This is a genomic window from Sphingomonas sp. SRS2 (assembly GCF_000971055.1).
Lineage (GTDB): Bacteria > Pseudomonadota > Alphaproteobacteria > Sphingomonadales > Sphingomonadaceae > Rhizorhabdus.
On sequence record NZ_LARW01000112.1, the window covers coordinates 1 to 54,019 of the forward strand.

The window sequence follows — 54,019 nt, forward strand, 5'->3', positions numbered from 1 at the left end:
CGGCCGGCGGGCTCATCTTCATAGCTGCAGCGACTGACAATCTGATTCGTGCGATCGATCTGCGCACCGGCAAGACAGTTTGGAAGGACACGCTGCCCGCAGGCGGGCAGGCGACCCCGGCGGTTTACGAGGTCAACGGCAAGCAATATCTCGTGATCATGGCGGGCGGCCATCATTTCATGGAGACGCCGATCGGCGACGCGCTGATTGCCTATGCACTGCCCGAGTGAAATCAGGGCGCCTTCCCAGGCCAGCTATCTCCGCTGTATTTCTTTGTTGTCCTGACCGGGCCAGACCGCCGGGTGACGAGCTGCGCAATGCGGTCGATGAACATCACTTCCGACCGACTGAGACCCGGCAGGACGCGGGCGGCAAGCCGAGTGGGAATACCCCTCGGTTTCGCGACGTAAACTCAACGAGGTCAAATTTATAACGAATAAGCGAAGCTTAATAGTGCCTCAAGGCACTAGGGTAGAGCGGTAACCAGTAACATTTATCGTTATTTTTGATCACAATGGTAGCGGAGGAGCGTGTTGGCCAGAAACATCCCTTGGTCCGCGCGTCCATTTAGCCCGGAAATAGCTCAACGAGCCGGTCCGGCGGGAGGTTGCTGATCACCAACTCGCGCGCCTCCACCTCATTCCCCCCCCCGCCGATCGAATAGATCAGGCTCAACTCCGCCATCGCGAAGCCGTCGAAGATGCGTCGGATTTCCGAATGATCGTTTATGCTGAGCAGGAACGTGCCGCGGATTCCCCGGAGCGCCTCTGCCATAACTGGAAACTGCGCGCGATCGAACAGCTCGCGTCCATAATCCCCCTCCGAGCCATAATATGGCGGGTCGAGATAGAAGAGGGTTTCGGCTCGATCATATCGCTCGATGAAGTCGCGCCAGGGCAGTCGCTCGATGACCACACCGGCGAGACGTTCGTGGATCGACTCGAGCAGCGGTCCCAGCTTCGTGACATCGAAGGCGCCCGGTTCGCCTGGGCTGACGCCGAAACTTCGCCCAGCGACCTTGCCGCCGAAGGCAAGGCGTTGAAGATAGAGGAAGCGCGCGGCGCGCTCGAGGTCCGTCTGTGTGGAAGGATCTATCCGCATGAGGCGCTCGAAGCCCGCCCGTGTGGTAAGCTGGAAGCGGAGCATGTCGAGGAACGCGACATAGTGCCGCTGGAGGATCCGGAAGAAGGTCGACACATCCTCTGACCAGTCATTGATGACCTCGGCGGATGCCCTCCGACTGCGACGCAGGAATATTCCACCCATCCCGACGAAGGCCTCGGCATAGGTATGATGGGGGATACGATCGATCGTCCGCGTGATTGGGCGCGCCAGTCTGCGCTTGCCGCCAATATACCCGGCCGCAGGGTGCGTGGATGATACGAAATCGTCGAAAAGCAGACTCGACTCCATGTCCGATGTTCCATATTCGTTCCGCCGTCCGGTGCCGGATGGCGGGATGCGACTCAGGCGGCCGCTTGGGGACATGGTGGGTGCTATCCACCGGCTCGGAGCGTTGGCGCGCTCCGGCCCCCGCCTCACCGGGCGAGGGTATTCTATTCAGAGGACTGCAAATCCGCCGTCAGTCCGCAGAAATCCGCCAAAGTTTGCAGATTTCACCCTTCGTTCCCGGCATGTGATTTCAACGACTTACGGGGCAAGTGAAAACTTTTCGCCCACTATTCCCGTAATTTCTGGTGCCTGTTTCGGGGAATCCCATTGACCGAATCGACGCTTATGTTCTCTTTGCGTTCTCATGGCGCGCGGCATTTCCCACTTTCCGGAATGGACCCACTGGGTCAGCGAGATGAAGCTGGTCCGGGATGCGAAGCCGGACGACTTTGGGGTGAGCGTCAACTGCGACATCTGCAAGCAATGGCGGTCGGTCGACCTCGACGCGATCATCGCGATGAAGGGTGAGAACTTCTCACTGATCAATAAGCGGTTCCGCTGCAAGTTGACCCCCGGGTGCGAAGGGTGGAACGCCTTCCATTATCAGAGCGGCGTATATCGGCCGCTATGGACAGAGGCGCAGGCTGACCGCTGGATATACCAGGACTATGAGCGAAAGCGCCGAGTTGAAGCCGCACGGGCTTATATCGGCGCGCTGTTGACCGGCAATGTTGTCAGGGACGATCCCGCGCCGCTGGGCGTTGATCCGAATGCCTGGGCCATTGCGAACGATGGGGAACGGCGGCGCCTGATCAGGCAAGCGCGCGGGTGAGTATGTTCGCGGCAGACGGTCTGTTGGACGGGGGAGGATTTACGCCTTAACGTACGTCCATGCGCTTTCACCTAGTCTATAGCGGGCCTCTCAAGGCGGGCGGCAATCGGCCTAAACCTGCAAATGCTGGCGAGATCCGTCGGGCACTTAGCCCGCAACTCCAGATGCTGTGGGAAACGCATGCGGCAATGCGTGAACTTCACAAGGACGGCGCCTTGCACCCACAAGGTGCTCGCTTAACCATGTCGCGAGATACGGGGCCTCTCTCACAACGTCAGATTGCAGCCGAATTCCCGCGATATGGGATTGTCGATTTGCTTACCCACATCGATGTCGCAGGCCGGAACTACATGCCGATCGTCCGGAGCAACCTGCATCTAAATTGCGAGTTGGACATTCTCTTCCTGCGCCAGCAAGATCCCGGCGACTTAATCTCCCAAGGTGGCGACATCGACAACCGCATCAAGGTTCTCCTCGACGCCCTCCGTGTACCATCGCCCGAAGAAGCTAGCAAAATAGAGGTGCCGGAAGGCTTGACGCACTGCCTGATGGAAAGCGACACCCTAGTTTCACGCCTGAATGTCGATACTGACAGGCTGCTCTGCCCCACCACAGCGCGTCCGGACGAGGTCCATTTGATTGTTAACGTAACCATCAAGGTGCTGCGCGTCACCAATTACAACCTCTGCCTTATCTAAACTTCGATCGTTGATATCGGGAAAGGTCAGCAATCGGGTGTCGGCGCACCTGCATCCCTGAACCATCGGCAAAGCCTCGCAACTTGATCCCAGCCACGCCGGCCCCAGGAGGCATGTTCGATATCATAGGCGTCAAGCGCCGCGGCGCTGTCGTTGGCCACCGCGCCCGCGTCAAGCTGCGGCTCTGCCTCGACGATCAGGTCAGCAGCCGGCGGGGCTTTCACGCCCGCGCTCTCGGGCCTGCCGCTGCAGGATGGCGCAAGCGCGCTGGCGCTGACGATCAGACAGGCGAGCATCAGGGAGCGGGGCGACAGCCGCGCGTTCGGCATTTTCATCGGCTTGGTTCCTCTTCTGGTCGGAAATGCGGGTATCCGCCGCGCTGGCGTCGGCCTGGCGGATCACAGGGGCGATGGCGGCCTCGCGCTTCGCCTCATGCTCATCGATGACGCCGCGATCATAGGCGCACTTGGCGACGGACAGCAGCGCGACGAGCGCACCTATGAGGGCTGCATAGCCAACGACACTGGCGGCACGTTTGGAAAGCCCGGCGCGCATAGCCAGCGCCGTGAGAGCGGTAATCATGGTCAGGATCCTTTGACGGGAATAGGGTCTGTCGGCGCATTCTCGACGCGAACCGGCATCGGGTCATCGCTCGAAGCCGAAGGCGAACCCTTTGCGAGCTGCTCGTTGGTTTTGCCTCGTGTCACCTCTTCCCACCCGGCGCGCACGGCGGCGACGAGATCGCGGAGGAAAAGTATCAAACCCGTTGCGATGCCGCCCAGCAGCACATCGCCCTTGTCGGGCACGCCGCCCGTCCTGAACGTGCCGATGACGATCGCGCCAAGGACGAGCACGACAAGGCCCGCAAGGATGAACAGCCCCAGCTTGTCCCGGCGATGGCAGGGGTCTTCCTCCAACCTCATGCCAGCACCTTCATAAGCTCCGCGTGCAGATCGAGAACATGGTCGAGGCCGATCGCGCCACCGTTCGTGATTCGGCGGGCCTCGCGCAGGTCGCCACGGTCGCACGCCGCGTTAACCTCGCCTGCGCGCCAGAAGTCGCAGGCGATGAGCAGTGAGATCGCCGGCTGCGCCGCCATGTCGGGATGATAAGCCAAGCCGATGCCAAGGCGGCGATCGGCGGCGGCGTAATTGTCCCGCCCGGTCAGCTGCAGCATACCCCGCCCGCGAAAATCATAGCCGTCCGTGCTCGGCCAGGGCGCGTTCCCCATGCGCCCGCCATAGGCTCTGGATGCGATCTCGACCGGCTTGCCCACGCACAGCGCGGCGACGGCCGGACTGAAATGGCGCGGCCAGATCGCCACCAGACGCTCGGCGCGGTAGTTTAAATTTTCCGTGAAAGTCGTGAAGCCGCCGGTCTCATTGGCGCATTGCGCGATTAGGTTCGCGAGCCTCGCCGGCGTCGTTATGTCGAACGCTGGCAGATGGACGATGCACGCCCGCGCAAGCTCGTCGATTGTCTCCGCTTTGGCATTCGGCCCCACCAGGCGCAGCAGCCCGGCATAGGTGTTGCGCCCGGCAATGCCGTCGGCGGCGAGGCTCAGGCGAGCCTGTACGCTTTTCCAGTCGATCATTCATCTTCTCCATCGTCGGATTCGTCGAACTCGGCCGCCTTCACCGCCGCCTCGAGGGACGCCTTCATTACGGCCGCCGCTTCGGCGGCCTCGGTCTCCCGATGCGCCTGCCGCTGCGCGACGATTTCGGGGATGAGTTCCGGCACCTTTTCGGGTGCGGCCTTGAACAGCATGAGGACGCCCTCGAACGCACTGTCGAGGTTGACCACCTTGTGCCTCTGCGCTGCCAGGCGCGCCTCGCACAGATGCCTTTCGACCCGCTGCTCGCGCCGGATCGCCTTCAGCTGCCGGCCCTGCTTGTTGACCAGCTCGAGCAGGACATTGTCGGTCTGCGCCCGCTTTCTCCGTTGGTGTTCCCAATATTTGGTGATCAGAACACCGATGCCGCCGCTGCCGACCGCCGTGATCAGGGCCGAGAGGACAATCCCCCACACCGGAACCGAAGGCATAAGAGCAGCTGTCAGCATTGATGATCTCCAGGCACAAAAAAACCCGCGCAAGGCGGGCAGAAAACGGGAGGAACAACTCTACTGCGGCTCTACTTTCGCGCCGCTTGCAGCCGTTCGCTTGCTTTCATCTAAACGCTACCTTCGCTATGCCCCGCCAATGCAAATGTTCAGGATTTCCAGACTGGCCACCGTCGTTATGGTCACGGGCGCGCTGAGCATTATTCCGCTGGCAGCCTTGGCCTTCAGCATGTTCCACATCTCGGCACTGGGTCGCTTCACGGAAATCATTTCCGACACCATCGCTACAAAGCAGGGCGGTGTTTTGATCTTGGGCGACAGCATCGCACTGCAATCTGGACTACCGCCCGCCTGCGCATCGCGGTCACTCAATGTGAGTGTCGGAGGCATAGGCGCGCTGCGGGCTTCAATTGTCGCCCGCTTTGTCGTTCCAATTGCGAAGCCTTCTAGAGCTATTGTCGCCATTGGCGTGAACGACGTAGGTGGATTTCGCACGATCTCGGATGAACTCTTTCGATCTCGCTACCACGCGCTTTTGGACAGCACCGGCGCAAGTCTTTACGCACTATCTGCCATTCTCCCTGTCGAGACAGACAAGATAACGATTGTGGATCCGGCGCGTATCGCGACCACGAACCGATTTATCCGTGAGGAAGCTCGTCGCCGAAGCGTTCATTATATTGCGCCGCCAGCAAACGTCCGTGGGTTGACCACCGATGGATTACATCTCAACGCCGCCGGACATCAGATGTGGCAGAAGCGCATCGAACCATTCTGCTCTGCGCTTTGATCAGGCTTTCACCTTCAGAAACGCCCACCATGCGTCGGCGATCTGCTGATAGCCGCTTGTCGCCGGGTGGAGCGCGTTCGACTGGCGCGCGATAGTCGTTGCGGAGTTGCGGCTGTTGACCGCCACGGCCGCCGCTCGGCTCATATTGTTCATCGTGTCGAGCGCGGTATTCGACGGCAGGATATAAATATTGTCGCCCGCGCTGCCGGCATAGCGCTCGATCGCCTGGCGCGACCAGATCATGATGTTGCGCTTGCTCCGCCAGCGTCGAATCGCGAGCCCATAGTTGGCCCCGAAGGCATCCTGATCAATCGACGGCGGCGATGGCAGAGCGATCGCCACCTTGATCCCTGCGTCGGCCGCATGGATGTTCGCGATCAGGAGGTCGAGATTATCCAGTTGGGTGTCGGCAAGGTCCGAAATGGAGGTGTCGTTGCCGGTCTCGCCGCCGACATCGTTGATGCCGAGGGCGATTGCGACCACATCCGGCGTGTCAATCGCGTTGAGGCTGAGATATTCGGCGAAGTCCAGTTCTCCGCCGAACCAGAACGGATTGCCTGATACGGCCGTCCGCGCGCTGAAGGCGATCGTTGCGTCGCCCGCCGCGCCGTTGCTCTTGGTCAGCGTTCCGCTGCTGAGTGGCGCGCTGCCGCTGACGAGCGAGCATGTGATCGTCCCAGCGGCGTCGGTGAGGTCGAGTTCCTCGACGCGGAAGGTCGCGCTATTATGCGTGTATTCGGTCGCGCCGGCGACCGGCTCGACGACTACGCCAGAAACATCAAAGGCGTAATAGGTGCGGCCCGCCGTGGCGTAATCGACGACCCGCCATCCGCCGCGCCCTTCGTGCAGGTTCGGCGCTGTGCCGCGCGTGCCGAGCATCTCGATGTTCATCACGTCGCTGCCGGCGATGTCGAGCAGGGTCTGTGTGATGGTCCCGTCCTGGACGAGGCTATCGCCGATCACGAGGAGTTTTTGCGTTGCGCCGCTGCCCGCCGAGGATGCGGCGACGCGAACGGCGGTGGTCGCGACCGCCAGCTCTGTCCCGCTCTGCCGGTCATGCACGCCGATCGATAGGTCACCCGTGGCGATTGCCCCGGTCGGGATCAGCGTCCATCGCTCATTCTGCTGCTTGCCGGCCTGCGCCGCCGAACACTCAACGTCATGCTCGTAATCGGAGGCTTTTCCGAGGTGCAGGTTGTCGAGATAGACATTCATTTCGCGGCCCTGAACGCCATAGACGGTCGGCGGTAGGACGATTTCGGACGATGGAAGCTGCTCCTGGATCTGGTCGACCGTTTCGGCCAGATCCGCCACCGCTTGATCGGCAGGCGCACGGAGATCGAGGCGGAAGGCGGTCTGACCGAAGCCGGCAGCAGGCGACGAAAAGGCGATCGTCTGATTCCAGCCATCGACGGTGCCGATCACAAACTTGTGACGGGCTGGCGTCACGTCGGCATCGTACAGCCAGCGCTTCACGTGCATGCTGCTGTTATCGACCGGCCGGAACAGCACGAAGACGAAATCACCATCCTGCGCGAAAATGGGATCGCCGACATCGAGCGTATAAAGCTGATCCGCAGTCGGGAAGTCGCCGGCCGCGACCGTCCCGCTGGCCACGGGTGTTTCGACGCTCGGATTGAAAGCGGTCGTGTCGCTGCGGATGAACAGCTTCCATTCGACATCGGTCGTGCCGTTCGCGGCCCAGACCCGCCAGAGGAGCGCGTTGAAGAGGGTGTCCTCGACGATCTCCTCGTAGCCGCCGAGTACGTTGTGGTTATAGCTGCTGTTTCCGACCGTCTCGGCCGCGCCCAGCACGCTCTCCCACACTGTGCTCGGCACATAGGCATTGCGGATCTGGCGGGCGTCATTCTTCCGAACCGTCGCGGCGAGCTGGGCCTCGACATCGATCAGCCGATGTTCGTCGGCCGGCGGCGGCGTTTTCGGCGAGCCGGCAAAGCTCGCCTTCGCCGCCCACAACGCGACCATATCGAAATCCTTGCCCGATACTCCAGTCGCCGGGATGATCCATAAGAAGCCGGCGTCGGCCGGGATGGTACCAGTCACCGTAATTCGCTGCGGTGTCGCTGTCATCGCCAGCGGGCTGTTCGAGGCGGCATCATCGACGCCTTGTATCTGCGACCCCAGGGGGCTCCCGTCGGCCGTGTAGAACCGTCCGAGGAGGCGAGCCGTGCTACCGCTGATCGCACCTTCTTTGCAGAGCGCCGAAACGCTGATCGTATCACCAGCTTGCCAGCCCATATCATCGAGCCAAATCCGCGGCCCTACCGACGATGTGCCCGACTTTCGAAGGGCGCGCCCATGGTAGCGTGAGTTCGCGACATAAGAGAGAACCGTATAGTTGCCGAGACCGTTACCTTCCCACCAGGCCAGGCGCTCATTGAACAGCCCCGTACCGATCGGCAGCCAGCGAAAGTATGGATCCGGCCATCCATTCACCTTGCCACGCCAGGCAGTAAGGTCAGCATTCAGCGGGTCGGTCAGCGCCGTGGCAGCCGACTCTGCAGCCGATACGAACAGATCGTCAGGCCCCGTCCAGCTGCCCGTGCCGGTGGCGCCGTTTTTTTGATAGAGACCGTTCTTTAGCGGATCGCTATCGAAAGCCACGAGCGCGAACAGATCGTCGTCGGGCGCTAGGTCCGAATAGAGCGCGGCGCGGGTCGCGTAGACGCGCGTATCAGGCGCCACGGCCGCAGGATTGGACGCCCGAGGCCGATCTCTATCTTGATTATCACGCCCACGCTGAAGCCGCTGGCATCCGGCCGCGCGCCCGCGTGAGCAAGACGGCCTTCGCAAAGGAACTGGGCGGCCTGATGCGCCGCGAGCCCCAGCTTCGCCTCGCCAAGCCGTTCAACGGCGGCGCGGCCCGCAACCTGCCCTTCTGGCCCCGCGCGATGCGCCACGCCCGCGTCCTCGCCGCCGAGGCCGCCGCTGCCTGATCCCCAACGTCCGCTCCCGCCGGCATGGCTGATAGCGCCCTGCTGGCGGGACTTGGGCTCCGCAAGGAACGCTCCAATGAACAAGCTCCTCGACCGCGTGACCTACGACCCCGATTTTCAGGCGGCGTGCCAGCGCTACCATCACGAAGGCGGTTCTTCGCGCGTGATCGCAGGCGCCGCCCTCCGCGCCGCCATGGTACCGTCGCTGCTCGAAGCGTGCCGGGGCTTGCTCGAAACGCCGGCCGCGAAGCCCTATCTGCGCGTCTCACCCTATCGTGAGATCGCCGAGGCCATAGCGCAGCTCGAGGGCGGGCTATGAGCCAACCGCCTTATACCGACAGCTTCCGGCCGGAGTTCGCCAGCCTGGCGGAGGCGATGCTGCGCGATCGGCAGATCGCCTATCCCAAGCTGGTCGACGAAAGCGCGCTCGATGCCGCGACGGCCAAGCGCCGCCTCTATGTGCTGCGCGCGATCGCCGAGATCTGGCGTTGCGCGACCAACGGCCTGATGCCTCGCCCTTCCCACATCCGCGTTACCCGCGATCAGCTTCTCGAGGAACTCGCGACGTCGATCGACACCGCCGAGCGCCGCTTGCGGCACAGGCCAGACGATCGGGTCCGTCAGGGCCAGCTCGCCGCGCTCGTCGCCATGCGATGGTGGCACGCCCAATATCCCGGCAGCGCCAGCTACGCGCTGAGCATGGCGCTCAGCCTCCGCTACGACGGCCTGCAGGCCATGCTCGAGGCCGATCGTAAGGCCGAGAAGCTGGTCTCGAAGGCGGCCGCATGAGCGAGCAGGCACAGATCAAGGCCCTCGCCGCCGCTAGCGCCGGCACAGACGCCGTCGGCGCTCTCATTGAATATGCTCGCCAAGGCGGACCGATCGACAACGCGCGCAATTACGACATGGTATATCCGCTCGCCGACGCCCTGCGCCTGGCGCTGGAAGCGGTGAACGATCGCGCCGATGCCCTCTCCACCGCCGACAATGATTTGCTGAACGCGGTTCAGAAAGGGATCGAGGCGTAAGGCCGTGGCCCACGCCCCCGCTAAAACGCCCCATAGCGCGGCACAGCCCCCCGCTGGCAGTGCTTGCCGGTGCGCGGAATGCCTTGCGCCTCTGACTGGCGCACAGCGCGGACAGCTCTTTTGCTCGCCCGCCCACCGCACGGCGTTCCAGCAGCGCCTTCGGATAAGGGGTCGTCAGCTGCTCCCCTATGCCATGGCCGACCGGATGACCCGCAGCGGCACGGCCGGAGACGACGCCGCAAGGGAAACCGGCAAGTCCTCGCGAGCGGTATCGCAGCGTCTGATCGCCAAGTGGGCGGCCGAGGACAAGGCGGCGGGCCGCATGCCGATGGTCGACTATGTAACCCGCTACGCCAAGCATTTCGATCTGCCGCTATGAACGAAGCGGTCGATCCTGTTTTGATGACGATCGTCAAGGCGCTTGCGCGCGATGCCGTCGCGCGGGACATTGCCGCCGCGCGGGCACGGCAGAATCACCCGGCGCAGGGAAGGCCCGATGAAGACCGTCATCTACGCCCGTTACAGCAGTAACCTTCAGGACGCTCGCTCGATCGACGATCAGATCCGGCTGTGCAGGGAACGCTCCCTGCGCGAGGGCTGGGAAGTCGTCGACGTCTACACCGATTATGCGATAAGCGGCGCCGTTCGCGAGCGGCCGGGTCTCAACGCCATGCTCGCGCGCGTCGCCGCCGGCGGGATAGATCAGGTCATGGCCGAGGCGCTCGACCGCATCGCACGACATCAGGCGGACAGCGCCACCATCTTCGAGACCATCCGCTTTCACGGCGCTCGAGTCTTCACCGTCGCCGATGGCGAGGTGAACGAACTACATATCGGCATGAAGGGGACGATGGACGCCCTGTTCCGGAAGGATCAGGCGAATAAGATCCGGCGCGGGCAAGCCGGCCGCGTCGCCGCGGGACGCATCCCCGGCAATATCTGCTATGGTTATCGCAAGGTCGTGAGGCTCAACGACCGGGGTGATCCCGAACTGGGCCTGCGCGAGATCGAGCCCGAACAGGCAGAGATTATCCGGCGAATCTACCGCGAGTTCCTCGCCGGGCAGTCTGCGCTCGCCATTGCTACACGGCTCAATGCCGAGGGAATACCCTCACCGACCGGCCGGGTGTGGCGGTCGACGATGATCAACGGCGATCGGGTGCGCGGCAACGGCATCCTCCAGAACGAAATCTACGTCGGCGTACTCGTCTATGGTCGCACGATGATGGTCCGCGATCCCGTGAGCCGACGCCGCGTGCCCAAGGTCCAGCCTCGCGACAAGTGGCAGCGTCAGCCCGTGCCCGAACTGCGCATCGTCGACCAGGCCGACTGGGACGCGGTGCAAGCGCGCCGCGCTGGTACCGAAGGGTGGAACTATCGGCTGCAGCGTCGGCCGAAGCGGATGCTGTCGGGGCTATGCACCTGCGGGGTATGCGGGGGTGCGTTCATCATCACCAAGCCCGACCGCTGGGGATGCGGGGAGGTGCGATCCAGTGGGAATTGCACGATCGGCCGCCGGACGATTCACAACGACCAGCTTGAAGCGCGCGTCCTGCATGGCCTGCAACAGCGCCTGCTCGCCCCCGAGCTGGTGAGCGCCTATGTGAAGGAATATCATGAGCAGCACGCCCGGCAGCGCGCCCAGCAAGCGTCCGAGGCCGATCGACTTCGGCGCAAGCTGCGCGACACCCAGGGCCGCGTCGATCGGCTTGTCGATGCAATCGGCCGGGGCGCTGATGTCGAGGAAGTCGTGGAAGCACTGAAAAGCGCAAAAGATGAACGTCAGCGCCTTGAAGCGCAGCTACAGGAAATCGACGCCCTGCCGGTGATCGCCCTCCACCCCAACGTCGCGGGCGACTATCGGCGCAATGTCGAGAAGCTGGGCGCGGCGCTCAACGGCGGCGACGCCGCCCGAATCGACGCGATCCCCGCGGTCCGCAGCCTGATCCACTCGATCACCTTGACGCCGGAGCCCGACGGCACCGGATTTCTTGTCGATCTGGAAGGCCGCCTGGCTAACCTGATTGGCCTCGCCATGGGCAAGAAACCGACCACCGAAACGGCAGGGATGTTTCTGATGGTAGCGGAGGAGGGACTTGAACCCCCGACCCCAGGATTATGATTCCCGTGCTCTAACCAGCTGAGCTACTCCGCCAAAGACCGCAGGTTAAGCGGTGGAGCGGGCCTATAAGCGGGGCTTTGTTCCCGGTCAACTGGACATATGCGCACGGCCCATTAGAGAGCGCTTCCGAGAAGTATATCCCAAGGGGAGATTCGAAATTGGCGCAGTATGACGTGCTCATCGTGGGAGCTGGCCATGGCGGCGCGCAGGCCGCGGTCGCGCTCCGGCAGAACAAGTTCGAAGGCTCCATCGCGGTCGTCGGCGACGAGGCCGAACTGCCCTATGAGCGCCCGCCGCTGTCCAAGGAGTATTTCTCCGGCGAGAAGACGTTCGACCGCATCCTGATCCGCCCGGCCAGCTTCTGGGCCGAACGCAATATCGAGATGCTGCTCAGCCGCCGCGTCACCGCGGTCGACCCCGGCAAGCATGAGGTCACGCTGAGCGACGGCTCGACGATCGGCTATGGCAAGATGATCTGGGCGACCGGCGGCTCACCACGCCGCCTGACCTGCTCGGGCAACGACCTGGGCGGCGTCCATGGCGTGCGCACCCGTGAGGATGCCGATCGCATGCTGGGCGAGATGGAGGGCACCACCAACGTCGTCGTGATCGGCGGCGGCTATATCGGCCTCGAAGCAGCGGCGGTGCTGTCCAAGTTCGGCAAGAAGGTCACGGTGCTGGAAGCGCTCGATCGCGTCCTTGCGCGCGTCGCCGGCGAGGCGCTGTCGCGCTTCTACGAGGCCGAACACCGCGCCCATGGCGTCGATGTCCAGTTGGGCGCACGGGTCGATTGCATCGTCGGTGACGGCCGCAAGGTGACTGGCGTCCGCATGGACGACGGTTCGGTGATCCCCGCCGAAATGGTGATCGTCGGCATCGGCATCGTCCCTGCGGTCGAGCCGTTGATCGCGGCCGGGGCGGCCGGGGGCAACGGCGTCGACGTCGACCAATATTGCCGCACCAGCCTGGCCGACATCTACGCGATCGGCGACTGCGCGATGCACGCCAACAACTTCGCAGATGGCGCGCGCATCCGGCTCGAATCGGTGCAGAACGCCAATGATCAGGCGAGCACCGCCGCCAAGGACATTGTCGGCGCCTCCGAACCCTATCATGCCGTGCCGTGGTTCTGGTCTAACCAATATGATCTGCGGCTGCAGACGGTCGGCTTCAACCTCGGCTTCGACGAGACGATCCTGCGCGGCGACCCCGCCACGCGCAGTTTCTCGGTGGTCTACCTTAAGAACGGCAAGGTGCTCGCGCTCGACTGCGTCAACGCGGTCAAGGACTATGTCCAGGGCAAGGCGCTGGTCGTCGGCGGGCTCTCGCCCGACAAGGCCAGCCTCGCCGATCCGGAGATTACGCTGAAGAGCCTGCTCCCAGCCTGATGCTCGGGAACCGTGGCTTGGCCTCCACGTTGGGGAGCCGGGACATGGCGCTGGGGACGAGGATCGAGACATGGAATTGACGGTTTCACTGGAAACGGTTTGCCGGTTGATCGTGCGTGCGCGCGAACTTGAAGCGCAGGTGCCTGCGATCGAGAATGACGATGAGGGCGATCCCACCGACAGCGACGATCCGCTGGCGGTTCTCGAGGATGAGGCCAATGAGGTGGTGGTGGACGAGGTCCGCACCTTGCTGGAGGACCTGCCCGAAGACGAGGCCGCCGAAATACTCGCGCTGGCGATGGTCGGGCGCGGCACCTTCGACGCCAGCGAATGGGATGAGGCGCTCGAGACGGCGAATGAAGAGGACAGCGACTCGGTCGTCGACCAGCTGCTCGATATGCCGATGCTGGCCGGCTATCTCGACGCCGGGCTGACCGCCTTCGATCTCAGCTGCGACGCGATCGGCCAGATCGACTGAACCTGTACTCCGCGATAGTCTCCCACGGTCCGCCGCGATACCAATAGGCGCCGAACCCGATCAGGGTGATGGCACGTGGACGGAAATCCTGGCGCAGCGCGTTCAGCAGCGCACGGGCTTCGCCGGGGGCGACCTTGTTCTGGATGGTTATGTGCGGTCGACACGCTGCCTGGTCCTGCGGCGTTAGCAAGCCCTGCATCGCCTCGGCGATCTGCGTGCGGATCGCCATGAGGCCGGGACTTTCCACCCCCAGCGCCACCCCCTGCCCCAAGGAGATCAGCCGCGTGATCCGGGCTGCGGGCGGCATCGCCATTCGCGCTTCGGCGATTAGCAGCCGCTTGAGCGCGTCCAGCGCCGAAGGCGGCAGATGGTGGAACAAGGTCAGATGTGCCGGGAGCTGGTTTCGCTCTGCCGGGAAATGCGCGCGGCGCAGCGCATCTGCCCAGGCGAAGTCTTCCGAGCCGAGCAAGGCGGTGACGATGATGGGGGCGTTGACCGAACCGGGCACCGCGCCTTGACCTAAATCTCGACCTGGCTGCCCAGCTCGACCACACGGTTGGTCGGCAGCTTGAAGAACTCCATCGCGCTTTCGGCGTTGCGGAGCATCCAGGCGAACAGCTTCTCGCGCCAGATCGCCATGCCGGGCTTCTCCGATGGCAGCAGCGTCTGCCGCGCGAGGAAGAAACTGGTGTCCATCATCTTGAAGTCGGCGCCGCAGCTCTTGGTCTGCGCCAGCTCGGCGGGCACGTCGGGATCTTCCATGAAGCCATAGTTGATCACCATGCGGTAAAATCCCTGGCCGAGATCGGTGAACTCGGTCCGCTTTCCAGTGATGACATAGGGCACGTCGGCTATCCGCACGGTCAGCAGGATTACTCGCTCGTGCAACACTTTGTTGTGTTTGAGGTTATGGAGCAGCGCATGCGGCACGCCCTGCGCCTGCGATGTCATGAACACCGCGGTGCCGGGCACCCGCACCGCCGAACTCACCGCCGATTGGACGAACACCTTCACCGGCATCGCCGCCTCGCGCAACCGGTTGATCATCAGCGCGCGGCCCCGCGCCCAGGTGGTCAGCATGGTGAAGGCGATGAAGCCGATCAGCAGCGGGAACCAGCCGCCATCGGGCACCTTTGTCAGGTTCGCGCCGAAATAGGCGAGGTCGACCAGCGCGAAGACTGCGATCAGCGGCGCCGCCACCCATTTCTTCCAGCCCCACAGATAGACCAGCACCACCGCGATCAGGCAGGTGTCGATCGCCATCGCACCTGTCACCGCGATGCCATAGGCGGCGGCGAGGTTCGACGAGGTGCGGAAGGAGATGACCAGCAGGATCACCATCACCATCAGCCCCCAGTTCATCGCCGGGATATAGATCTGGCCGATCGAACCGGCGCTGGTGTGGGTGATGCGCAGGCGGGGGATGAAACCGAGCTGGATCGCCTGCTGGGTAACGGAGAAAGCCCCGGTAATCACCGCCTGGCTGGCGATCACCGTCGCCATCGTCGCCAGGATGACGAGCGGCAGGCGCAGCATTTCAGGGGCGAGCAGGAAGAAGGGATTGTGGATCGTCTGGAGCGCGGTCGCCATGTCCTGCGACAGGATCATCGCCCCCTGCCCCAGATAGTTGAGCATCAGCGCGGGCAGCACGAAGACCAGCCACGACACCCCGATCGGCTTGCGCCCGAAATGCCCCATATCGGCATAGAGCGCCTCCGCCCCCGTCACTGCCAGTACCACCGAGCCCATGGCGAGGAAGGCGAAGTAGCCCTCTTCCATGAAGAAGCGCACGGCATACCAGGGGTTGAGCGCGATCAGGACATGCGGGTTGCCGAGGATATGCCACACGCCAAGCACCGCCAGCACGGTGAAGTAGACGAGCATGATCGGCCCGAACAGCCGCCCGACCTTCGCCGTGCCGCGCGACTGGATCATGAACAGGCCGATCAGGATGCCGACCGCGATCGGCAGCACCCAGCCTTCGAAGCCTGCCTCGACCGTGGTCAGTCCCTCGACCGCCGACAGCACCGAAATCGCCGGGGTGATCATGCTGTCGCCGTAGAAAAGCGCGGTGGCGAATACGCCGAGCAGGACGATGCCCTTGCTCCACTTGCGCCCTTCCGACTGGCGGTTGATCAGCGCGAGAAGCGCCAGGCTTCCGCCCTCGCCCTTATTGTCGGCACGCATGATGATCATGACATATTTGAACGTCACCACCAGCATCATCGACCAGAAGATCAGGCTGAGGACGCCGAGAATGTGGAGCTCGTCGGGCGGCAGCGGGTGGTGGCCCGCAAAGGTCTCGCGAAAGGCGTAGAGCGGGCTGGTGCCGATGTCGCCGAAGACGACGCCGATCGCGCCAACGACCAGAGCGGGAAAGCCGCCCTGGCTGTGCCCACCGGACGCACCATGTGCCCCAGGGGACGCCGGGGCCCCGCCATTCGCAGCGGCCTTGTCGCTCGTCATGCGATGGTGGACTTCATAGCAAAATAATGCCCATTCCCTGCGCCTCTGGTCCCCCCATCAGGCGCATAGCGGCGGGCAATTAGCATTTGTTCCACAGGGTAGCAACAAGAGGGCGGGACGCTGGGAAGAGCGAATGCCCGGCACACCCCTAATCTTCGGTTGCCAGCGTGCGGATGGTGAACTGGGTGACGAGGCGATGAACCCCGGGCAGCGCCGACAATATTTCGCGATGGACCCGCTCGTAACTGTCGTCGGATCGGACCAGCACCTTGATCAGATAATCGGAGTCGCCGCTCATCAGATAGGCTTCGCTGATCTGCGCGGTGCGTTCGAGCGCGCGTTCGAACGCCATCATCGTCGCCTGACGCTGATCGACCAGGGTCACCTGAACGAATACCGTCGAAGGATTACCGCGCGCCGCGGCAGACAGGCGCGCACGATAGCCGCGGATCAGCCCGGAGCCTTCCATCGCCTTGACCCGGCGATGCGCGGCGGATGGCGACAACCCGACCCGCCGGCCAAGCTCCTCGCTCGTCAGTCCTGAATCATGCGCCAATATCGCGATTATTTTGCTGTCTATGCGATCCACCAAAGATATCTTCCCGTATTTTTGCCAAGAATTGCACTATCAATGCGTCCGTATCGCGGTGACGATCCCACTTCGCAACCCTTTCCCGGTGCAACGGCGTTAAGATTGGCAATCACCGTCTTCAGGAGACAAGCGATGCGGATCGGCGTTCCCAAGGAAATCAAGAATCACGAATATCGTGTCGGCCTCACCCCGGCTTCGGTGGCGGAGCTGGTCGCGGCGGGTCATGCGGTGATCGTGCAGACCGGCGCGGGCCTCGGCATCGACTTCGAGGATCAGGATTACAAGGACGTCGGCGCGTCGATCGTCGCCGACGCCCCCGCGGTGTTCGCGGGCAGCGACATGATCGTGAAGGTCAAGGAGCCCCAGCCGTCCGAGATCGCCCTGCTCGAACCGCGCCACACGCTGTTCACCTATCTCCATCTCGCCGCCGACAAGCCGCAGGCCGAAGGGCTGATGAAGTCGGGCGCCACCTGCATCGCCTATGAGACGGTCACGTCGCGCTCGGGCGCGCTGCCGCTGCTCAAGCCGATGTCCGAAGTCGCTGGCCGCATGTCGATCCAGGTCGGCGCGCACTATCTGGAGAAGGAACAGGGCGGCCGTGGTGTGCTGCTCGGCGGCGTGCCGGGCGTGGCGCCCGCGAAGGTAGCCATCCTCGGTGGCGGTGTTGCCGGCGTCAATGCCGCGCAGATGGCGGTCGGCATGCGTGCTGACGTCACTATCTACGACATCAGCAACGATCGTCTCGCCGAGCTCGACATGTTCTTCGGCAGCCAGATCAAGACGGTTTATGCCTCCAAGACTGCGATCGCCTCCGCAGTCGCCGGCGCGCACCTGGTGATCGGCGCGGTGCTGGTGCCGGGCGCCGCCGCACCCAAGCTCGTCACCCGCGACATGCTCAAGACGATGAAGCGCGGCTCGGTGCTGGTCGACATCGCGATCGACCAGGGCGGCTGCTTCGAGACGAGCCATGCCACCACCCACAGCGATCCCGTGTTCGAGGTCGATGGCGTGATCCATTATTGTGTCGCGAACATGCCCGGCGCGGTCGCCCGCACCTCGGCCTTCGCACTCAACAATGCGACGCTGCCTTTCGTGCTGAAGCTTGCCAATCTGGGCGCGGAGCAGGCGATGGCGGCCGATCCGCATCTTGCGGCGGGCCTCAATGTTTCAGGCGGTCATATCCGTCATGAAGCTGTGGCGGAGGCCCTCAACCTGCCTTTCGCCCGCTGATCTCCCCCCCCCCCCGGGGGGCGGAGATGGGAGAGGGCGACGCCCAATGGCATATCGCGCGGATTCCCCTCCGCGCGACGCCCTCTCCCGACTTTCGATCTGAGGTGTCATCCGCCATGCCGAAACATTCGGCGTGCCGGCCGGAATCGAGGTCCGTCAGCGCGCCTGCTGCTTCATTTGCTCGATTTCGATCAGGCGTTGCTCGAGCTCCGGCCGCCAGGACGCATCCGCCGGGCTGCGGTCGAGCAGCGCGCGCCAGACGCTTTCGGCGCGATCGAGCTGGCCGGCCTGGGCATAGGCCAGCCCCATGAAGAAGGGTGGACCCGGATGGTCGGGCGAGATCGCCTCGGCCCGCTGAAAGGCAAGTTGTGCTGCCGGCGACATCAGCCCGCCATCGTGGATCACCAGCGCATTGCCCAACCCGACCCAGAGGTCGGGGCTCCGCGGCCGTTTCTCCAGACCGTTCTTGATCAGCGCGATCGCATAGAGATTGAGACCCTGGCTCTGCATGCCTTCGGCGCCCCGTAGCACGTCGGCGTCGCCGCCGACCTTGCTGAGCATCTTCCGCTCCTGGACCGCGAAGGCGCTGTCAGGCATCTTTACCGCCTCGGGCGGCGGCGTCGGCTTGCCCGGCAGGTTCGGGCTCCCCTGCCACGCATAGCCGGCGATTCCCAGGAACAGGGCCGCCCCGACCAGTTCGAGCCCGCCCTTGGGCAGGTTGCCGAAGCGCCACAGCACGCCCGCGACGATCGCCGCGAGCACCAGGAAAATCAGCCAGCCCATCAGATTTTCCTCCGGCGCTTGAGTCGCCTGCTAACGATCCACAACCCGAAGGCAAGAAAGACCACCGGCAGCGCGTAGAGCGGCCAGGTCAGCCCGTCGAGCGGCGGCTTGTAACTCACCCAGTCGCCATAGCGGTCAATCAGCCACCGCCGGATCGCCTCAGGCTTCTCGCCCGCCTCAATCCGGGTGCGGATCAGCGCGCGCATGTCTCCGGCCATCTCGGCGTCGGAATCGGCGATCGACTGGCCCTGGCATACCAGGCAGCGGATCGTTTCCATCAGCGCCTTGGCCCGGGCCTCCTGCGCCCGGTCGGGCAGTTGCTCATTGGCGTATTTCGCCGCCGGCATCAGCGAATCCGCGAGGACAGGAGCCGAAACCGCCAGCAGCAGCGCCACGAGAAGGGTCCTCATTTGGCCGCCTCTCCCAACGCCGACATGATGCCCGGCACATCCTCGGGATTGATCGCGCCGATATGCTGTTTGCGGATGATGCCCTTGCCATCGACGATGAAGGTCTCGGGGAGACCCGCCGAGCCGAGGGCGATCTGCACGTTGCTGTTCGCGTCGCTGCCGATCGCGCGATAGGGATCGCCGTGCCGCTGCAGGAAGCGCGCAAGATCCTCTGGCCGATCGCGGATGGCGATGCCGAGGATCGGCACCCCGGCCTGGGCGAGCTGATCGAGCTGCGGCGCTTCGGTGATGCAGGGTACGCACCAGCTGGCGAAGACGTTGACGAGATGCGGCTGCCCGTTGGCGAGGGCCGCGCTGCTAACCCCCGGCTTCCCCGGCAAAGCGGGCGCCAGCGCGAAGGCGGGCATCGGCTTGCCGACCATCTTCGACGGGATCGTCTTGCTCTCCGGCCGGATCAGCCCGCCGGCGAACACGATCAGGAAGAGAATGAACAGCCCGAGCGGGAGCCAGATCAGCAGCTTCTTCATGCTTCGTCCCGTAACGGCGCATGACGCATGTCGCGGCGAACCCGGCCGATCAGCGACAGCAGCCCGCCCAATGCGACGAGCAGACCGCCTAGCCAGATCAGCGTGACGAACGGCTTCCACCATAGCCGGAGCTGCCAGCGCCCCTCATCGTCGGACTTGCCGACGACGACATAGAGCTGCCCGTCAAGCACGGTCGTGATCGCCGCTTCGTTGGTCTCGGTCTGCGGCGACGGGAAATTGCGGGTTTCCGGGTGCAAGGTGAACGGCTTGCGCTCGCCGCGCTGGGCGATGACCGTCGCACGGATTGCCGTGAAATTGGGCCCCGCGACCGGCTCCACATCGGTGAGCCTGATCGTGTAGGGGCCGACGCTGTGCAGTTCGCCGATCCGCGCCGCGACCAGCGTTTCCTTGTTGAAGGCGCGTTCGGAGGCCATGCCGGCGAGGGCGACGGCGATGCCGAGATGCGCCACCACCATGCCGTAGATATAGAGCGGGGTGCGGCGCAGGTTGCGCTTCCACAGCGGGGCGAGGCTGGCGAGGGCGACGCCGCTGGCCACGACCAGTCCGAGCAGCGGCAGGATAGCGATACCGGGCGCGAGCAGGATCACCAGCAGCAGCGCAAGCGCCGACAGCAGCACCGGCAGCGCGAGCCGCGTCAAAGTAGCCTTCAGGTCGTCCCGCCGCCAGCGCATGATCGGCCCGGCCGCCATGACGACGACGAGCATCAGCGCGAGCGGCCCCGCCGCGCTGTTGAAATAGGGCGGACCGACCGACAGTTTCTCGCCGGTCACGGCTTCGGCCATCAGCGGGTAGAGCGTGCCGACAAGGACGATGCCGAGGATCGCCGACAGCAGCAGGTTGTTTATGACGAGCGAGCCCTCGCGGCTGACCGCGTCGAAGCGCGACCCCTCGCGCACGGTGCCGACGCGAAGGCCGAATAGCGCCAGCGCGCCGCCGATATAGATGGTGAGGAGCGCGAGGATGAAGCTGCCGCGCTCGGGATCGACCGCGAAGGCGTGCACGCTGGTCAGGATACCCGATCGAACGAGAAAGGTGCCGACCATCGACATCGAAAAGGCGACCACTGCGAGCATCACCGTCCAGGCGCGAAGTCCCTCGCGGGTGGCGAGCACCGTCACCGAATGGAGCAGCGCCGTTGCGGCAAGCCACGGCATCAGCGACGCGTTCTCGACCGGATCCCAGAACCACCAGCCGCCCCAGCCGAGTTCATAATAGGCCCAGTAGCTACCCGCGGTAATGCCGATGGTGAGCAATATCCAGGCCGCCAGCACCCAGGGCCGCATAGCGCGCGCAAAGGCCGCGCCGACATCGCGGGTGATCAGCGCACCTACCGCGAAGGAGAAGGCGACCGACAGGCCGACATAGCCGAGATACAGCGTCGGCGGATGGAAGGCGAGGCCGGGATCCTGAAGCAACGGGTTGAGCCCCTGCCCTTCCGCCGGCGCGGGATTGAGCCGGGCGAAGGGGTTGGAGGCGAACAGCAGGAAAGCGTAAAAGCCGAGGCCGATCGCCGCCTGTGCCGCCAGCGTCGCGATCAGGGTGCGCTCGTTCAGCCGCCGCTCGAACAGTGCGACAGCGCCGCCCGCCAGCGCGAGGATCGTCACCCACATCAGCATCGAGCCTTCGTGGTTTCCCCAGGTGCCGGCGAATTTGTAGAGCCAGGGCTTGGTCGACGCATTGTTCGCGGCGACCAGCTTCACCGACAGGTCGACCGTCATGAACAGGTAGATCAGCAGCAGGAAGGCGATACCGCTCAGCGCCGCCTGAACGACCGCAACAGGGCGGACCGCGCCAAGCAGGTCGGGGCGGTGGCTGGCAACGCCCATCGCGCCCAGCACAAGCTGCAGCGCCGCGAGGGCCGCGGCCAGCCATAATGCGGCCAATCCTGCCTCAGCGATCATTTCTGTCCCTTTGTCTGGCCGCTTTCGGGCTCAAGGCTATCGGTCTTGTGCATCTCGCCCGCGACCTGCGGCGGCATGTAGCGCTCGTCATGCTTGGCGAGGATATTGGTGGCGAGGAAGCTGCCGTCGGCCTGGAAGCTGCCTTCGGCGACCACCCCCGAATCCTCCTTGAACAGATCGGGCACGATACCGGTGAAGCGCACCGGCACCGTCTCTACATTGTCGGTCACGACAAAGTGGATGGTGATGCCATCGGGCTGGCGATCGATCGATCCCTTCTGGACCATCCCGCCCAGCCGGACAGCGCGGCCGACCTCGACATGGTCCTTCTTCGCGTCGGCAGGCGTATAGAAATAGGCCGCCTCGTCCTTGAGCGCCGACATGGCGAGCAGCGCCGCGCCGATGATCGCGACGACCGCAAGCAAGGCCAGGATCAGCCGCTGGTTCTTCGCTTTCATTGCTTTCAGTCCCGTCGGGTCAGCGAATCGGCCTGGCGTTCGGCGCGTCGCATGCTGGCGAAGCTGGCGAAAACCACGCCGAGGGTTCCCGCGATCGTGATCGCATAGGCGGCGGCGATGAAGGGCCAGTGGTTCATTCGGCGGTCATCCTCTTGAGCCGCGCCTCGACCTTGGCCTGGGCCAGCAGGGCGCGCATCCGCATCAGCACGATCGCGCCGAACAGCAGCGAAAAGCCGAGCGTCGACACGAGCAGCGGCCACAGCAGCGAGGGATCGATCTTCGATCCGCCAAGGCCGATGCTCTGCCCCTGATGGAGCGTGCGCCACCATTCGACCGAATAATGGATGATCGGGATGTTGAACGCGCCGACGACGCCGAAGATCGCCGAAATGCGATCGTTGCTGCCGCGCTCGGCGCCTGCCGAGGACAGCGCGATATAGGCGAGATAGAGGAAGAACAGCACGAGCATCGAGGTGAGCCGTCCGTCCCATTCCCAATAGGTGCCCCAGGTCGGCCGCCCCCATAGCGAGCCCGTCACCAGGCAGATCGCCGCGAACAGCGCCCCGGGCACCGCGATCGCCCTTGCCGCGACCGACGCGAGCGGATGCCGCCAGATCAGTTGCATGAGGCTGGAAACCGCGATCCCCGACCAGCCCGCCATGCCCAGCCATGCCGCTGGCACATGGACGTACATGATCCGCACGCTTTCACCCTGCAGATAGTCGGGTGGCGTAATGAAAAGCCCCGCGCCAAGCGCGACGACGATCATCACCGCGCCGATCCAGCCGAACCAGGAGGTTAGCGGGCGCGCGATGGAAAGGAAGCGGGCGGGATTGGCAAAGATGTGCACGGGCGGACGCCATAGAACAGCTTGAGGCGGCTGGAAAGTGCAGGCGTAACTAAGGGCTTGTCGACGCGCGCCTTCGGGCCCATGCCGCGGCGCATGGCCAAGTCCGAAAGCCGTCCGGCCCACAATCTGCGCGGCATCGTCCTGCGATCCTTGTCCGTGATGTGTTTCGCCGTGACGATCGCCGCGATGAAGAAGGCGAGCGAAGACGGCGTCGTCGCGATGGAGATGATCTTCTACCGCTCGCTATTCGGCCTGCCGCTCGTCTTGGCGTGGCTGATCGCCGGCCCCGGTATCCGGGTAATCCGCACGAAAAGGCCCGGCGCGCATCTCATAAGGTCGGCAATCGGCCTCATCGGAATCCTGATGAACTTCGTCGCGCTGATCCGCCTGCCGCTGGCCGATGCCGTGACGATCGGATTTTCAGCGCCGATCTTCGCCACGATCGTTTCCGGGCTGCTGCTGGGCGACAAGATCGGACCGCATCGCTGGGCAGCGGTGGTCTTCGGATTTCTCGGCGTCGCGATGATCGTGCGTCCCGGCGCGACATCGCTCGACCAGTTCGGCCTGCTGATGGCGATCGGCGGCGCGATCGGCACCGCGACCGTCACCATCACGGTCCGTCAGCTTGGCGGCACCGAACATGCCGGAGCGATCGTGTTCTGGTTCTTCATCTGCGCCGGGGTCGCGAGCGGGATCGGGTCGATCTTCCTCGGCCAGGCCCATATGCCACAGACATGGGCGCTGCTCGTCCTCGGCGGCCTGTTCGGCGCCGCCGCACAGGTGCTCATGACGATGTCGCTTCAGGCCGCACCGGTCTCGGTAGTTTCGCCGTTCGACTATCTGCAGATCGTCTGGGCAACCCTGATCGGCTGGCTGGTCTGGTCGGTCGGACCCAGCCTCGGCACTCTCGCAGGCGGTGCGTTGATCGTCGGCAGCGGCCTCTACACCGCCTGGCGCGAGCATCGCCGGAACCGCAACGTGATTCCGGCGACGCCGCCGCTCGAATAGATCAACCGCGACCGATCAGCTGCATCGCCATCCGGTCGGCGACGACCGCCGCCGGGACGTTGCTCGCTTCGCTCTCGGACCATATCCGGACAAGCCGCTCGGGTATCTTCGCGACCCGTGCCTCGACTTCGGCCCGGTCGCCCTGACCGAGATATTCGAGCGCGACATTGATGATGCCGCCGGCGTTGATCACATAATCGGGGGCATAGAGGATGCCGCGTTCATGAATGCGATCCGCGTCGGCCGGGGTCGCGAGCTGATTGTTGGCGCCCCCCGCCACCACCGGCACCTGAAGCGCCGCGATCGAACGTTCGTCGAGGATCGCACCGAGCGCGCAAGGACTCAGCACATCGGCCTCGATCGTCATGATCTCGTGCGCGGCAACCGCAACCGCGCCCAGTTCGTCGGCAAGCGCCTTGGCGCGCTTCGGATCGGCATCCGCCAAAGTGAGTTTGGCGCCATCTTTGGCCAGCAGCCGGGCTAACCCGCCCCCGACGCTGCCCACGCCCTGGATAGCAACATGGCCCCCCGCCGCATCCTGCTTGCCGAGGCCGCGCGCCATCGCCGCGCGAACGCCCAGATAGACGCCCTTGGCCGTGGTCGGTCCGGGGTCGCCACCCGCGCTGCCGGCCGCGACCGGTAGACCCGACACATGCTTCGTGGCCCTGGAGATCGCCACCATGTCGGCGTCGCTCATTCCGACATCCTCGGCGGTGACATAGCGTCCGCCCAGCGAATCGACCGCGCGACCGAAGGCGGCGAGCAGTTCGGGTGTCTTGGTACGCAGCGAATCGGCGAGGATGACCGCCTTGCCGCCGCCCATAGGCAGACCCGCCATGGCGTTCTTGAAGCTCATGCCGCGCGACAGGCGCAGCGCATCGGTGATCGCATCGGCGGGGTCGGCATAGTGCCAGAAGCGCGTGCCCCCCGCGCCAGGCCCAAGATGGGTCGAATGCAGCGCGATCACCGCCGTGAGCCCCGAGGCCGCGTCGCGAAAGAGGTGCACCCCCTCATGATCGTCAAAGTCGGGGTAGGTCCACGGAGCGGTCATCACAGCCTCACGAAATTAGATTACGTGACCGCGCAATAATATTATTCGGCTGTAAATGCCAGCCAGGAATCCAGGGAGAGAAAATGGGGCGATCGACGGGGATTGAACCCGCAACCTCCGGTACCACAAACCGGCGCTCTAACCAATTGAGCTACGATCGCCACAGGGGACGCGCTGGGCGTCGCCGACCCGGCGCTCCATAGGCAAAGCCCCCGGGGGACGCAAGCGTCGATAGGCCATAACGATAACTCTACCATTTTAACATGGTTGGGCTTGCCTCGTCTGCTGCTAGGTCCCACAAGACAAAGCTGTGCTCTCCCAACGAACTCGATATGCGATCCGCGCGCTCCTGCATCTGGGCGACCATTATGGCGAGGGGCCGATCCAGCTCGCCGAGATTGCCGAGAAACAGAATATTCCCGGCAAATTCCTGACGGTGATCCTGTCGGAGATGAAGCGCGCCGGATTCGTCGACACGATGCGCGGCAAGGAGGGCGGCTATTGGCTGTCGCGGCCTCCGACCGAGATCACCTATGGCGATATCGTCCGCGCGACGCGCGGATCGCTTGCGTTGGTCCCATGCGCGGCGCGGCTCGCTTATACACCCTGCGACCACTGCATAACCGAGGCCGAATGCCGGCTGCGCGACGTAATGCTCTCGGTTCGCGACGAAACGGCCAATATTCTCGATCGGCTGTCGCTCGCTGAAACGGTGTCGATCTGAACCTGCCAAACGGACGCCGACTCCGCAACGACCCCCGGATTGCCGCTGTTTTTCGACTTTTAACCAAGCCTGAACACCTCGGCGATATCATGCCACGGTTGACCTTAAGCCTTCGATTCATGTCGATTTTCCGTTGACGGCCCTAACGCCCACGTTATGTCAGCGTTCAGGAACGGCGTTCGAGCCGGGCCGATATAATGCTATGGGAGCTGCTCGAATGAAGAAGATCGCACTCGTTTTGGTTGCCGCCGGCCTGATGTCGGTTGCCGCTTGCAGCAAGCAGACGCCAGCTGAGAACGCCATCGACAACCAGGCGGCAGCGCTTGAGAATCAGGCCGACGCACTCGACAACGCCGCCGACGCCGCTTCGAACGAAGCCGTCGCCAGCAGCCTCGAGAACGCAGCCGACGCCGCTGAGAACGCGGCCGACGCAGTCGAAGCTAAGAAGTAATCGGCCAGCTCCTTCGGGGGTGGCAATTACGAACGGGATGGGCGCTCCTTCGGGGGCGCCCATTTCTGTTTCGGGGTTTGCGGCAGGACCGGCTTCCGCCGCTTATCCGTTTACGATCGTCCCGCCATTCGGGTGCAGCACCTGGCCTGACATATAGCTCGCGTCCTCGCAGGCGAGGAATAGGAAGCTCGGGGCGACCTCGTTGGGCTGGCCGGGCCGCCCCATCGGAGTGCTCTCCCCGAAATGTTCGAGCTTCTCCTCGCTGGCGCCGCCGGATGGGTTGAGCGGAGTCCAGATCGGCCCCGGCGCGACCGCGTTGACGCGAATCCCCTCGCCCACCAGATTTTCCGATAACGACCGGGTGAAAGCGGTGATCGCGCCCTTGGTGCTCGAATAATCGAGTAACTCCTTGCTGCCCTGGTACATCGTGACCGAGGTGCAGTTGATGATCGCCGCGCCCTTCTTCAGATGCGGGCGCGCCGCCTGGGTCAGGAAGAACATCCCGAAGATATTGGTCTGGAAGGTGCGGCGAAGCTGCTCCTCGCTGATGTCGGTGATGTCCTTATCGGGGTGCTGCTCACCGGCATTGTTGACGAGGATGTCGAGCCCGCCGAGCTTGTCGATCACTTCCGCCACCGCCCGGTCGCAGAAGTCCCTGTCGCCGACGTCGCCCGCGATGATGATTGCCTTGCGCCCTTCGCGCTCGACGATCTCCGCGGTCTTCTTCGCATCGTCATGCTCGCACAGATAGAGGATGGCGACGTCCGCGCCCTCCCGCGCATAAAGCGCCGCCACGGCCCGGCCGATCCCGCTATCTGCGCCGGTAATCACCGCCACCTTGCCCTGGAGCCGGCCCGATCCCGGATAGCGCGGGGCCCAGTCGGGCTTCGGCTCGAGCTCGCTCTCGTGCCCCGGGAGATTGTCCTCATGGATCATCGGTTGCTGCTGGTCGGTCATGGCGCTCTCCTTTTCGTGCATAACGAAAGGAAATCTCCACGGTTCAGTCCGTTGCGGGGACGATCCGGGTCGTGAGGCGGTCGCTCACGACATCCATGGTGAAGATCGGATCGGCATCGGGCGGCACCTCGGCCACGGCATCGACGAAGGCGTCGCGGGTGGCCGGCTCGTCATAGACCATCTTCTGGTCGAACGCCTTGCGCCAGGTCGCCTCGTCCGGCCACTCGGCATAGCCGACGAATCGCCCGTCAGCGTCGCGGTGCAGCCGCGATCCGTAGCTGCCATATTTCTCGCGAATCAGATCGGTCCCGCGGCTCCAGGCGCGGATGAACTGCTCTTCCTTGCCCGGATGTACCCGCCACCAATAGACCGCGACGAACATGACCGTCTCCTGATCCATCGCCCCGGCGGAGGCCGGGACTGCAACCGGATCCTGCCCTGGCTCGCCAGAAAGCATGTCCGCCCCGGACTTCGCCGGGGCGAAGGATCATGCGCCCATCAGCGACGGGAAGAAACCCTCATGCGCGCGGCGCAGATCAGTGATCCTCACACCCGCGACCTTGTCGCCACCGGTCGCGCCGAGACGACGGGCCGTAACGCCCGCTGTCAGCGCGGCAGCGAGGATGGCGTCGCTATTGGCGGTGGTGACGATGTAGCGAGCCTGATCCTCGCCAAACGCCTCGGCATGGCCGAGTTCGCCGACATCCGCGCCGATTCCGCCTGCCAGCGCCATTTCCGCGACTGCGACCAGCATGCCGCCATCTGCGATATCATGGACCGCGCTTACCCGACCCGACAGAATCATCTCGCGGACGAAATCGCCGTTGCGCTTTTCGAGTTCGAGATCGACCGGCGGCGGCGGGCCCTCTTCGCGGCCGGCGATGTAGCGCAGCCACAGCGACTGGCCGAGATGGCCGTCAGTCTCGCCGATCAGGACGATATGCTCGCCGGGCGCCTTGAAGGCGAGGGTCGCCATCTGGTCGACATCGGCGAGCAGGCCGATGCCGCCGATCGCGGGCGTCGGCAAGATCGCGCTGCCCGATCCGTCCTCGTTCTTGGTCTCGTTGTAGAGACTGACATTGCCCGACACGATCGGGAAGTCGAGCGCCGAGCAGGCCAGCGCCATGCCCTCGATCGCCCCGACGAACTGGCCCATGATCTCAGGCCGCTGGGGGTTGCCGAAGTTCATGCAGTCGGTGGTCGCGAGCGGCATTGCGCCGACCGCGGTGATGTTGCGCCAGCATTCGGCGATCGCCTGCTTGCCGCCCTCGACCGGATCGGCGAAGACGTAGCGCGGCGTGCAATCGGTGCTGATCGCGATGCCCTTCTTCGACCCGTGAACACGCACGACGGCGGCGTCGCCGCCGGGGCGCTGCACCGTATCGGCGCCGACCATGTGGTCGTACTGCTCCCAGATCCAGCGGCGGCTGGCGAGGTCGGGGGTACCCATCAAAGCCAGGAGATTCTCCGCGACAGGCCCCTTGGGCGGCACCGCGCCCAGCGGCGCACGCGCGGGAGTCGGCACCCACGGGCGGTCATAGGCTGGGGCCTCGTCGGCGAGCGGACCGAGCGGGATGTCGCAGACGATCTCGCCATTGAAGCGCAGCACCATGTGGCCCGTCGCGGTGACGCGGCCGATCACCGCGAAGTCGAGCTCCCATTTGTGGAAGATCGCCTCGGCCTCGGCCTCGCGGCCGGGCTTGAGCACCATCAGCATGCGCTCCTGCGATTCCGACAGCATCATTTCATAGGGAGTCATGTGCGTCTCGCGGCACGGCACGGCATTCATGTCGAGTTCGATGCCGACGCCGCCCTTAGACGCCATCTCGACCGAGGAGGAGGTGAGGCCCGCCGCACCCATATCCTGGATCGCGACGATCGCGTCGGAGGACATCAGTTCGAGGCACGCCTCGATCAGCAGCTTCTCGGTAAAAGGATCGCCGACCTGGACGGTAGGACGCTTCTCCTCCGAATCCTCGGAGAAGTCGGCGGATGCCATCGTCGCGCCATGGATGCCGTCGCGGCCGGTCTTCGATCCGACATAGACGATCGGATTGCCGACGCCCGATGCCGCCGAATAGAAGATCTTGTTGGTCTCGGCGACGCCCACCGTCATCGCATTGACCAGAATGTTGCCATCATAGGCGCTGTGAAAATTGACCTCGCCGCCCACCGTGGGAACGCCGACGCAATTGCCATAGCCGCCGATGCCGCGCACGACGCCCGAAATTAGGTGGCGCATCTTGGGATGATCGGGCCGGCCGAAACGCAGCGCGTTGAGATTGGCGACAGGCCGCGCGCCCATCGTGAACACGTCGCGCAATATGCCGCCAACGCCGGTCGCCGCGCCCTGATAGGGCTCGATATAGGACGGGTGGTTGTGGCTCTCCATCTTGAAGATCGCGGCCTGACCGTCGCCGATATCGACCACGCCGGCATTTTCACCGGGGCCGCAGATAACCTGCGGACCGGTCGTCGGCAGCTTCTTGAGATGAATGCGGCTCGACTTGTAGCTGCAATGCTCGGACCACATCACCGAGAAGATGCCCAGCTCGGTCAGATTGGGCGTCCGGCCCATCGCATGCAGGATGCGATCATATTCCTCGGGGGACAGGCCGTGCTCGGCAACGACCTGGGGCGTGATGGTGGCGGATTCGGTCATGGGCGAGCCGATAGCGAGTTGCGGGCGCTGCGCCTAGCTTGATTTGGAGCCGGTGATCGCATCCTTCAGCATGTCGAGAGCGATCCGCATACAGGCTATCCTAACAGGACCGCGCGGCAATGGGCCAAGATGGACCTCGCGGTGCTCCACGGGGCCGCCGCGCCGGGCGCAGGCGAAATGGACGAGGCCAGCCTCGTCGTCGGGCCCCGCCGGTCCGGCAAAGCCCGTGATCGCGATTGCCACGTCGCCCTGAGAATGGGCGAGCGCGCCTATCAGCATGGCTCGGGCAACGGGCTCGCTGACCGCTCCGCAGTCGTCGATCATCACCTGAGACAGCCCAAGCAATTCGCACTTCGCCTGTTCGCTATAGGTGACGAAACCGCGTTCGAAGACGTGCCCGGCGCCGTCCACATCGGTGAGGAGCGAGGCGAGCATGCCGCCGGTGCAGCTCTCCGCAGTCACCAGGGTCGTGCCTTGTGCCGCGGCGCAATCGAGTACGGCGTGGGTCAGCGCCTCAACATCGGCGGGCATAGTCGCGAAGAGCGTTTCGGTCATGGCGTCTTCTCAACCGCCTGTTCATGGGCATGCGGCTGGGCATGGCCATGGGTGCGCAGATAGCGCTCGTCCAGCTCAGCGATGATCGCTTCGCCCCGATCGCCGGTCAGCCGGAGCAATGCATCGATCTTGGCTTCGAGCCGGTCGTCGTTTTCCTTCGACGCGGGGGAGCCGACGTAGAGGAAATAGGCGAGCCCGACGACCTGCCAGATCAGCTGGAGAAATTCAGACTGCCAGTTTTCGAAGGTGTCCCGACCGAGCACGACGGCGAATTCCGAGAATTGCGCCACCTGACCATGCTGGGTCGCTTCGTCGACATAGGCGTACCAGCCGAACACCCAGTGCAGGGCGATCGAGACCAGAAAGAAGATGGCCGTGAGCCAGCCATAAGCATAGCGTCGCATTTCGAACTCCTGCAGTCGCCGTCCGGGGCGTTCCGCAGGGACGGCGATGGGCCGCCGCCCGACCGCTGAGGCCGGGCGGCGCACAAGACAATCAGGCGGTGACGAGGTTGACCGCGGTGGGCTTGGCCATCGGCAGACCGCCCTGTTCCTCCTGCACCATCAGCTCTTCCTTGCGGGCGAGCATCTGGTCGCGCATCGCGACGAGGTCGACATCGGCGGCGCGGGCCTGGGCGAACATACCCTCGCTGGGCATCTCCTCCTCCTTGACGTGATGCTCGATCTCCTCAGAGAGCACCGAAACCTTCGCGTCGTAGAAGTCGGCATCGGGGGCGGAGCTTTCGAGATCGTTGATCAGCACCTTGGCGCCATCATGCTCAACATAAGCCTCGTCGAGCAGGTCGTCATCGATCTTGCCGCGCAGGGCGGGATAGAAGATTTCCTCTTCCAGCATCGTGTGGATCTTCAGCTCGACGCAGATCTGGTGACACAGCTTCTGCTTGGCCGAATCATCCTTTGCCTTCTCGAATTTCTCGAACAGCTCTTCGACGGTGCGGTGATCAGCCTTGAGCAGCGCGATCGCGTCAGTGAATTCTTTTTTGGCCATGTGAGTGCTCCTGTTTGACCGCCCCTTAACGCGTGCCACCGGAATGAAGTGCCGTGCGAACGACTCGCAGCGGAGAATTAACCTGGGTTAATCCATTGGAAAATAAAGATGTTTGTGCGCGGAACGATCGGAACGGGGGAGGTGGCGCTTTGTTTGCTGGTCTCATTCCATTTCGGAGGACAGCGTGACCGAAAGCCATGGCCGCGAGGCGCAGGACGATGCCCCGCCATCGACATCGAAACAGGGCGCGGTGATCGACGCCGCGACCGACAGCATGGGCGACTCGACTGGTTCGTCGCTGATCGGTCGCAGCGTCACGATCAATCGGCCGCGTGCGGAACTCTTCGCCTACTGGCGCGACTTCGCCAATCTCGCCAGCTTTATGGACAATATCGTGCGGATCGACGTGATCGACCGCCAGCGGTCGCATTGGGTGGTCAAGGCTCCGGCAGGCAAGACCGTCGAGTGGGACGCTCTTATCACCGAGGAGCGCGAGGGCGAGATGATCGCTTGGACGTCGGCCGAGGATGCCGATGTGCCGAATAGCGGACGGATCGAGTTTCGCGACGCGCAGGCCGACCGTGGCACGATCGTCACCGCGACGATCGTCTACGACCCGCCGGCGGGCGTCGTCGGCAAACTGATCGCAAAGATATTCCAGCGCGAACCCGCGATCCAGGCGCGCCGCGATCTGCGTCGCTTCAAGCAGCTCATGGAAACCGGCGAGATCGCCACGAGCGCGTGGACACGCGCACAGCTCGAAGAAGAGAAGGACTGATCGGATGCGCGCACTTACCTGGCACGGCAAGCACGACGTCCGCGTCGATACGGTCGACGATCCCGAAATCCTCAATCCGCGCGACGCGATCCTAAAGATCACCTCGACCGCGATCTGCGGATCGGACCTTCACCTCTACGACCATTATATTCCGACGATGCAGAAGGGCGACATCCTCGGCCATGAGTTCATGGGCGAAGTCGTTGAGGTCGGCTCAGCTTCTACGTTGAAGAAGGGCCAACGTGTCGTTGTTCCGTTCACCATCTCGTGCGGCAGCTGCTATCATTGCGGCAAGCATCAATATTCGGCCTGCGACAACGGTAACCCCGCCGACAATCAGGACATCGGACAGGAGCTTTACGGCCAGCCCATGTCGGGACTGTTCGGTTACAGCCATTTGACCGGCGGCTATGCCGGCGGCCAAGCCGAATACGTCCGCGTTCCTTTCTCCGATGTCGGCCCGATCGTCATTCCGGACGGCATCGATGACGACAAGGTTCTGTTCCTGTCGGACATCCTGCCCACCGGCTGGATGGCGGCCGAGAATGCCGATATCGAGCCCGGCGACACCGTCGCGGTCTGGGGTTGCGGCCCGGTCGGGCTGTTTGCGGTGCAATCGGCGTTCCTGATGGGCGCCGAACGGGTGATCGCGATCGATCACTTCCCCCACCGGCTGGAGCTGGCGAAGCGCTTCGGTGCCGAGACGCTCAACTTCGAGGAGAGCAAGACATACGAGGCGCTGATGGAGATGACTGGCGGGATCGGCCCGGATGCGGTGATCGACGCGGTCGGCCTGGAAGCGCACGGCTTTTTCGTCGACAACGTGATTGACCAGATCAAGGCATCGACCTTTCTAGGCACCGACCGCATCCATTCGATCCGGCAGGCGATCGTCGCCTGTCGCAAAGGCGGCCGCGTATCGATGCCCGCCGTCTATGGCGGTATCGTCGACAAATTTCCGCTCGGTGCCTTCATGGAGAAGGGGCTGACCCTCAAGACCGGCCAGACCCACGTCCAGCACTATCTGCCCGGCCTGCTGAACGCGATCATGGAAGGCAAGATCGATACGACCTTCCTGATCAGCCACCGCATGCCCCTGGAGGATGCGGCCGAAGGCTATCGGATGTTCCACGACCAGCAGAACGAGGTGACCAAGATCGTGCTGAAGCCGGGCATGGCCGCCGCGACAGTGGCCGCCTGATCACAGCGACACGTGAGGAGAGACGACATGGCAGACAAATTCGCGATCGTGACCGGCGCGTCGACCGGCATCGGCTTCGAGCTGGCGAGCATCGCTGCCGAACAGGGCTATGACCTACTGGTCGTCGCCGACGAACCGTTGATCGACGCCGCCGCGGCCGACTTCCGTCGCCACGGTGTCGAGGTCACTTCGGTAGAGGCCGACCTGTCCAGCATAGAGGGCGTCGATCAGCTGCTTCAGGCGGCGAATGGGCGGCCGATCGATATATTATGCGCCAATGCGGGCCGCGGTCTGGGCCGAGCTTTCCTCGATCAATCGGTCGCCGACTGGCGGCGGGTGATCGACACCAATGTCACCGGGACAGTCTATCTGCTCCAGCAGGTGCTGAGGCAGATGGTCGCGCGCGACACGGGCCGCATCCTCGTGACCGGCTCGATCGCCGGCTATATGCCTGGCGCGTTCAACGCCGTATACAACGGCACTAAGGCGTTCATCGACAATTTCACCGACGCGATCCGTAATGAGATCAAGGACAATCAGGGCGTGACGATCACCACCCTGATGCCCGGCCCCACCGAGACCGAATTTTTCGACCGCGCAGACCTGCTCGATACCAAGGTGGGTCAGCAGGACAAGGACGATGCGGGCAAGGTCGCGCGCGACGGCTGGGAAGCGATGTTCAAGGGTGATGCGCACATCGTGTCGGGCTGGAAGAACAAGGCCCAGAAAACGCTGGCCAATGTCACCCCGGCGTCGACGCTGGCCGAAATGCACCGCAACATGGCCGAACCCGGTTCGGCCGACTGACCATTGGAGCTCCGTTGCGCCTGCGGCGTTCCCTGCGAACGAAGGGAGCTATGAGATGGAAAAGCAAGTCATTGGCCGCGCCATCGGTATCGCGAGTTTGACGTTCGGCATTACCGATATCCTGCTGGGCCGGAGGTTTGGACGGGGTATAGGCGCGGGCGCGGATATGGGCGGGCGGCTGTTCCAGATCGTCGGCGCGCGCGAGGTCGTCACGGGGATTGCTGGTCTGGTCGCACCCGGTAGCGCCGCTCCGGTGCAATGGCGCCTTGCCGGTGACGTGTTCGACCTGGCGGCGCTTGGCTATATCGCCGCTCCCGCCAATCCGAAGCGCAAGATGGCGCTGCTGGCGCTGGGCATCGTCGCCGCGGTTGCCGTCGTCGATCTCATTGGTGCGCGGGCGCTCGATGGCCGGGGCGCGCGCCGTTCGACAAAGGAATGACAGAATAATCGGTTCCGGCATGGAATAAGGCGGGCATCGGCGCGTACGTGTCTGCATGGACCGCTGGACCACCGTCGATATCCACGAGCAATTACCGCGCCTGCGTGGCTATGCGCGCGCGCTGACACGCGACACGGGAGCAGCGGACGACCTCGTCCAGGAAGCGTTGCTGCGCGCCTATGAGCGCGCCGCCACCTACCGCCCCGGCAACTCGCTGCGATCGTGGCTGCTGTCGATCGTCCACAACCTTTTCATCGATCATAAACGACGCGAGGCGAGCGAGCAGAAGCGCAACGCGCGGCTGATCGAAGCCAGCGAAGGCATGGTCGAGCACGGCCAACAAGAACAGGCCGTCTATCTCGCCGAAATCGCGACGCGCTTCGCCGCGCTGCCTGAGGAGCACCGCGCCGTGCTGAGCCTGATCGGCGTGCAGGGGCTAAGCTATCAGGAGGCCGCGACGACGCTGGGTGTGCCGGTCGGCACCGTCATGTCGCGGCTGCACCGGGCGCGCGCCGCTCTGCGCGAGCCCGAAGCGATCAACGACGTGGGGCGGTTACACATCATCGGAGGCACGGATGCGTCCTGAAACCATCACCGAGGCCGAGATCCATGCCTATCTCGATGGCGAACTTGAACTAAGCCGGCGCTATGCGGTCGAGAACCATCTGGCCGGACATCCCGCCGACGCGGCGCGGTTCATGGCCGATCTGAGGCTGCGGACATCGCTGCGCATGATCGCCAACGAAGCCGGGGAGCCCCCGCACTCTATGGTCGAGGCTGCCGCAAGGTTGGGCACGCGCCTCAACGAGCGGCCGGCCTGGGGCTTCCGGATGTTCCGCAGCGGCCCGGTGATGCGGAGCCTCGCGGCGGCGGCGATGCTGGTGCTGATCCTGATCCCGGCGCGGAACGTACTGGCGAGCCCCCCCGATTTCATCGGCGATGCGGTCGATGCCTATCGCACTGGATTGCTGCGCGCGCGGATGGCGTCCCAGATCGAGAGTCCCCATTTCGATGCCCGGGAGGTTCAGCGCACCACCCACATCCGCCTGCCCCGCCTGCCGGCGCGCTGGGTCGTCACCGATGCGCAGATCTTCCCTTCGGAAAAGGGGCCGGCGCTGCAGCTGATGGTCAGCACGCCGACCGACGAGAAGATGTCGATCTTTGCGGTGCGTGCGTCGACCGATTCACCCGAGGAGCCGACGACTGTGCGGCATGAGGGCACATCGGTGGCCTATTGGCGGGAGGGCGATATGTCCTACGCGCTGACCGGTGACGAGGCGCCCGAGGCGGTCGATTCGGTCGCCGACGATATCGCAGCCGATCAGAGTTGATTTTCATGGATATCAGCGAACGAGCATGACCACCCAATTATCGCCGGGTGACGCCGCCCCCTGGTTCCGCGCGCCGACGCTGGACGGATCACAGGCATTCTCCTTCGATTCGGTCGCCGGCCGCTACGTCGTGCTGCTGTTCGTAGGCAGCGCCGGTTCGGACGAAGGCCAGGCCGCCCTGCGCACGCTCGCGGCGAACCGCGCCCTGTTCGACGATCGGCATGTAACGTTTTTCGGGGTGACATGCGATCCGGCGGATGCCGCCGAAGGCCGTATCGAGAAGATGCTGCCGGGCGTCCGCTGGTTTCTCGATTACGACCGCCGGGTGTCGCGGAGCTATGGCGCGATGGACGGCGGCGGAACGGCGCATCCCCATTGGCTGCTGCTCGATCGCGCCTTGCGTGTGGCCGACCGCACCGATGTGGCGAACGGCGCGCGCCTCCTCGCCAATCTCTCCAGCCTGGTCACGCAGCCGCGCGACGAGGGATTCGCACCGGTGCTGGTCGTCCCGCGCGTCTTCGGCGGCGACCTATGCCGGCGGCTGATCGATCTGTACGACACCCATGGAGGCACGCTCTCTGGCTTCATGCGCGAAGTCGACGGCAAGACCGTGGGGATCGTCGACAAATCGTTCAAGCGCCGTTCCGACTATACGCTGGAAGAAACGTCGGAGCTACGCACGGAGGTCAATCGGCAACTCGCTCGAACGCTGCTCCCGCAGATCCAACGCGCCTTTCAGTTCCGCGCAACCCGCATCGAACGCTATATCGTCGCCTGCTACGACGGCGAGGGCGATGGCGGTTATTTTCGGGCGCATCGCGACAATACCACGGCCGGCACCGCGCACCGACGGTTCGCCTGCACGATCAACCTGAATGCCGGCGACTATGACGGCGGCGACTTGATTTTTCCCGAATATGGCGACCGGCGCTACCGCGCACCGACTGGCGGTGCGGTCGTCTTCTCCTGCTCGCTGCTGCATGAGGCGATGCCGGTCACGCGCGGCAGACGCTACGCCTATCTGCCCTTTCTCTACGACGACGCGGCGGCGCAGGTGCGCGAGGCGAACGCGAAGAGCGGCAGGGTGTCGAGCGAGCTGGCGAGCTACCGCGCCTGAGCCTAGCGAACGGGGCAGACCGCTCCGCTATCGGCCCATGCCTTGAACAAGGCGCCGAACTGCGCCTGGGTGCCCGGCGCGGGGGTCCGCTTGCCGCCCGGGTTCCAGCCCCATCCGACCAGCTCGTCCTCTGCCATGTGATGGATCATCTCGGGCATCGACTTGCCGCCGTTCCTGCTCTTGTCCTTGAGCTGGGCGCAAATCTGGCCAAGCGTCTTGCCCTGCCACGCCATCTCGGCGGGCGCGAGCTGCCATTTCGGGTTACCGGGCACACCGGCCACGTCGTAATTCCGATCGTGATGACAGGTCTGGCAGCGCAGTCCGGCCGCCCCCATGCCGGTGTCGGCGCGGACCACCAGCGGCATGTGTGGCCGCATCGCGTCGGTCTGGGTCGGTCGGTCGGTGCGCGGATGGCAGTTGAGGCAGCGCGGATGCTGCAACACCTTGCCCACCTCCTCGAACAGCGCGACCGACCGTGCCTTGCGATCCTTGATCCCCGCGAAGTCCGTCACGGGCTTCAGGCTCGTCGCCATCGGCGGGACCGAAACATCCTTGTCGGCGGCGATCGCCGCGCCGGTGACGGCGAGCAGCAGGATCCCGGCCGCGGCGATGATCCGCGCGCTCATGCGACCCGCACCATCGGCAGGCGGCTCGGCCGGCTATGGCCCAGCGCCGCCAGCGCGTTGGCGACCGCGGGCGCGAGCGGAGGGACGCCCGGCTCGCCGATCCCTGTCGGCGCCGCATTCGACGGAACGATCACCACCTCGATCTCCGGCATCTCGTTGATCCTCAGCGAACGATAATCGTTGAAATTGGACACGGTCGGCAGCCCGGCCTTCAGCGGCACTTCCGCATAGAGCGAGTGGCCGAGCGCATAGCCGACGCCACCCTCGACCTGCGCCTTGATGATGTCGGGATTGACCGCGACGCCGCAATCGACCGCGGCCCACACCTTGTGCACGCGGGGCTCGCCGTCCTCTCCCACCGATACTTCCGCGATCTGCGCTACGAAACTGTCGAAGCTTTTGACCACGGCGACGCCGCGCGCGCGGCCATTGCCGGGCTGGGGTCCCTTCCACTGTGCGAGCTCGGCCACCGCCTTGAGCACACCAGCCGCGCGAGGATGGTTGCCGATCATCGCAAGCCGGCCCGCAACGGGATCCTGCCCCGCCGCGACCAACAGCTGATCAACGAAGCATTCGATGGCATAGCCGGTATGCGTATGCCCGACCGAGCGCCAGAAAGAGGTGCTGACCGGCGATTTGGCGACATGCGCGTCGCAACGGAAGTCGGGGACGTCATAGAGCAGTTCTCTGGCGCCCTCGGTCATCGATCCGTCGACGCCGTCCTTGACCACGAACGGCTCGAAGGGTGAGCCGATCATGAAGCTCTGTCCGACCGCCGTACTGGCCCAGGCGGTGATGCGGCCTTTGTCGACCTTGCCGCGAAAGCGGTGAACGAACAGCGGCCTGTAATAGCCACCATGGAGATCGTCCTCGCGGGTCCACACCAGCTTGACCGGCGTGCCGACCGGCATCGCCTTGGCAACCTCGGCCAGTTCGACCGCGAGCTGGGCGTCGGTCTGCGCGCGGCGGCCGAAGCTGCCGCCGGCATAGAGGGTTTCGATCTCGACCTTATCGACCGGGATACCGAAAACCTTGGCGATTCCGCCCTGATCCAGGGTCTGAGCCTGCGAACCGAAGCGAGCCCGCGCGGTGGTGCCGTCCCAGATCATGAAACCATCGAGCGGCTCCATCGGTGCATGGGCGAGATAGGGGAAGACATAGTCGACCTCGACCAGCTGGCCCGTGGCGGCGGCCAGAGCGGCGTCGACATCGCCATGCGCCTTGTGGACCTTTCCGGTGGTACGGCTCTGGGCGAGATATTCGGCGACGATCGTGTCGGTGTCGCGCATCTCGGCCTTGCTGTCGTCCCACTGGATCGTCAGCGCCTTGCGGCCCTTCAGCGCGGGCCACATTCCCTTCGCATAGACCGCGACGCCGTTGCTGATCGGTTTGACGGCGACGACGCCCCTGATCTTGAGCGCCGCGCTCGCGTCGAAGCTGGCGAGCTTGCCACCGAAGCGCGGGCTGCGCGCGACGACCACCGTCAGCATGTCGGGCTCGGCGATGTCGATCGTGAAGATGGCGCGGCCGGTCGATTTGGCGGCGCTGTCCACCTTCGGAACCCCGGCCGTCTTGCCGATCAGGGTGAAAGCCGATGGATCCTTAAGTATGACAGTCCGGGGCATCGGCAACTTGGCCGCCGCTGTCGCGAACTCGCCGAAGCGTGCGGATCGGCCACTGGCGGCATGGCTGATCACGCCTTTCGTGACGCTGATCGCGGCGGGCTCGACCTTCCATGCGGTCGCTGCTGCCTGGACGAGCATCGCGCGCGCCATCGCCCCCGCGCGGCGAAGCTGGTCATAGCTGTTGGCGATGGCCGATGATCCACCCGTCAGCTGTGCTCCCAGCTGGAGATTGGCGTAGAGCGTGGCATTGGCCGGCGCGGCGACGACCCGGACCGTGGACCAGTCGGCGTCGAGCTCCTCGGCCGCGATCGTCGCCAGTCCCGTAAAGGGCCCCTGGCCGAATTCGATATGCTTGCTGAGGATCGTCACGCTGTCGTCCGCGCCGATCCGGACGAAAGCGTTGGGATGGATCGGCGGCGGCCCCTTGGCCGGCTGCGCCGCCCGCGCGCCGCCGATCGGCAGGCACAAGCCGATGGTCAGCGCGCCAGCGGCCTTGAGCGTGTCGCGGCGGGAAAGGCGGGTGTCGTGGGCGCCCATCATCAAACCTCCAGCGCTTTGGCCGCGTCGTGGATCGCGGCGCGGATGCGGACATAGGTTGCGCAGCGGCAGATATTGCCGTTCATGGCGAGGTCGATGTCGCGATCGCTGGGCTTCGGATTTTCACGCAGCAGCGCCACCGCGCTCATCACCTGCCCCGACTGGCAATAGCCGCATTGCGGTACGTCGCGCGCGACCCATGCAGCCTGTACCGCCTTCGCTTCAGGGCCTTCGACCGCTTCGATGGTTGTCACCTCGCCGCTGACCGCCGACACCGGAATCGAGCAGGACCGCATCGGCTGACCATCGACATGAACCGTGCAGGCGCCGCACATCGCCACACCACAACCGAATTTCGTGCCGGTCAGGCCCAGGTCGTCGCGGATCACCCAGAGCAAAGGGGTATCGTCGTCGACATCGACGTTGCGCTCGGCGCCATTGACTTTGAGTGTGAAGGCCATGGCGGGATCCCGATGTTACGATGAGTAACATCGATAGCCGCCCCTGACAGCCTTGTCATCCATTTTGAGCTATATTCCTATGGCTATAGCGACGCCCGAGGCTGTGGATGGAACCGTCACGACCGGCTATCGTCTAGTCTCTGATGAACCATTGGATCGAAGCTTCACCGCAGGGAATCTATGTCCGGCCGGCGGATGCCTGGATCGATCCATCGATCCCGGTCGATCGCGCGCTGATAACCCATGGCCATGCCGATCATGCGCGCGGCGGACATGGCATGAGCTGGGCCACCCCCGAGACGCTGGCGATCATGGCGCTGCGCTACGGCACGACCGAAGGCACGCCGGTAGGCTATGGCGAGACTATCCGGTTGGGGGGGGTCGATATCAGCTATGTGCCGGCGGGCCATGTGCTCGGGTCGGCACAGATATTGCTCGAACATGCCGGCGAGCGGGTGGTCGTTACTGGCGACTATAAGCGCCGCGACGATCCAACCTGCGCGCCGTTCGAACCCGTGCCCTGCGATATCTTCATCACCGAAGCGACCTTCGGCTTGCCCGTCTTCCGCCATCCCGACATCGGGCAGGAGATGGACCGGCTGCTTGGCGCGCTCCACGCCGCCCCCGACCGCTGTGTGCTCGTCGGCGCTTATGCGCTGGGCAAGGCGCAGCGGGTGATCGCCGAACTGCGCGCGCATGGTCATGGCGATCCGATCTACATCCACGGCGCGATGGAACGGATGTGCGACCTCTATCGCGACTTCGGGGTCGACCTCGGCGAGCTCCATCCGGCGACCGCCGCCTCGGCCGACCAGCTGCGCGGCAAGATCGTGGTGTCCCCGCCCTCGGCGCTCAACGACCGCTGGTCGCGCCGGCTGCCCGACCCGATCACCGCGATGGCATCGGGCTGGATGCGGGTGCGCCAGCGCGCCCGGCAGAAGAATGTCGAACTGCCGCTGGTCATATCCGACCATGCCGATTGGGACGAACTCACCGCGACGATCCGCGAGGTCGCGCCATCCGAGATCTGGGTGACTCATGGCCGCGAGGAAGCGCTGGTCCATTGGTGCGGCATGCACCAGATGAAGGCGCGCGCGCTCGCCCTGGTCGGCTATGAAGACGAGGATGAGGGATGACGGCTACATGTCCTTGCCAACCAGACCGTTATCCCGGACGTGATCCGGAACCCCGGATGACGACTGGCGGTGGGATAGCTGCGCTCGAGAGCGACGGAATCCTCTGCTGATGCGCGCCTTCTCCCAGCTTCTCGACGGCCTCGTCTACACCCGCTCGCGCAACGCCAAGCTCGCGCTGATCGCCGACTATATGCGCGAGGCACCCGATCCCGATCGCGGCTGGGCGCTGGCGGCGCTGACTGGCGATCTGAGCCTACCCGCGGTCAAGAGCGCGGCGATCCACGCGATCGTTGACGAGCGGGTCGATCCGATCCTGTTCCGGATGAGCCGCGACTATGTCGGCGACCTTGCCGAGACGGTCGCGCTGATCTGGCCCAAGCGGATCGACCAGCCCGCCGAGATCGACGACGGCTCGCTGACCCTCGCGGCCGTGGTCGATCGGCTGGCCAGGCTGGGTCGCGCCGATGCGCCCGCCGCGCTTGGCGAGATGCTCGACCATCTCGACTCCAGCGGGCGCTTCGCGCTGCTGAAGCTGGCGACCGGCGGCCTGCGCGTCGGCATCTCGGCGCGGCTCGCAAAGACCGGACTGGCGCAGGCTTTCGGGCTTGATGTCGATGCGGTCGAGGAGGTGTGGCACGCTCTGAAGCCCCCCTATGCCGAACTCTTCGCCTGGGGCAGCGGCGGGGAGCGGCCCGATCCGCGCGGCACGCCCTTTTTCCGTCCGTTCATGCTCGCGCATCCACTGGAGGACGGTACGGTCGATCTCGCCGACTATGCCGCCGAATGGAAATGGGACGGCATCCGCGTCCAGATCGTCGGCGCGGGTGGCGAGATTCGTCTTTACAGCCGAGCGGGCGACGACATCACCGCGACCTTCCCGGACATCGCCCGCGCCGCCGAAGGGATCACCGGGGTGCTCGATGGCGAGATGCTGGTGCAAGGCGAAGCGCAGGGCGCCGCCGAGCATGGCGGATCCGCGGCATCGTTCAACGCGCTCCAGCAGCGGCTGGGCCGCAAGAATGTCTCGGCAAAGATGCTCGCCGACTATCCGGCCTTCGTGAGGCTCTACGATCTGCTGATCGATGGCCAGGAGGATTTGCGCGAGCTACCGTGGGAGACGCGGCGTACGCGGCTGGAGGCGTTCGCCGGGCGATTGGATCCCGCGCGGTTCGACGTCTCGGCGGTGATCGCGGCGCGCGACTTCGATGACCTCGCCGAAACCCGCGCAGGCGCGCGCGACGCGGCGATCGAGGGGGTGATGCTCAAGCGGCGCGACAGCCCCTATGTGGCGGGACGGCGCACCGGCCTCTGGTACAAATGGAAGCGCGATCCGCTAAGCGTCGACTGCGTCATGATGTACGCCCAGCGCGGCCACGGGAAGCGATCCAGCTTCTATTCGGACTATACCTTCGGCTGCTGGTCGGATGAGGACGAACTTCTGCCCGTCGCCAAGGCCTATTCGGGATTTACCGACGAGGAGCTGAAGTGGCTCGACAGCTTTGTCCGCAATAATACGGTCAACCGCTTCGGCCCGGTCCGCGAGGTGCAGAAAACGCTGGTGATCGAGCTCGCCTTCGACAGCATCCATGAGAGCAAGCGCCACAAATCAGGGGTAGCGATGCGCTTTCCCCGGATTGCGCGGATCAGGAAGGACAAGCCGCCCGAAGAGGCAGATAGGATCGCCAATCTTCGCAAGATGATCGTCTGACACAGGCGCTCGCGCGAAGCCGGGTTCGCCATCGAAAATCAAGTGAAAATCGCATCGGAAATGGCGGAATACCGCGTTTTTCTGTTGCAACAATGTGACAGCGGCAGGGCGATGTCGTTTCGTGGACGCATCCTTGTTGCCAGCCGCCGCACAGTCGCCTAGGGGGCGGCCCCGCTGCGTCGTAACCGCAGCAGATTAAAGGGGAATTTATGAAGAAGTATGTTCTGGCGGCTGCTCTCGCGGCTGGTTTTGCCGCACCCGCCATGGCGCAGGACAACGCCGCGTTCACAGGTTTCCGCGTGGAAGCGCTGCTTGGCTATGACAATGTCAACGTGTCCGGCCTGAAGAACCCCGATGGTGTCCTGTTTGGCGTCGGCATCGGCTATGATCTCGCCGTTGGCGGCGTGGTTGTCGGCCTTGAAGCCGATGCGACCGATTCGACCTCCAAGTTCAAGCTGGTCGGCCCGGACATCCAGACCGACCGCGATCTCTACATCGGTGGCCGCGTCGGCACCGTCGTCGGCTCGGGCCTGCTCTATGTGAAGGCGGGCTACACCAATGCGCGCCTTGAGCAGAACGGCTCCGGCGGCAGCAATGGCGACGGCGTCCGCGCCGGCCTCGGCTACGAATATGCGCTTTCGGGCAAGAGCTTCGTCAAGGCCGAGTATCGCTACTCGAACTACGAAGCCGGCCTGAGCCGCAACCAGGCGGTCGCCGCTTTCGGCATCCGCTTCTGATCATGTGGGGCGTCGGCCATGTGCCGGCCCCAGCATAGCAAAGACCCTCTCCGGCCATGGCCGGGGAGGGTTTTTCAATCGAGATAGGCAAATTCGAGATTGCCCCAGCGCCGGCCCCTGATGTGCAGCGGCAGGCAGACGCTCTTGACCGGGCGATAGCGGCCTCCGCCGAGATCCTGACGATAGGTCTCCATCACGAAGGGCGCGTCGCTCTTCAGGTTGGTGTGCTCCTGCTCGCCGAGCAGATCGGTCGCGGCCTGGCGAAGCTGTCCCAGCAGTTCGGCCTGCGCGGCGATCCTGTCGCCGACGCCCTCTACATCGCCGTCGCCGCCGACATCGCTGCATTCGATCGCGAAACGGCCACACCCCCGCGAGATCTCCCCGATCGCGTCGCGCAGCTCGCGCCTCTCCGTCCTGATCGGGCTGAACTCCATCGGGGCAGAAGTAATCCGAAGATGGTAACAGATTATTGCCGTTGCGGCGATGCATGGAGCCGGAGGGAACGTTCGGGGCGCTCGCGGTTTGAATCCCGCGCATCGTTCCGCAGGAGAATCATCATGGCCGCGCGTGCCTATTGGCAGGGGCAGATCCGCCTCGCGCTCGTCTCGATCCCGGTCGAGATCTACAATGCGACCAGCAGCACCGCGTCAATCGCCTTCCATCAGATTCACGAGCCATCGGGCAAGCGGATCAAATATGAGAAGGTCGTTCCCGGCGTAGGCGCGGTCGAAGCCGACGACATCGTCAAGGGCTACGAGGTGTCGAAGGGCAATTACGTCCTGCTCGAACAGGACGAGATCGACGCGGTCAAGCTGGAGAGCAAACGCACGCTCGAGCTGATCCAGTTCGTCGACGCCGACGAGATCGACGTGCTCTACTTCGAGAAGCCCTATTATGTCGTTCCCGCCGATGAGCTGGCCGAGGAGGCGTTCATCGTGCTGCGCGAGGCGTTGCGGCGAACAAGGAAGGTGGCGCTCGGCCAGCTCGCGATGCGCGGGCGCGAATATATCGTCAGCCTGAAACCATGCGGTCGCGGCATCGTCCTCGAAACGCTGCGCTATGCCGAAGAGGTCAAGAAGGCGCAGAGCTACTTCCGCGATATTCCCGACAGCAAACCCGACGACGATCTGCTCGATCTCGCCGAAACGCTGATCGAGAAGAAGACGGCGAAATTCGATCCGACCGACTTCCACGATCGCTATGTCGATGCGCTCAAGAGCCTGATCGAGAAGAAAAAGAAGACCAAGAGCAAGAAGATCATTGAGGATGTCGAGGAACCCGCGACAGGCCGCAAGAGCAACGTCATCGACCTGATGGCGGCGCTCAAGAAGTCGGTCGACGGCGGCGGCCGCGCGCCAGCCAAGGCGGCGGCGAAGACCGCTCCGGCGAAGAAGCCGGCCGCGCGCAAGGCGGGGGCCAAACCGGCGGCGGAAAAGTCCCCGGCGCGCAAGCGCGCTTGAGAGGCCCGACATGGCGCGTTCCACTCTCGCCGACTATAATCGCAAGCGCGACTTCAAGCGGACAGCCGAGCCTGCGGGCAAGGTGGAAAAAGGCGCCGGCCGGCGCTTCATCGTGCAGAAGCATGACGCGACGCGGCTGCATTACGACTTTCGCCTGGAGATGGACGGCGTACTGAAAAGCTGGGCGGTGACGCGCGGGCCCAGCCTCAATCCCGAAGACAAGCGCCTTGCGGTGCGTACCGAAGATCATCCGGTTTCCTATGCCGAGTTCGAGGGTTCGATCCCCAAGGGGGAATATGGCGGCGGCACGGTCATGCTGTGGGACAAGGGGACCTGGGCGCCGATCGCCGGCAAGAGCGAGCGCGATCTCGACGAGGGACATCTCCACTTCACCCTCGATGGCGAGCGGATGAAGGGCGAATGGCTGCTGGTGCGGATGAAGCCCCGCCCCGGCGAACGCCACGAGAACTGGCTGCTCCGCAAGATCGACGACGAAGCCGCCGGCGGCAGCGACGATCTCGTCTCGCGCGCGCTGACCAGCGTCAAGACCGGCCGGACGATGGCCGAGATCGCCGCCGACAAACAGGGTGAGGCGAGCTTGAAGGGCAAGCGCGGCAAGGCGTTCGACGCGATCATGGCAAAGGCTGACGATCATGTCCGCGCCAAGGCGAAACCGCGCGCCAGGATCGGCAAACTCCCTGAGTTCCGTAAGCCGCAGCTGGCGACCCTGGTCGATCATGTGCCCGCTGGCAGCCAGTGGATTCATGAGATCAAGTTCGACGGCTATCGCGCACTGATCGCCGCCGCAGGCGACAAGGTGAAGATATACACCCGCACCGGACTCGACTGGACCGACAAGTTCCGGCCAGTCGCCGATGCGATCGCCGCGCTCGATCTACCGCCCGCACTGATCGATGGCGAGATCGTCAGCCTCGACGCCGGTGGCAATCCCAGCTTCTCGGCCTTGCAGAAAGCGATCAAGGGCGATGGCGGCGCCTTCGAGCTTTTCGCTTTCGATCTGCTGTCGCTGAACGGCAAGGACCTGACGAAGCTCGGCAATGTCGAGCGCAAGGCGAAGCTTGCGGGGCTGCTGACCGGCGATCACCCGACGATCCACTATGCCGATCATGTGGTCGGCGCCGGCGAGAAGCTGTTCGCCGCGATGTGCGAGGCCGGGCAGGAAGGCATCATCTCGAAAAAAGCGGATGCGGCCTATCGCGGCGAGCGGACCACCGGCTGGGTCAAGGTCAAATGCACCCGCCGGCAGGAGTTCGTCATCATCGGCTGGAGCAGCAGCGACAAGAGCGGCCGCCGCTTCCGCGCGCTGCTGCTGGCCCAGCACAAGGACGGCAAGCTCGTCTATGCCGGCAAGGTCGGCACCGGCTTCAATCAGGACAGCATGGAGATGCTGTCGGAAGAATTCGCCACGCGGTCGCGCGAGACTCCGGCCGCCGATGTGCCACGGGCCGAACGTCGCGGCGCGCATTGGGTAAAGCCCGACCTCGTCGCGGAAATTGCCTTTGCCGAATTCACCCATGACGATGTGCTTCGTCACGCCAGCTTCCTCGGCCTGCGCTCGGACAAGGAGGCCGCCGAGGTGAAACGCGAGGAGACCGTACCGGTGGAAGATGTCGAAGAGGCCGAGCCTGTCACGATCAGCAATCGCGACCGGGTGATCTTCCCCGAAGCCAAGGCCACGAAGGGCGATCTCGCCGACTATTATCAGGCGATCGGGCCCCTCATCCTGCCCTGGCTGGCCCGCCGCCCGGTGAGCCTGGTTCGCTGTCCGCAGGGGCGGGCCAAGCATTGCTTCTTCCAGAAGCATGACTCGGGCAGTTTCGGCGAGGCGGTGCACCATATTCCCGTGCGCGAGAAGAACGGCGACACCGAGGATTATCTCTATGTCGAGGATGTCGTCGGAATCCTGAGCTGCGTGCAGATGGGGACGATCGAGTTCCACGTCTGGGGCTCGCTGGTGGCGGATATCGAGAAACCCGAGCGGATCATCTTCGATCTCGATCCCGATGTCGGGCTCGACTTCAACGACGTGAAAAAGGCGGCGAAGGATATTCGCGCCATGCTGGCCGATATCGGGCTGGTCAGCTTCCCGATGCTGTCCGGCGGCAAGGGCATTCATGTCATCGTGCCGCTGACCCCGCAGGCCGAATGGCCCCTGGTCAAGGATTTCACCCATCGCTTCGCCGAGGCGCTGGCGCAGGCCGAGCCGGACCGCTTTGTCGCCAACATGGCCAAGGCCAAGCGGGTGGGCCGCATCTTCATCGACTATCTGCGCAATCAGCGCGGGGCGACCGCGGTGACTCCCTACAGCGCAAGGGCGCGGGAAAATGCGCCGGTCGCCGTTCCGATAAGCTGGGACGAGCTCGACGGTTTCGACAGGGCCAGCGCGTTCACGATCAGGGACGGAGCCCAGTTGATGAAGCGCGCGTCGTCAAAGGCGCTCAAGGGCTGGGGCATCGCGGACCAGGCGCTGCCCGACCTCTGATCAACTCGCCACGCGGCGAAGGCGCCTAACCCGTCGCGCTTTTCATCATGCGTTGCGGGCTCAGCTGTTCGGTTTCGATCGGTTCGTCGAAAGCGATGCCGAAGCGATCCTCATCGGCCCAGCGGATCACGCCCTTCACCGGCACGCCATCGCCGAAATCGAGGGTCATGCTTTCGCCCGGCCGAAATCCGATGCCGCATTCGATCATCGCGCCCGAGCGCGACAGATTGCGGATACGGCCGACCTCGGCGCCGCGCGGACTGCGGATCGTCGCCGCGCGCAGGACGGCGACGCGCGGATCGCGGGTGACGACGAGGCTGGGCATGACCAGCTTGCCCGAACCCGCGACTCGCGCGCGCGCCTCGTCCGACAGCATCGGCTTGCCGAAGATATAGCCCTGGATGTGGCTGCAGCCGAGCGACCGGATCAGCGCCAGCTCCTCGGGGGTCTCGGCTCCCTCGGCAGTGGTCTCCATCTCCAGGCTCTCGGCCAGCGCGACGATGGCGCGGATGATCGCGGCGTTGCGGTTGCCGGGCACCGCAGCGCCGCGCACGAAGCTCTGGTCGATCTTGATCTTGTTGAACGGCGCTTTCTTCAGATAGCCAAGCGACGAATAGCCGGTGCCGAAATCGTCGAGCGCGAAACGCACCCCGATCGCCTTCAGTCGCGCGAACATCGCATCGGTCGTGGCGTCGTCGTTAAGGAAGACGCCCTCGGTGATCTCCAGTTCGAGCCTATGCGGTGGCAGCTGCGATGCGGCCAGCGCGCTCATCACGATGCCGGGCAGCGACGGATTGGCGAACTGGATCGGCGAAATATTGACCGCGACCCGTACCGAAGCCGGCCAGTTAGCGGCTTCAAGGCAGGCAGTGCGCAGCACCCATTCGCCGATCTGCGGGATCAGCCCGATCTCTTCAGCGATCGGGATGAATTCACCAGGCGATACCGGCCCGCGCGTCGGGTGATTCCATCGTGCCAGCGCCTCGAAGCCGACGATCGCCTCGCTGTCCGCGTTGACCACGGGCTGATAGACGAGATGCAGACCGCTCTCGTTCATCACGTTGCGCAGGTCCATTTCGAGCAGCCGCCGGTCCTTGGCGTTGGCGTGCATTTCGGGCTCGTAGAAGCGGTGCACGCCCTTGCCATCGGCCTTCGCGGCATAGAGGGCGAGATCGGCGTTGCGGACCAGCGCGTCGGCAGTCGCGCCGTCATCGGGCGCGACCGCGATGCCGATCGATGCGCCGATCGAAACGTGCGATCCCTCGATCAGATAGGCTTTCGACACCTCGTCGATGATCGCCCGCGCGAGATTGGCCAAGCGGTGCTTTTCGACGATCCCGGGCAGCACGACGTTGAACTCGTCGCCGCCCAGGCGGCCGACCTGGCCGTCATTCTGAACGACGCGCTGGAGCCGCTCGGCGACCTCCCGCAGCAACACATCGCCGACCGGATGGCCGAGCGTATCATTGACGGTCTTGAAGCGATCGAGATCGAGCATGAACAGCGCGGTGCGCTTCGGCCTTCCGGCGATATCACGCAGCGACTCGTCGAGCGTGCGGCGCATCAGGATGCGGTTGGGAAGCCCCGTCAGTGGATCATAGCTGGCGAGCCGCTTCACCTCGGCCTCCGAGCGTCGCATCTCGGTCAGGTCGGTGCCGCTGCCGCGAAAGCCCAGGAAGGCGCCATATTCGTCGAAAGCAGGGCGCCCCGAGAGCGACCACCAGCGAATGTCGGTCCCCGCCGCCGCGCGCACCGCGATCTCCGAAAAGGCGAGCCGGGTCGACAGGTGGAAGCCCAGCGTGCGTTCGCCGTCGCCGGTGCCGCCATCGCTTTTCTCATGCAGGACGAGGCCGGTCATCGTGGTGCCAAGGAGTTCCTCGACCGGAACTTCGATCGCTGCCGCGATCTGCGGCGAAATATAGGTGAGCAGGCCACGAGCATCGGTTTCCCAGAACCAGCCGCGCCTATTCTCCTCGAACTCGCGCAGCAGCACCGCAGCCTTGAGCGCGGTTGTCGCATTGGCAAGCCAGCGGCGCGAGGCCAGATAGCTGCGCTCCGAGATACCGCCCAGCGCGACCGCCGCGATGACGAGCAAGGGCAACAACATGGCAAGCGCCATCCACTGCCCGGCCGCTGCCGTCGCGGTGATCGACAGCGTCAGCCACAATGCCAGCGCCGCGGTCGGAACCGGCGCGAAGGCCAGCGTGGTGATGACGAGCAACGCCGAATAGGCGATCGCCGCGACCGGCCAGTTGTTGGAGGTCATGTCGGCGCCGGCGCCGACCATCCAGCCGGACCATGCCAGGCCTTGTGCGAAACCGAACAGCGTGACGATGCCGTGCATCCGCTCGGGCGATGATTTTCCGTCGCGCTTGTGGCGGATGAGCAGGCGCACTCCGAGCCCCGCGACGATGATGAGCGCCAGGGGAATGGCGAGCAGCATGAAGCCCGTGCCGCCGGGATCGGGGCGGCGGATCAGCCAGAGTCCGGCAACCACCACGACGTTGGCCAGCAACAGCATCGGCAGTGCGTCGGCCGCCATGCGGACCCGGTTGCCGATCGATTGCTGGTCATGCGTATCGGCGCGCGGAAACAGCCCGCGGATAAAGCGCGGCCGCTCGGTCCCGTTCTCTTCCATATTCTCGACCGCAAGGGCCGATCTTCCCCGCACGCGCCGCATTCGGCCTGCCCCCTGAGCTGCGAAGCATTCCGCCGACGGCCCGATTTCCGGACTATCGGCGCTGCTCCGAGTCGAGGCTTAACCCAAGGTGCTTAATTTCGTTTGAACTTCGCCGTCGACGACGCTGGCGCGCAACAGCCATCGCCGCTCGCCCTCCAGCCCCAGCGCGGTCAGGACGCCGCTGCGATAGGCGCCCGTGTCGATACCGATGCGGTTGGTCTGGATGTCGGGTTCGGTCGAAATCGAATGGCCATGGACGATATAGGCGCCCAGTTCCCCGCGATGTTCGAGAAATTCGGTGCGGATCCAGCGCATATCAGCGGAATTCTGGTCCTCGAGCGCAACGCCCGGCCGGATTCCGGCATGGACCAGCACATAATCGCCAAACCGCATCGCATCAGGCAGGTTGTCGAGGAACAGCCGGTGACGCTCGGGAACATATTGCCGCAACGTCTCGATCGGCGGGATTTCGTCGCCCAGCGACGAGACCGGCACGCCATAGCTGGCCAGCGTTTCATAGCCGCCGAATTTCAGCCAGAGATTCTGGCTGCGATCCTCGAGCGGATCGAGCGCGCGCAGCATCGCTTCCTCATGGTTGCCCATCAGGATGTGGAAGGTGGCGAAATTCGGCAGTCCACTGATCGCATATTCCAGCGTTTCCGCCGAATAAGGGCCACGATCGACCAGATCGCCGAGCAGGACCACATGATTGTCGGCGATCGAGCGGGCCGCGATATCATCGCGGATATGCGCGAGCAGCGGGATCAGCAGGTCGAGCCGGCCATGCACGTCCCCGATCGCATAGACCCGCTGCCCCGCCGGCACCTGCGGCCGCACGACATCGCCACGCCGCGCCGTCAGCGTGTTCATCCGCTGCAGCCAGCCCCTGTCGCCGCCTTGACCTGGTCCCGGTTGGTTCAAATCATATCTCCGAACCGAAGAATATGGCGTTGCCCCGGCGAATTGGCAATGCGAGCGGCGGCAAGGGGCAAGAGCGCAGCAATCTTCTGATTAAGCAATTTATGGTAGCTCCAAAACACCTGATCCAAATATATTACTTGAACACCTGCATCTCATGCCGGTGTCCGTTATTTTTTCAATGCGCGCGCTGGGCGAGATGTTAGCTGGATTGAAAGCTTCAACCCGGCCCCTTGGAACACCAATCCAGCGCATTATATCGCCGTGAAAGAAGCCGCGTCAGGTCGTTTGTAGAGCGTTTAGGCGGCACGGATCTATGCGGTTGAAACATTGACCCAGTGCGCCCATAGACGACCCGCCCGTATGACGATCAATGCACCGATACCAGCAGCCTCATCGCCGCAAGACGGAACCCCGCTGCTTCGTAAGTGGGGCGCTCTCTGGCGGCATGTCTGGCGCGATCTACGCGCCTTCCCTTATCGCAGCCGCGCGCCGCTCGCGCTGAATCCTTTTTCTTTCTGGCCGGGCCACGCAAGCGCGTTGGCCGATACGGCGGGGCATATGCCGCCAATCGTGCCGGGCTACGCCTTCCATACCGATTACATACCTTCGGCCGGCGGGCGCATTCGCTTCAAGATCCGGCTCAACGGCTTGCGCGCCAACAAGGGAGATTTGGTGGTCGCGATCAACCGGCTCAACGGCCAGGGCGGGATCGCGGACCCCAAGATCAAGACGATATCGCTGGCATCGCTAGTAGAGCGTAACAGCGAAGTCAGTATCTCGATGCGCGGCGGACTGGGTTTTAGCTACGCTGTGATGGGTACCGTGAGTGATGACGCCGATGCGTCGGCAGACGGCATCGAGATCAATGTGACCGGTGCCGAAAGCAGCGATGCGCTGCACCGCCGCTTCGAGACTGCCCGACGCGAATTCCTCTCTGAGCCAGGCAGCGGCGCGCTCGCAGCCGTGATCGTCGAGCGCCGCGCGACCCTCGCGGAACCGATCTCGCAGATGTGCACGGCGCATCAGATCGACGAGCCCCTCTATGCCGAATGGTGCGCACGAATCGGGCAAGCACCTTCGCGGCATCGCAAGCAGTGGGAATTCGTCTTTATCTGCAGGACGCTGGAACATTACGGTGTCTTGCGGAGCGGATCGCGAGGCCTCGGCTTCGGCGTGGGGATTGAGCCGCTCTCGTCGGCGTTCGCCGCAACCGGGTGCCACATCGTCGCGACCGATCTCGCCGCTGACGACGATCGGGCCCAGGCATGGAACAAAACGGACCAACTCGGCGCGAATTTACGCCAGATCTATCATCCCCATTTATGTGAAGAGAAAGCGTTCTTTGATCGGGTGCGCTTCCGCGAAGTTGACATGAATGCCATTCCCGCCGATCTGCGCGATTTCGATTTCACCTGGTCGTCCTGCGCTTATGAACATCTCGGCTCGATCCAGGCTGGCCTCGATTTTTTCGAGAATTCGCTCCGATGCCTGAAACCGGGCGGGATCGCGGTGCACACCACCGAACTTAACCTGAGCTCAAACACCGACACGCTGGACGACGGGGCGACCGTCATTTTTCGGCGCCGCGATTTCGAACAGCTTGCAATTCGCCTGATCCGTCAGGGCCATGAGGTCATTCCGCTCACATTCGACAGCGGCGAAAGCGAACTCGACCGGGTCATCGACCTTCCGCCCTATTCGAGCGGTCCTCATCTCCGGCTTGCGCTGCTGCGCTGGGTGGCCACATCCTTCGGCATGATCGTCCGAAAAAAGGCCTGACAGCCAAGGTATCCGGCCTGCGGCTACGTCCATAACAGCGGACCCGAGACCATTTTGGTGCGTTGCCGCAATTAATATGTTGCAACAAATGCATGCGCGGCTATTTTCGCGGCGCGCAGTGGGGCCAGGGAGACGAGCGTGATAACACACGACATCCGGTCCGAAGCGGCCAATCATATCATTCTTGAACGTGGCCGGCAGGTATTGCGGGCCGAGATCGACGCACTGGTCCAGCTTGAGGCGCTGCTCGACGACAGCTTCAGCGCCGCCGTCCGGCTGCTCGATTCGACCGAGGGACGCATCGTCGTCACCGGTATGGGCAAGTCAGGCCATATCGCCCGCAAGATCGCGGCGACCTTGTCCGCCACCGGATCGCCCGCGATCTTCATTCATCCCGCCGAAGCCGCGCATGGCGACCTCGGCATGGTGCGCCATGGCGACACGCTGATCGTCCTGTCCAACTCGGGCGCGACCACCGAGCTTACCCCGGTGATGCAGCATTGCCGCCATCTTCGCATCCGCATCATCGGCGTCGCCTCACGGCTCGATTCGCCGGTCATGCAGGCGGCCGACGTCCGGCTGCTGCTTCCGCAGGTGCGTGAAGCCTGCCCCAGCAATATCGCGCCGACCAGTTCGACCGTGATGATGCTGGCGCTCGGCGACGCGCTGGCGATGGCGCTGATGGACGTGCGCGGCATCGCGCGCGACAGCCTGAAGCAGCTTCACCCCGGTGGCGCGATCGGCCTGCGCCTGATGGCGGTGAGCGAGATGAT

Annotated in this window: 61 protein-coding genes, 2 tRNA genes and 2 pseudogenes (1 of these 65 cut by a window edge); 32 read left to right on the forward strand and 33 right to left on the reverse strand. The window is 64.2% G+C overall.

Going from position 1 to position 54,019, the window contains the following annotated elements:
• Positions 1-230, forward strand: a pseudogene (locus tag WP12_RS17730) (PQQ-binding-like beta-propeller repeat protein); the annotation flags it as partial.
• Positions 231-567: 337 nt separating this feature from the next.
• Here WP12_RS17730 and WP12_RS17735 read toward each other — a convergent pair.
• Complete coding sequence (locus tag WP12_RS17735) at positions 568-1,413, reverse strand: DNA adenine methylase (RefSeq protein WP_046195024.1); 846 nt, start codon at positions 1,411-1,413, stop codon at positions 568-570.
• A 343-nt stretch (positions 1,414-1,756) separates the two neighbouring features.
• On the opposite strand from WP12_RS17735, the gene WP12_RS17740 reads away from it, so the two are divergent.
• Positions 1,757-2,224, forward strand: a complete 468-nt coding sequence (locus tag WP12_RS17740; protein WP_046195025.1) for a hypothetical protein — start codon at positions 1,757-1,759, stop codon at positions 2,222-2,224.
• A gap of 164 nt (positions 2,225-2,388) precedes the next feature.
• Positions 2,389-2,922 carry a hypothetical protein gene (locus WP12_RS17745; RefSeq protein WP_046195026.1) on the forward strand — a complete coding sequence of 178 codons (534 nt, stop codon included), beginning with the start codon at positions 2,389-2,391 and terminating at the stop codon, positions 2,920-2,922.
• A gap of 26 nt (positions 2,923-2,948) precedes the next feature.
• Here WP12_RS17745 and WP12_RS17750 read toward each other — a convergent pair whose 3' ends face one another.
• The 5 genes from WP12_RS17750 to WP12_RS25360 are packed head-to-tail and all read right to left on the reverse strand — an operon-like array spanning position 2,949 to position 4,983.
• Positions 2,949-3,146 (reverse strand): hypothetical protein, encoded by a 198-nt coding sequence (locus tag WP12_RS17750; protein WP_052730479.1) that lies wholly within the window; start codon positions 3,144-3,146, stop codon positions 2,949-2,951.
• Entirely contained in the window at positions 3,124-3,504 is a 381-nt protein-coding gene (locus tag WP12_RS17755; RefSeq protein WP_046195027.1) for a hypothetical protein, read from the reverse strand. The genes WP12_RS17750 and WP12_RS17755 overlap by 23 nt, the downstream gene beginning before the upstream one ends.
• Positions 3,505-3,506: 2 nt before the next feature.
• Positions 3,507-3,845 (reverse strand): hypothetical protein, encoded by a 339-nt coding sequence (locus WP12_RS17760; RefSeq protein WP_152664064.1) that lies wholly within the window; start codon positions 3,843-3,845, stop codon positions 3,507-3,509.
• Positions 3,842-4,516: a glycoside hydrolase family 19 protein gene (locus WP12_RS17765; protein WP_052730480.1), complete on the reverse strand. Its 675-nt coding sequence runs from the start codon at positions 4,514-4,516 to the stop codon at positions 3,842-3,844. Before WP12_RS17765 ends, WP12_RS17760 begins: the two co-directional genes overlap by 4 nt.
• Complete coding sequence (locus WP12_RS25360; RefSeq protein ID WP_160299241.1) at positions 4,513-4,983, reverse strand: hypothetical protein; 471 nt, start codon at positions 4,981-4,983, stop codon at positions 4,513-4,515. The genes WP12_RS17765 and WP12_RS25360 overlap by 4 nt, the downstream gene beginning before the upstream one ends.
• Before the next feature lie 139 nt (positions 4,984-5,122).
• Here WP12_RS25360 and WP12_RS25365 point away from each other — a divergent pair, with 139 nt between their 5' ends.
• Complete coding sequence (locus tag WP12_RS25365; RefSeq protein WP_046195030.1) at positions 5,123-5,773, forward strand: SGNH/GDSL hydrolase family protein; 651 nt, start codon at positions 5,123-5,125, stop codon at positions 5,771-5,773.
• On the opposite strand, the gene WP12_RS17780 is transcribed toward WP12_RS25365, so the two are convergent.
• Positions 5,774-8,479 carry a hypothetical protein gene (locus WP12_RS17780; RefSeq protein WP_046195031.1) on the reverse strand — a complete coding sequence of 902 codons (2,706 nt, stop codon included), beginning with the start codon at positions 8,477-8,479 and terminating at the stop codon, positions 5,774-5,776.
• An 86-nt stretch (positions 8,480-8,565) separates the two neighbouring features.
• On the opposite strand from WP12_RS17780, the gene WP12_RS25370 reads away from it, so the two are divergent.
• The 8 genes and pseudogenes from WP12_RS25370 (at position 8,566) to WP12_RS25950 (ending at position 11,521) form a co-directional block, all read left to right on the forward strand.
• Positions 8,566-8,730 (forward strand): hypothetical protein, encoded by a 165-nt coding sequence (locus WP12_RS25370; RefSeq protein WP_160299242.1) that lies wholly within the window; start codon positions 8,566-8,568, stop codon positions 8,728-8,730.
• Positions 8,731-8,806: 76 nt separating this feature from the next.
• Complete coding sequence (locus tag WP12_RS17785; RefSeq protein WP_046195032.1) at positions 8,807-9,049, forward strand: hypothetical protein; 243 nt, start codon at positions 8,807-8,809, stop codon at positions 9,047-9,049.
• Entirely contained in the window at positions 9,046-9,519 is a 474-nt protein-coding gene (locus tag WP12_RS17790) for a hypothetical protein (RefSeq protein WP_046195033.1), read from the forward strand. Before WP12_RS17785 ends, WP12_RS17790 begins: the two co-directional genes overlap by 4 nt.
• Positions 9,516-9,758: a hypothetical protein gene (locus WP12_RS17795; RefSeq protein WP_046195034.1), complete on the forward strand. Its 243-nt coding sequence runs from the start codon at positions 9,516-9,518 to the stop codon at positions 9,756-9,758. The genes WP12_RS17790 and WP12_RS17795 overlap by 4 nt, the downstream gene beginning before the upstream one ends.
• Before the next feature lie 205 nt (positions 9,759-9,963).
• Positions 9,964-10,137, forward strand: coding sequence for a hypothetical protein (locus WP12_RS25375; protein ID WP_160299243.1), 174 nt, complete (start codon positions 9,964-9,966; stop codon positions 10,135-10,137).
• The gene (locus WP12_RS25380) at positions 10,134-10,289 is read left to right on the forward strand and encodes a hypothetical protein (protein WP_160299244.1); all 156 of its coding nucleotides are present in this window, start codon (positions 10,134-10,136) and stop codon (positions 10,287-10,289) included. The genes WP12_RS25375 and WP12_RS25380 overlap by 4 nt, the downstream gene beginning before the upstream one ends.
• Positions 10,255-11,310: pseudogene (locus WP12_RS25945) on the forward strand (recombinase family protein); the annotation flags it as partial. The gene WP12_RS25380 and the pseudogene WP12_RS25945, both read left to right, overlap by 35 nt.
• Positions 11,311-11,374: 64 nt before the next feature.
• Positions 11,375-11,521, forward strand: coding sequence for a hypothetical protein (locus tag WP12_RS25950; protein WP_235399192.1), 147 nt, complete (start codon positions 11,375-11,377; stop codon positions 11,519-11,521).
• Between the two features lie 38 nt (positions 11,522-11,559).
• Here WP12_RS25950 and WP12_RS25955 read toward each other — a convergent pair whose 3' ends face one another.
• Both WP12_RS25955 and WP12_RS17825 read right to left on the reverse strand, forming a co-directional pair.
• Positions 11,560-11,709 carry a hypothetical protein gene (locus WP12_RS25955; RefSeq protein WP_235399193.1) on the reverse strand — a complete coding sequence of 50 codons (150 nt, stop codon included), beginning with the start codon at positions 11,707-11,709 and terminating at the stop codon, positions 11,560-11,562.
• 127 nt (positions 11,710-11,836) lie between these two features.
• A tRNA-Met gene (locus tag WP12_RS17825) sits at positions 11,837-11,913 on the reverse strand.
• Between the two features lie 125 nt (positions 11,914-12,038).
• Between WP12_RS17825 and WP12_RS17830 the strand changes: the two genes are divergently transcribed.
• On the forward strand, positions 12,039-13,268 hold the full coding sequence (locus tag WP12_RS17830; RefSeq protein WP_046195040.1) for an NAD(P)/FAD-dependent oxidoreductase: 1,230 nt from the start codon (positions 12,039-12,041) through the stop codon (positions 13,266-13,268).
• A 70-nt stretch (positions 13,269-13,338) separates the two neighbouring features.
• Entirely contained in the window at positions 13,339-13,746 is a 408-nt protein-coding gene (locus WP12_RS17835) for a DUF3775 domain-containing protein (RefSeq protein WP_046195041.1), read from the forward strand.
• Here WP12_RS17835 and WP12_RS17840 read toward each other — a convergent pair.
• The 3 genes from WP12_RS17840 to WP12_RS17850 all read right to left on the reverse strand — a co-directional run bounded on the left by WP12_RS17840 (position 13,715) and on the right by WP12_RS17850 (position 16,801).
• Positions 13,715-14,254: a 2'-5' RNA ligase family protein gene (locus WP12_RS17840; RefSeq protein ID WP_046195042.1), complete on the reverse strand. Its 540-nt coding sequence runs from the start codon at positions 14,252-14,254 to the stop codon at positions 13,715-13,717. The genes WP12_RS17835 and WP12_RS17840 overlap by 32 nt on opposite strands.
• A gap of 11 nt (positions 14,255-14,265) precedes the next feature.
• On the reverse strand, positions 14,266-16,212 hold the full coding sequence (locus tag WP12_RS17845; RefSeq protein ID WP_046195043.1) for a potassium transporter Kup: 1,947 nt from the start codon (positions 16,210-16,212) through the stop codon (positions 14,266-14,268).
• Between the two features lie 148 nt (positions 16,213-16,360).
• Positions 16,361-16,801, reverse strand: a complete 441-nt coding sequence (locus WP12_RS17850; protein ID WP_200894549.1) for an Lrp/AsnC family transcriptional regulator — start codon at positions 16,799-16,801, stop codon at positions 16,361-16,363.
• A 135-nt stretch (positions 16,802-16,936) separates the two neighbouring features.
• Here WP12_RS17850 and ald point away from each other — a divergent pair, with 135 nt between their 5' ends.
• Positions 16,937-18,034, forward strand: a complete 1,098-nt coding sequence (gene ald, locus WP12_RS17855; protein ID WP_046195045.1) for an alanine dehydrogenase — start codon at positions 16,937-16,939, stop codon at positions 18,032-18,034.
• A 156-nt stretch (positions 18,035-18,190) separates the two neighbouring features.
• Here ald and WP12_RS17860 read toward each other — a convergent pair whose 3' ends face one another.
• From WP12_RS17860 to ccmC, 7 genes are read right to left on the reverse strand one after another with little or no spacing between them, the layout of a single operon-like run.
• A complete protein-coding gene (locus WP12_RS17860; protein ID WP_046195046.1) occupies positions 18,191-18,817 on the reverse strand; it encodes a tetratricopeptide repeat protein in 627 nt (208 codons plus the stop codon).
• Entirely contained in the window at positions 18,817-19,227 is a 411-nt protein-coding gene (locus tag WP12_RS17865) for a cytochrome c-type biogenesis protein (protein ID WP_046195047.1), read from the reverse strand. The genes WP12_RS17860 and WP12_RS17865 overlap by 1 nt, the downstream gene beginning before the upstream one ends.
• A complete protein-coding gene (locus WP12_RS17870; RefSeq protein WP_046195048.1) occupies positions 19,224-19,754 on the reverse strand; it encodes a DsbE family thiol:disulfide interchange protein in 531 nt (176 codons plus the stop codon). Before WP12_RS17870 ends, WP12_RS17865 begins: the two co-directional genes overlap by 4 nt.
• On the reverse strand, positions 19,751-21,676 hold the full coding sequence (locus WP12_RS17875; RefSeq protein ID WP_046195049.1) for a heme lyase CcmF/NrfE family subunit: 1,926 nt from the start codon (positions 21,674-21,676) through the stop codon (positions 19,751-19,753). The genes WP12_RS17870 and WP12_RS17875 overlap by 4 nt, the downstream gene beginning before the upstream one ends.
• Complete coding sequence (ccmE, locus tag WP12_RS17880; RefSeq protein WP_046195050.1) at positions 21,673-22,134, reverse strand: cytochrome c maturation protein CcmE; 462 nt, start codon at positions 22,132-22,134, stop codon at positions 21,673-21,675. Before ccmE ends, WP12_RS17875 begins: the two co-directional genes overlap by 4 nt.
• 5 nt (positions 22,135-22,139) lie before the next feature.
• Positions 22,140-22,271 carry a heme exporter protein CcmD gene (gene ccmD / locus WP12_RS24990; RefSeq protein WP_152664066.1) on the reverse strand — a complete coding sequence of 44 codons (132 nt, stop codon included), beginning with the start codon at positions 22,269-22,271 and terminating at the stop codon, positions 22,140-22,142.
• Positions 22,268-22,984 (reverse strand): heme ABC transporter permease CcmC, encoded by a 717-nt coding sequence (gene ccmC / locus WP12_RS17885; protein ID WP_046195051.1) that lies wholly within the window; start codon positions 22,982-22,984, stop codon positions 22,268-22,270. Before ccmC ends, ccmD begins: the two co-directional genes overlap by 4 nt.
• A 93-nt stretch (positions 22,985-23,077) precedes the next feature.
• Here ccmC and WP12_RS17890 point away from each other — a divergent pair, with 93 nt between their 5' ends.
• Positions 23,078-23,992 carry a DMT family transporter gene (locus tag WP12_RS17890; protein ID WP_235399194.1) on the forward strand — a complete coding sequence of 305 codons (915 nt, stop codon included), beginning with the start codon at positions 23,078-23,080 and terminating at the stop codon, positions 23,990-23,992.
• Between the two features lies 1 nt (position 23,993).
• Here WP12_RS17890 and WP12_RS17895 read toward each other — a convergent pair whose 3' ends face one another.
• Both WP12_RS17895 and WP12_RS17900 read right to left on the reverse strand, forming a co-directional pair.
• Entirely contained in the window at positions 23,994-25,043 is a 1,050-nt protein-coding gene (locus WP12_RS17895) for a Glu/Leu/Phe/Val family dehydrogenase (RefSeq protein WP_046195053.1), read from the reverse strand.
• A gap of 84 nt (positions 25,044-25,127) precedes the next feature.
• A tRNA-His gene (locus tag WP12_RS17900) sits at positions 25,128-25,204 on the reverse strand.
• 149 nt (positions 25,205-25,353) lie between these two features.
• On the opposite strand from WP12_RS17900, the gene WP12_RS17905 reads away from it, so the two are divergent.
• Positions 25,354-25,767 (forward strand): RrF2 family transcriptional regulator, encoded by a 414-nt coding sequence (locus WP12_RS17905; RefSeq protein WP_046195054.1) that lies wholly within the window; start codon positions 25,354-25,356, stop codon positions 25,765-25,767.
• Between the two features lie 217 nt (positions 25,768-25,984).
• On the forward strand, positions 25,985-26,218 hold the full coding sequence (locus tag WP12_RS17910; RefSeq protein ID WP_046195055.1) for a hypothetical protein: 234 nt from the start codon (positions 25,985-25,987) through the stop codon (positions 26,216-26,218).
• A 102-nt stretch (positions 26,219-26,320) separates the two neighbouring features.
• Here the strand turns inward: WP12_RS17910 and WP12_RS17915 are convergent, their stop codons facing one another.
• The 6 genes from WP12_RS17915 to WP12_RS17940 form a co-directional block, all read right to left on the reverse strand.
• Positions 26,321-27,175 carry an SDR family oxidoreductase gene (locus WP12_RS17915; protein WP_046195085.1) on the reverse strand — a complete coding sequence of 285 codons (855 nt, stop codon included), beginning with the start codon at positions 27,173-27,175 and terminating at the stop codon, positions 26,321-26,323.
• Between the two features lie 43 nt (positions 27,176-27,218).
• Positions 27,219-27,557 carry an antibiotic biosynthesis monooxygenase family protein gene (locus WP12_RS17920; protein ID WP_046195086.1) on the reverse strand — a complete coding sequence of 113 codons (339 nt, stop codon included), beginning with the start codon at positions 27,555-27,557 and terminating at the stop codon, positions 27,219-27,221.
• Positions 27,558-27,662: 105 nt separating this feature from the next.
• Complete coding sequence (purL, locus tag WP12_RS17925; RefSeq protein ID WP_046195056.1) at positions 27,663-29,837, reverse strand: phosphoribosylformylglycinamidine synthase subunit PurL; 2,175 nt, start codon at positions 29,835-29,837, stop codon at positions 27,663-27,665.
• 33 nt (positions 29,838-29,870) lie between these two features.
• Complete coding sequence (locus tag WP12_RS17930; protein ID WP_046195057.1) at positions 29,871-30,392, reverse strand: CinA family protein; 522 nt, start codon at positions 30,390-30,392, stop codon at positions 29,871-29,873.
• The gene (locus WP12_RS17935; RefSeq protein ID WP_046195087.1) at positions 30,389-30,796 is read right to left on the reverse strand and encodes a DUF6766 family protein; all 408 of its coding nucleotides are present in this window, start codon (positions 30,794-30,796) and stop codon (positions 30,389-30,391) included. Before WP12_RS17935 ends, WP12_RS17930 begins: the two co-directional genes overlap by 4 nt.
• Before the next feature lie 91 nt (positions 30,797-30,887).
• A complete protein-coding gene (locus tag WP12_RS17940; protein WP_046195058.1) occupies positions 30,888-31,400 on the reverse strand; it encodes a hemerythrin domain-containing protein in 513 nt (170 codons plus the stop codon).
• 184 nt (positions 31,401-31,584) lie between these two features.
• Here WP12_RS17940 and WP12_RS17945 point away from each other — a divergent pair, with 184 nt between their 5' ends.
• The 7 genes from WP12_RS17945 to WP12_RS17975 are packed head-to-tail and all read left to right on the forward strand — an operon-like array spanning position 31,585 to position 37,073.
• Positions 31,585-32,178, forward strand: a complete 594-nt coding sequence (locus WP12_RS17945) for an SRPBCC family protein (RefSeq protein WP_046195059.1) — start codon at positions 31,585-31,587, stop codon at positions 32,176-32,178.
• A 4-nt stretch (positions 32,179-32,182) separates the two neighbouring features.
• Positions 32,183-33,379 (forward strand): zinc-dependent alcohol dehydrogenase, encoded by a 1,197-nt coding sequence (locus WP12_RS17950; protein ID WP_046195060.1) that lies wholly within the window; start codon positions 32,183-32,185, stop codon positions 33,377-33,379.
• Positions 33,380-33,406: 27 nt separating this feature from the next.
• Positions 33,407-34,186, forward strand: a complete 780-nt coding sequence (locus tag WP12_RS17955; protein WP_046195061.1) for an SDR family NAD(P)-dependent oxidoreductase — start codon at positions 33,407-33,409, stop codon at positions 34,184-34,186.
• Between the two features lie 55 nt (positions 34,187-34,241).
• Positions 34,242-34,625, forward strand: coding sequence for a hypothetical protein (locus tag WP12_RS17960; RefSeq protein WP_052730481.1), 384 nt, complete (start codon positions 34,242-34,244; stop codon positions 34,623-34,625).
• A 55-nt stretch (positions 34,626-34,680) separates the two neighbouring features.
• On the forward strand, positions 34,681-35,211 hold the full coding sequence (locus tag WP12_RS17965; RefSeq protein WP_046195062.1) for a sigma-70 family RNA polymerase sigma factor: 531 nt from the start codon (positions 34,681-34,683) through the stop codon (positions 35,209-35,211).
• Positions 35,201-35,956 carry an anti-sigma factor family protein gene (locus tag WP12_RS17970; RefSeq protein WP_046195063.1) on the forward strand — a complete coding sequence of 252 codons (756 nt, stop codon included), beginning with the start codon at positions 35,201-35,203 and terminating at the stop codon, positions 35,954-35,956. Before WP12_RS17965 ends, WP12_RS17970 begins: the two co-directional genes overlap by 11 nt.
• 25 nt (positions 35,957-35,981) lie before the next feature.
• Entirely contained in the window at positions 35,982-37,073 is a 1,092-nt protein-coding gene (locus WP12_RS17975; RefSeq protein ID WP_046195064.1) for a redoxin domain-containing protein, read from the forward strand.
• 2 nt (positions 37,074-37,075) lie between these two features.
• Here WP12_RS17975 and WP12_RS17980 read toward each other — a convergent pair whose 3' ends face one another.
• The 3 genes from WP12_RS17980 to WP12_RS17990 are packed head-to-tail and all read right to left on the reverse strand — an operon-like array spanning position 37,076 to position 40,322.
• Entirely contained in the window at positions 37,076-37,699 is a 624-nt protein-coding gene (locus WP12_RS17980) for a hypothetical protein (protein ID WP_046195065.1), read from the reverse strand.
• On the reverse strand, positions 37,696-39,864 hold the full coding sequence (locus WP12_RS17985) for a xanthine dehydrogenase family protein molybdopterin-binding subunit (protein ID WP_235399195.1): 2,169 nt from the start codon (positions 39,862-39,864) through the stop codon (positions 37,696-37,698). Before WP12_RS17985 ends, WP12_RS17980 begins: the two co-directional genes overlap by 4 nt.
• Positions 39,864-40,322 carry a (2Fe-2S)-binding protein gene (locus WP12_RS17990; protein ID WP_046195067.1) on the reverse strand — a complete coding sequence of 153 codons (459 nt, stop codon included), beginning with the start codon at positions 40,320-40,322 and terminating at the stop codon, positions 39,864-39,866. Before WP12_RS17990 ends, WP12_RS17985 begins: the two co-directional genes overlap by 1 nt.
• 143 nt (positions 40,323-40,465) lie before the next feature.
• Between WP12_RS17990 and WP12_RS17995 the strand changes: the two genes are divergently transcribed.
• The 3 genes from WP12_RS17995 (at position 40,466) to WP12_RS18005 (ending at position 43,903) form a co-directional block, all read left to right on the forward strand.
• Positions 40,466-41,458 carry a ligase-associated DNA damage response exonuclease gene (locus WP12_RS17995; RefSeq protein WP_046195068.1) on the forward strand — a complete coding sequence of 331 codons (993 nt, stop codon included), beginning with the start codon at positions 40,466-40,468 and terminating at the stop codon, positions 41,456-41,458.
• 109 nt (positions 41,459-41,567) lie between these two features.
• The gene (locus WP12_RS18000) at positions 41,568-43,166 is read left to right on the forward strand and encodes a cisplatin damage response ATP-dependent DNA ligase (RefSeq protein ID WP_046195069.1); all 1,599 of its coding nucleotides are present in this window, start codon (positions 41,568-41,570) and stop codon (positions 43,164-43,166) included.
• Positions 43,167-43,375: 209 nt separating this feature from the next.
• Positions 43,376-43,903, forward strand: coding sequence for an outer membrane protein (locus WP12_RS18005; protein WP_046195070.1), 528 nt, complete (start codon positions 43,376-43,378; stop codon positions 43,901-43,903).
• A 74-nt stretch (positions 43,904-43,977) separates the two neighbouring features.
• On the opposite strand, the gene WP12_RS18010 is transcribed toward WP12_RS18005, so the two are convergent.
• Complete coding sequence (locus WP12_RS18010; RefSeq protein ID WP_046195071.1) at positions 43,978-44,337, reverse strand: hypothetical protein; 360 nt, start codon at positions 44,335-44,337, stop codon at positions 43,978-43,980.
• Positions 44,338-44,460: 123 nt separating this feature from the next.
• Here WP12_RS18010 and ku point away from each other — a divergent pair, with 123 nt between their 5' ends.
• Both ku and ligD read left to right on the forward strand, forming a co-directional pair.
• Entirely contained in the window at positions 44,461-45,363 is a 903-nt protein-coding gene (gene ku, locus WP12_RS18015) for a non-homologous end joining protein Ku (RefSeq protein ID WP_046195072.1), read from the forward strand.
• A gap of 10 nt (positions 45,364-45,373) precedes the next feature.
• Complete coding sequence (ligD, locus tag WP12_RS18020) at positions 45,374-47,866, forward strand: DNA ligase D (protein ID WP_046195073.1); 2,493 nt, start codon at positions 45,374-45,376, stop codon at positions 47,864-47,866.
• A gap of 25 nt (positions 47,867-47,891) precedes the next feature.
• Here ligD and WP12_RS18025 read toward each other — a convergent pair whose 3' ends face one another.
• Both WP12_RS18025 and WP12_RS18030 read right to left on the reverse strand, forming a co-directional pair.
• Entirely contained in the window at positions 47,892-50,546 is a 2,655-nt protein-coding gene (locus WP12_RS18025; RefSeq protein WP_052730482.1) for an EAL domain-containing protein, read from the reverse strand.
• Positions 50,547-50,624: 78 nt separating this feature from the next.
• Complete coding sequence (locus WP12_RS18030) at positions 50,625-51,416, reverse strand: metallophosphoesterase family protein (protein ID WP_046195090.1); 792 nt, start codon at positions 51,414-51,416, stop codon at positions 50,625-50,627.
• 609 nt (positions 51,417-52,025) lie between these two features.
• Here WP12_RS18030 and WP12_RS18035 point away from each other — a divergent pair.
• On the forward strand, positions 52,026-53,246 hold the full coding sequence (locus tag WP12_RS18035; RefSeq protein WP_235399196.1) for an SAM-dependent methyltransferase: 1,221 nt from the start codon (positions 52,026-52,028) through the stop codon (positions 53,244-53,246).
• Between the two features lie 138 nt (positions 53,247-53,384).
• Positions 53,385-54,019: the 5' portion of a KpsF/GutQ family sugar-phosphate isomerase gene (locus WP12_RS18040; RefSeq protein WP_046195075.1), read on the forward strand. It continues 358 nt past the right edge of the window; only the first 635 of its 993 coding nucleotides appear in the window; its start codon is at positions 53,385-53,387; its stop codon lies off the right edge, out of view.

Excerpts from the sequence above, each read along its gene's own strand:
- WP12_RS17745 (WP_046195026.1), top strand. The coding sequence starts at position 2,389 with ATGCTGTGGGAAACGCATGCGGCAATGCGTGAACTTCACAAGGACGGC.
- WP12_RS17895 (WP_046195053.1), bottom strand. The coding sequence starts at position 25,043 with ATGACCGCTCCGTGGACCTACCCCGACTTTGACGATCATGAGGGGGTG.
- ald (WP_046195045.1), top strand. The coding sequence starts at position 16,937 with ATGCGGATCGGCGTTCCCAAGGAAATCAAGAATCACGAATATCGTGTC.
- WP12_RS18030 (WP_046195090.1), bottom strand. The coding sequence starts at position 51,416 with ATGAACACGCTGACGGCGCGGCGTGGCGATGTCGTGCGGCCGCAGGTG.
- WP12_RS17890 (WP_235399194.1), top strand. The coding sequence starts at position 23,078 with ATGGCCAAGTCCGAAAGCCGTCCGGCCCACAATCTGCGCGGCATCGTC.
- WP12_RS18000 (WP_046195069.1), top strand. The coding sequence starts at position 41,568 with ATGCGCGCCTTCTCCCAGCTTCTCGACGGCCTCGTCTACACCCGCTCG.
- WP12_RS17940 (WP_046195058.1), bottom strand. The coding sequence starts at position 31,400 with ATGGCCAAAAAAGAATTCACTGACGCGATCGCGCTGCTCAAGGCTGAT.
- ccmD (WP_152664066.1), bottom strand. The coding sequence starts at position 22,271 with ATGAACCACTGGCCCTTCATCGCCGCCGCCTATGCGATCACGATCGCG.
- WP12_RS17915 (WP_046195085.1), bottom strand. The coding sequence starts at position 27,175 with ATGACCGACCAGCAGCAACCGATGATCCATGAGGACAATCTCCCGGGG.
- WP12_RS17965 (WP_046195062.1), top strand. The coding sequence starts at position 34,681 with ATGGACCGCTGGACCACCGTCGATATCCACGAGCAATTACCGCGCCTG.
- WP12_RS17870 (WP_046195048.1), bottom strand. The coding sequence starts at position 19,754 with ATGAAGAAGCTGCTGATCTGGCTCCCGCTCGGGCTGTTCATTCTCTTC.
- WP12_RS17760 (WP_152664064.1), bottom strand. The coding sequence starts at position 3,845 with ATGAGGTTGGAGGAAGACCCCTGCCATCGCCGGGACAAGCTGGGGCTG.
- WP12_RS25375 (WP_160299243.1), top strand. The coding sequence starts at position 9,964 with ATGACCCGCAGCGGCACGGCCGGAGACGACGCCGCAAGGGAAACCGGC.
- WP12_RS17740 (WP_046195025.1), top strand. The coding sequence starts at position 1,757 with ATGGCGCGCGGCATTTCCCACTTTCCGGAATGGACCCACTGGGTCAGC.
- WP12_RS17875 (WP_046195049.1), bottom strand. The coding sequence starts at position 21,676 with ATGATCGCTGAGGCAGGATTGGCCGCATTATGGCTGGCCGCGGCCCTC.
- WP12_RS17765 (WP_052730480.1), bottom strand. The coding sequence starts at position 4,516 with ATGATCGACTGGAAAAGCGTACAGGCTCGCCTGAGCCTCGCCGCCGAC.
- WP12_RS17995 (WP_046195068.1), top strand. The coding sequence starts at position 40,466 with ATGAACCATTGGATCGAAGCTTCACCGCAGGGAATCTATGTCCGGCCG.
- WP12_RS17990 (WP_046195067.1), bottom strand. The coding sequence starts at position 40,322 with ATGGCCTTCACACTCAAAGTCAATGGCGCCGAGCGCAACGTCGATGTC.
- WP12_RS17790 (WP_046195033.1), top strand. The coding sequence starts at position 9,046 with ATGAGCCAACCGCCTTATACCGACAGCTTCCGGCCGGAGTTCGCCAGC.
- WP12_RS17920 (WP_046195086.1), bottom strand. The coding sequence starts at position 27,557 with ATGTTCGTCGCGGTCTATTGGTGGCGGGTACATCCGGGCAAGGAAGAG.
- ligD (WP_046195073.1), top strand. The coding sequence starts at position 45,374 with ATGGCGCGTTCCACTCTCGCCGACTATAATCGCAAGCGCGACTTCAAG.
- WP12_RS25365 (WP_046195030.1), top strand. The coding sequence starts at position 5,123 with ATGCAAATGTTCAGGATTTCCAGACTGGCCACCGTCGTTATGGTCACG.
- WP12_RS18035 (WP_235399196.1), top strand. The coding sequence starts at position 52,026 with ATGCCGCCAATCGTGCCGGGCTACGCCTTCCATACCGATTACATACCT.
- WP12_RS17755 (WP_046195027.1), bottom strand. The coding sequence starts at position 3,504 with ATGATTACCGCTCTCACGGCGCTGGCTATGCGCGCCGGGCTTTCCAAA.
- WP12_RS17955 (WP_046195061.1), top strand. The coding sequence starts at position 33,407 with ATGGCAGACAAATTCGCGATCGTGACCGGCGCGTCGACCGGCATCGGC.
- ccmE (WP_046195050.1), bottom strand. The coding sequence starts at position 22,134 with ATGAAAGCGAAGAACCAGCGGCTGATCCTGGCCTTGCTTGCGGTCGTC.
- WP12_RS25950 (WP_235399192.1), top strand. The coding sequence starts at position 11,375 with ATGAGCAGCACGCCCGGCAGCGCGCCCAGCAAGCGTCCGAGGCCGATC.
- purL (WP_046195056.1), bottom strand. The coding sequence starts at position 29,837 with ATGACCGAATCCGCCACCATCACGCCCCAGGTCGTTGCCGAGCACGGC.
- WP12_RS17865 (WP_046195047.1), bottom strand. The coding sequence starts at position 19,227 with ATGAGGACCCTTCTCGTGGCGCTGCTGCTGGCGGTTTCGGCTCCTGTC.
- WP12_RS17930 (WP_046195057.1), bottom strand. The coding sequence starts at position 30,392 with ATGACCGAAACGCTCTTCGCGACTATGCCCGCCGATGTTGAGGCGCTG.
- WP12_RS17795 (WP_046195034.1), top strand. The coding sequence starts at position 9,516 with ATGAGCGAGCAGGCACAGATCAAGGCCCTCGCCGCCGCTAGCGCCGGC.
- WP12_RS17970 (WP_046195063.1), top strand. The coding sequence starts at position 35,201 with ATGCGTCCTGAAACCATCACCGAGGCCGAGATCCATGCCTATCTCGAT.
- WP12_RS17785 (WP_046195032.1), top strand. The coding sequence starts at position 8,807 with ATGAACAAGCTCCTCGACCGCGTGACCTACGACCCCGATTTTCAGGCG.
- WP12_RS17960 (WP_052730481.1), top strand. The coding sequence starts at position 34,242 with ATGGAAAAGCAAGTCATTGGCCGCGCCATCGGTATCGCGAGTTTGACG.
- WP12_RS17860 (WP_046195046.1), bottom strand. The coding sequence starts at position 18,817 with ATGGGCTGGCTGATTTTCCTGGTGCTCGCGGCGATCGTCGCGGGCGTG.
- WP12_RS17845 (WP_046195043.1), bottom strand. The coding sequence starts at position 16,212 with ATGACGAGCGACAAGGCCGCTGCGAATGGCGGGGCCCCGGCGTCCCCT.
- WP12_RS17735 (WP_046195024.1), bottom strand. The coding sequence starts at position 1,413 with ATGGAGTCGAGTCTGCTTTTCGACGATTTCGTATCATCCACGCACCCT.
- WP12_RS18005 (WP_046195070.1), top strand. The coding sequence starts at position 43,376 with ATGAAGAAGTATGTTCTGGCGGCTGCTCTCGCGGCTGGTTTTGCCGCA.
- WP12_RS17935 (WP_046195087.1), bottom strand. The coding sequence starts at position 30,796 with ATGCGACGCTATGCTTATGGCTGGCTCACGGCCATCTTCTTTCTGGTC.
- WP12_RS17975 (WP_046195064.1), top strand. The coding sequence starts at position 35,982 with ATGACCACCCAATTATCGCCGGGTGACGCCGCCCCCTGGTTCCGCGCG.
- ku (WP_046195072.1), top strand. The coding sequence starts at position 44,461 with ATGGCCGCGCGTGCCTATTGGCAGGGGCAGATCCGCCTCGCGCTCGTC.
- WP12_RS17985 (WP_235399195.1), bottom strand. The coding sequence starts at position 39,864 with ATGATGGGCGCCCACGACACCCGCCTTTCCCGCCGCGACACGCTCAAG.
- WP12_RS17950 (WP_046195060.1), top strand. The coding sequence starts at position 32,183 with ATGCGCGCACTTACCTGGCACGGCAAGCACGACGTCCGCGTCGATACG.
- WP12_RS17980 (WP_046195065.1), bottom strand. The coding sequence starts at position 37,699 with ATGAGCGCGCGGATCATCGCCGCGGCCGGGATCCTGCTGCTCGCCGTC.
- WP12_RS17910 (WP_046195055.1), top strand. The coding sequence starts at position 25,985 with ATGAAGAAGATCGCACTCGTTTTGGTTGCCGCCGGCCTGATGTCGGTT.
- WP12_RS18025 (WP_052730482.1), bottom strand. The coding sequence starts at position 50,546 with ATGCGGCGCGTGCGGGGAAGATCGGCCCTTGCGGTCGAGAATATGGAA.
- WP12_RS17835 (WP_046195041.1), top strand. The coding sequence starts at position 13,339 with ATGGAATTGACGGTTTCACTGGAAACGGTTTGCCGGTTGATCGTGCGT.
- WP12_RS25360 (WP_160299241.1), bottom strand. The coding sequence starts at position 4,983 with ATGCTGACAGCTGCTCTTATGCCTTCGGTTCCGGTGTGGGGGATTGTC.
- WP12_RS25380 (WP_160299244.1), top strand. The coding sequence starts at position 10,134 with ATGAACGAAGCGGTCGATCCTGTTTTGATGACGATCGTCAAGGCGCTT.
- WP12_RS18010 (WP_046195071.1), bottom strand. The coding sequence starts at position 44,337 with ATGGAGTTCAGCCCGATCAGGACGGAGAGGCGCGAGCTGCGCGACGCG.